56 protein-coding genes and 1 tRNA gene (2 of these 57 running past the window's edge) are annotated in these 55130 nt (G+C 59.9%); 32 read left to right on the top strand and 25 right to left on the bottom strand.

Annotated elements, in window-relative coordinates; all coding sequences use genetic code 11:
* The 3 genes from ACP7BS_RS15230 to ACP7BS_RS15240 form a co-directional block, all read left to right on the top strand.
* Positions 1-253 carry the end of an ABC transporter ATP-binding protein gene (locus ACP7BS_RS15230; protein ID WP_426238775.1) on the top strand. The gene continues 581 nt to the left of window position 1, outside the view, so the window shows 253 of its 834 coding nt (coding positions 582-834); its start codon lies beyond the left edge, outside the window; the stop codon is at positions 251-253.
* Positions 250-1011, top strand: coding sequence for an ABC transporter ATP-binding protein (locus tag ACP7BS_RS15235; RefSeq protein ID WP_426238776.1), 762 nt, complete (start codon positions 250-252; stop codon positions 1009-1011). Before ACP7BS_RS15230 ends, ACP7BS_RS15235 begins: the two co-directional genes overlap by 4 nt.
* 156 nt (positions 1012-1167) lie before the next feature.
* The gene (locus tag ACP7BS_RS15240) at positions 1168-2601 is read left to right on the top strand and encodes an FAD-binding oxidoreductase (RefSeq protein WP_426238777.1); all 1434 of its coding nucleotides are present in this window, start codon (positions 1168-1170) and stop codon (positions 2599-2601) included.
* A 28-nt stretch (positions 2602-2629) separates the two neighbouring features.
* Here ACP7BS_RS15240 and ACP7BS_RS15245 read toward each other — a convergent pair.
* A tRNA-Arg gene (locus tag ACP7BS_RS15245) sits at positions 2630-2706 on the bottom strand.
* Positions 2707-2901: 195 nt separating this feature from the next.
* Between ACP7BS_RS15245 and ACP7BS_RS15250 the strand changes: the two genes are divergently transcribed.
* A complete protein-coding gene (locus tag ACP7BS_RS15250; protein ID WP_426238778.1) occupies positions 2902-3597 on the top strand; it encodes an SDR family NAD(P)-dependent oxidoreductase in 696 nt (231 codons plus the stop codon).
* Positions 3591-5141: a cryptochrome/photolyase family protein gene (locus tag ACP7BS_RS15255; protein WP_426238779.1), complete on the top strand. Its 1551-nt coding sequence runs from the start codon at positions 3591-3593 to the stop codon at positions 5139-5141. Before ACP7BS_RS15250 ends, ACP7BS_RS15255 begins: the two co-directional genes overlap by 7 nt.
* Before the next feature lie 53 nt (positions 5142-5194).
* On the opposite strand, the gene ACP7BS_RS15260 is transcribed toward ACP7BS_RS15255, so the two are convergent.
* The 3 genes from ACP7BS_RS15260 to xylF all read right to left on the bottom strand — a co-directional run bounded on the left by ACP7BS_RS15260 (position 5195) and on the right by xylF (position 8568).
* Positions 5195-5980 carry an ATP-binding cassette domain-containing protein gene (locus ACP7BS_RS15260; protein ID WP_426238780.1) on the bottom strand — a complete coding sequence of 262 codons (786 nt, stop codon included), beginning with the start codon at positions 5978-5980 and terminating at the stop codon, positions 5195-5197.
* Positions 5981-5993: 13 nt separating this feature from the next.
* A complete protein-coding gene (locus ACP7BS_RS15265; RefSeq protein WP_426227007.1) occupies positions 5994-7307 on the bottom strand; it encodes a sugar ABC transporter permease in 1314 nt (437 codons plus the stop codon).
* Between the two features lie 220 nt (positions 7308-7527).
* Complete coding sequence (gene xylF, locus ACP7BS_RS15270) at positions 7528-8568, bottom strand: D-xylose ABC transporter substrate-binding protein (RefSeq protein WP_318410288.1); 1041 nt, start codon at positions 8566-8568, stop codon at positions 7528-7530.
* Positions 8569-8798: 230 nt separating this feature from the next.
* Between xylF and ACP7BS_RS15275 the strand changes: the two genes are divergently transcribed.
* On the top strand, positions 8799-10034 hold the full coding sequence (locus tag ACP7BS_RS15275; RefSeq protein ID WP_426238781.1) for an ROK family transcriptional regulator: 1236 nt from the start codon (positions 8799-8801) through the stop codon (positions 10032-10034).
* A 48-nt stretch (positions 10035-10082) separates the two neighbouring features.
* On the opposite strand, the gene iolG is transcribed toward ACP7BS_RS15275, so the two are convergent.
* Positions 10083-11078, bottom strand: coding sequence for an inositol 2-dehydrogenase (gene iolG, locus ACP7BS_RS15280; RefSeq protein WP_426238782.1), 996 nt, complete (start codon positions 11076-11078; stop codon positions 10083-10085).
* Between the two features lie 385 nt (positions 11079-11463).
* On the opposite strand from iolG, the gene ACP7BS_RS15285 reads away from it, so the two are divergent.
* Positions 11464-11691: a hypothetical protein gene (locus tag ACP7BS_RS15285; protein ID WP_426238783.1), complete on the top strand. Its 228-nt coding sequence runs from the start codon at positions 11464-11466 to the stop codon at positions 11689-11691.
* Positions 11692-11712: 21 nt separating this feature from the next.
* On the opposite strand, the gene ACP7BS_RS15290 is transcribed toward ACP7BS_RS15285, so the two are convergent.
* Together ACP7BS_RS15290 and ACP7BS_RS15295 are read right to left on the bottom strand one after the other, a co-directional pair.
* Complete coding sequence (locus tag ACP7BS_RS15290) at positions 11713-12180, bottom strand: hypothetical protein (protein ID WP_426238784.1); 468 nt, start codon at positions 12178-12180, stop codon at positions 11713-11715.
* A 54-nt stretch (positions 12181-12234) separates the two neighbouring features.
* Positions 12235-13212: a LysR family transcriptional regulator gene (locus ACP7BS_RS15295; protein ID WP_426238785.1), complete on the bottom strand. Its 978-nt coding sequence runs from the start codon at positions 13210-13212 to the stop codon at positions 12235-12237.
* A gap of 296 nt (positions 13213-13508) precedes the next feature.
* Between ACP7BS_RS15295 and chvE the strand changes: the two genes are divergently transcribed.
* The 8 genes from chvE to ACP7BS_RS15335 all read left to right on the top strand — a co-directional run bounded on the left by chvE (position 13509) and on the right by ACP7BS_RS15335 (position 22834).
* On the top strand, positions 13509-14576 hold the full coding sequence (gene chvE, locus ACP7BS_RS15300; protein WP_426227018.1) for a multiple monosaccharide ABC transporter substrate-binding protein: 1068 nt from the start codon (positions 13509-13511) through the stop codon (positions 14574-14576).
* A gap of 119 nt (positions 14577-14695) precedes the next feature.
* Positions 14696-16231 (top strand): multiple monosaccharide ABC transporter ATP-binding protein, encoded by a 1536-nt coding sequence (mmsA, locus tag ACP7BS_RS15305; protein ID WP_426238786.1) that lies wholly within the window; start codon positions 14696-14698, stop codon positions 16229-16231.
* On the top strand, positions 16231-17532 hold the full coding sequence (gene mmsB, locus ACP7BS_RS15310) for a multiple monosaccharide ABC transporter permease (RefSeq protein WP_426238787.1): 1302 nt from the start codon (positions 16231-16233) through the stop codon (positions 17530-17532). The genes mmsA and mmsB overlap by 1 nt, the downstream gene beginning before the upstream one ends.
* 230 nt (positions 17533-17762) lie before the next feature.
* Positions 17763-18755 (top strand): AraD1 family protein, encoded by a 993-nt coding sequence (gene araD1 / locus ACP7BS_RS15315; RefSeq protein WP_426238788.1) that lies wholly within the window; start codon positions 17763-17765, stop codon positions 18753-18755.
* A 69-nt stretch (positions 18756-18824) separates the two neighbouring features.
* Positions 18825-20258, top strand: coding sequence for an aldehyde dehydrogenase family protein (locus ACP7BS_RS15320; RefSeq protein ID WP_426238789.1), 1434 nt, complete (start codon positions 18825-18827; stop codon positions 20256-20258).
* A 55-nt stretch (positions 20259-20313) separates the two neighbouring features.
* Positions 20314-22053, top strand: a complete 1740-nt coding sequence (gene araD, locus ACP7BS_RS15325; RefSeq protein ID WP_426238790.1) for an L-arabinonate dehydratase — start codon at positions 20314-20316, stop codon at positions 22051-22053.
* A gap of 125 nt (positions 22054-22178) precedes the next feature.
* A complete protein-coding gene (locus ACP7BS_RS15330) occupies positions 22179-22424 on the top strand; it encodes a type II toxin-antitoxin system Phd/YefM family antitoxin (protein ID WP_426238791.1) in 246 nt (81 codons plus the stop codon).
* Positions 22421-22834: a type II toxin-antitoxin system VapC family toxin gene (locus ACP7BS_RS15335; protein ID WP_426238792.1), complete on the top strand. Its 414-nt coding sequence runs from the start codon at positions 22421-22423 to the stop codon at positions 22832-22834. Before ACP7BS_RS15330 ends, ACP7BS_RS15335 begins: the two co-directional genes overlap by 4 nt.
* Before the next feature lie 12 nt (positions 22835-22846).
* Here ACP7BS_RS15335 and ACP7BS_RS15340 read toward each other — a convergent pair whose 3' ends face one another.
* From ACP7BS_RS15340 to ACP7BS_RS15350, 3 genes are read right to left on the bottom strand one after another with little or no spacing between them, the layout of a single operon-like run.
* Positions 22847-23668 (bottom strand): transglutaminase family protein, encoded by an 822-nt coding sequence (locus ACP7BS_RS15340; protein ID WP_426227032.1) that lies wholly within the window; start codon positions 23666-23668, stop codon positions 22847-22849.
* Positions 23669-23689: 21 nt separating this feature from the next.
* Entirely contained in the window at positions 23690-24628 is a 939-nt protein-coding gene (locus ACP7BS_RS15345; protein WP_426238793.1) for an alpha-E domain-containing protein, read from the bottom strand.
* Between the two features lies 1 nt (position 24629).
* Positions 24630-26024, bottom strand: a complete 1395-nt coding sequence (locus tag ACP7BS_RS15350) for a circularly permuted type 2 ATP-grasp protein (RefSeq protein ID WP_426238833.1) — start codon at positions 26022-26024, stop codon at positions 24630-24632.
* Positions 26025-26383: 359 nt separating this feature from the next.
* On the opposite strand from ACP7BS_RS15350, the gene ACP7BS_RS15355 reads away from it, so the two are divergent.
* Positions 26384-27265, top strand: coding sequence for a DMT family transporter (locus ACP7BS_RS15355; RefSeq protein WP_426238794.1), 882 nt, complete (start codon positions 26384-26386; stop codon positions 27263-27265).
* Positions 27266-27402: 137 nt separating this feature from the next.
* Here the strand turns inward: ACP7BS_RS15355 and ACP7BS_RS15360 are convergent, their stop codons facing one another.
* From ACP7BS_RS15360 to ACP7BS_RS15370, 3 genes are all read right to left on the bottom strand, one after another.
* On the bottom strand, positions 27403-28560 hold the full coding sequence (locus tag ACP7BS_RS15360) for a GGDEF domain-containing protein (protein ID WP_426238795.1): 1158 nt from the start codon (positions 28558-28560) through the stop codon (positions 27403-27405).
* Positions 28561-28758: 198 nt separating this feature from the next.
* A complete protein-coding gene (locus tag ACP7BS_RS15365) occupies positions 28759-30309 on the bottom strand; it encodes a DEAD/DEAH box helicase (RefSeq protein ID WP_426227040.1) in 1551 nt (516 codons plus the stop codon).
* Positions 30310-30742: 433 nt separating this feature from the next.
* The gene (locus tag ACP7BS_RS15370; RefSeq protein WP_426238796.1) at positions 30743-30913 is read right to left on the bottom strand and encodes a hypothetical protein; all 171 of its coding nucleotides are present in this window, start codon (positions 30911-30913) and stop codon (positions 30743-30745) included.
* Between the two features lie 247 nt (positions 30914-31160).
* On the opposite strand from ACP7BS_RS15370, the gene ACP7BS_RS15375 reads away from it, so the two are divergent.
* Complete coding sequence (locus ACP7BS_RS15375) at positions 31161-31607, top strand: host attachment protein (protein WP_426238797.1); 447 nt, start codon at positions 31161-31163, stop codon at positions 31605-31607.
* Positions 31608-31614: 7 nt separating this feature from the next.
* On the opposite strand, the gene ACP7BS_RS15380 is transcribed toward ACP7BS_RS15375, so the two are convergent.
* Both ACP7BS_RS15380 and mnmD read right to left on the bottom strand, forming a co-directional pair.
* Positions 31615-33201: a trimethylamine methyltransferase family protein gene (locus ACP7BS_RS15380; RefSeq protein ID WP_426238798.1), complete on the bottom strand. Its 1587-nt coding sequence runs from the start codon at positions 33199-33201 to the stop codon at positions 31615-31617.
* Positions 33202-33312: 111 nt separating this feature from the next.
* Entirely contained in the window at positions 33313-34065 is a 753-nt protein-coding gene (mnmD, locus tag ACP7BS_RS15385) for a tRNA (5-methylaminomethyl-2-thiouridine)(34)-methyltransferase MnmD (RefSeq protein WP_426238799.1), read from the bottom strand.
* Between the two features lie 38 nt (positions 34066-34103).
* Here mnmD and ACP7BS_RS15390 point away from each other — a divergent pair, with 38 nt between their 5' ends.
* The gene (locus ACP7BS_RS15390) at positions 34104-35243 is read left to right on the top strand and encodes an NAD(P)/FAD-dependent oxidoreductase (protein WP_426238800.1); all 1140 of its coding nucleotides are present in this window, start codon (positions 34104-34106) and stop codon (positions 35241-35243) included.
* Positions 35244-35327: 84 nt separating this feature from the next.
* Here the strand turns inward: ACP7BS_RS15390 and ACP7BS_RS15395 are convergent, their stop codons facing one another.
* Complete coding sequence (locus ACP7BS_RS15395) at positions 35328-35717, bottom strand: PRC-barrel domain-containing protein (RefSeq protein ID WP_426238801.1); 390 nt, start codon at positions 35715-35717, stop codon at positions 35328-35330.
* A gap of 203 nt (positions 35718-35920) precedes the next feature.
* On the opposite strand from ACP7BS_RS15395, the gene ACP7BS_RS15400 reads away from it, so the two are divergent.
* The 7 genes from ACP7BS_RS15400 to ACP7BS_RS15430 all read left to right on the top strand — a co-directional run bounded on the left by ACP7BS_RS15400 (position 35921) and on the right by ACP7BS_RS15430 (position 39862).
* The gene (locus ACP7BS_RS15400) at positions 35921-36727 is read left to right on the top strand and encodes a DUF1045 domain-containing protein (protein WP_426227052.1); all 807 of its coding nucleotides are present in this window, start codon (positions 35921-35923) and stop codon (positions 36725-36727) included.
* Between the two features lie 132 nt (positions 36728-36859).
* The gene (gene puuE, locus ACP7BS_RS15405) at positions 36860-37789 is read left to right on the top strand and encodes an allantoinase PuuE (RefSeq protein WP_426238802.1); all 930 of its coding nucleotides are present in this window, start codon (positions 36860-36862) and stop codon (positions 37787-37789) included.
* The gene (gene uraD, locus ACP7BS_RS15410; RefSeq protein ID WP_426238803.1) at positions 37789-38292 is read left to right on the top strand and encodes a 2-oxo-4-hydroxy-4-carboxy-5-ureidoimidazoline decarboxylase; all 504 of its coding nucleotides are present in this window, start codon (positions 37789-37791) and stop codon (positions 38290-38292) included. Before puuE ends, uraD begins: the two co-directional genes overlap by 1 nt.
* Before the next feature lie 42 nt (positions 38293-38334).
* Positions 38335-38832: an ureidoglycolate lyase gene (locus ACP7BS_RS15415; RefSeq protein WP_426238834.1), complete on the top strand. Its 498-nt coding sequence runs from the start codon at positions 38335-38337 to the stop codon at positions 38830-38832.
* Between the two features lie 14 nt (positions 38833-38846).
* Positions 38847-39209, top strand: a complete 363-nt coding sequence (gene uraH, locus ACP7BS_RS15420; protein ID WP_426238804.1) for a hydroxyisourate hydrolase — start codon at positions 38847-38849, stop codon at positions 39207-39209.
* Positions 39210-39285: 76 nt separating this feature from the next.
* Positions 39286-39588, top strand: coding sequence for a type II toxin-antitoxin system RelE/ParE family toxin (locus ACP7BS_RS15425; RefSeq protein WP_426238805.1), 303 nt, complete (start codon positions 39286-39288; stop codon positions 39586-39588).
* A complete protein-coding gene (locus tag ACP7BS_RS15430; RefSeq protein WP_426238806.1) occupies positions 39578-39862 on the top strand; it encodes an addiction module antidote protein in 285 nt (94 codons plus the stop codon). The genes ACP7BS_RS15425 and ACP7BS_RS15430 overlap by 11 nt, the downstream gene beginning before the upstream one ends.
* A 7-nt stretch (positions 39863-39869) precedes the next feature.
* On the opposite strand, the gene ACP7BS_RS15435 is transcribed toward ACP7BS_RS15430, so the two are convergent.
* Both ACP7BS_RS15435 and ACP7BS_RS15440 read right to left on the bottom strand, forming a co-directional pair.
* Positions 39870-41006: an alpha-hydroxy acid oxidase gene (locus ACP7BS_RS15435; RefSeq protein ID WP_426238807.1), complete on the bottom strand. Its 1137-nt coding sequence runs from the start codon at positions 41004-41006 to the stop codon at positions 39870-39872.
* Between the two features lie 108 nt (positions 41007-41114).
* Positions 41115-42080 (bottom strand): helix-turn-helix domain-containing protein, encoded by a 966-nt coding sequence (locus ACP7BS_RS15440; protein WP_426227063.1) that lies wholly within the window; start codon positions 42078-42080, stop codon positions 41115-41117.
* A 159-nt stretch (positions 42081-42239) separates the two neighbouring features.
* Here ACP7BS_RS15440 and ACP7BS_RS15445 point away from each other — a divergent pair, with 159 nt between their 5' ends.
* The 5 genes from ACP7BS_RS15445 (at position 42240) to ACP7BS_RS15465 (ending at position 48480) form a co-directional block, all read left to right on the top strand.
* Complete coding sequence (locus ACP7BS_RS15445; protein WP_426238808.1) at positions 42240-43466, top strand: extracellular solute-binding protein; 1227 nt, start codon at positions 42240-42242, stop codon at positions 43464-43466.
* A gap of 177 nt (positions 43467-43643) precedes the next feature.
* Complete coding sequence (locus tag ACP7BS_RS15450; RefSeq protein WP_426238809.1) at positions 43644-44552, top strand: carbohydrate ABC transporter permease; 909 nt, start codon at positions 43644-43646, stop codon at positions 44550-44552.
* Positions 44552-45403 carry a carbohydrate ABC transporter permease gene (locus ACP7BS_RS15455; protein WP_426238810.1) on the top strand — a complete coding sequence of 284 codons (852 nt, stop codon included), beginning with the start codon at positions 44552-44554 and terminating at the stop codon, positions 45401-45403. Before ACP7BS_RS15450 ends, ACP7BS_RS15455 begins: the two co-directional genes overlap by 1 nt.
* A gap of 48 nt (positions 45404-45451) precedes the next feature.
* A complete protein-coding gene (locus ACP7BS_RS15460; RefSeq protein WP_426238811.1) occupies positions 45452-46549 on the top strand; it encodes an ABC transporter ATP-binding protein in 1098 nt (365 codons plus the stop codon).
* A complete protein-coding gene (locus ACP7BS_RS15465) occupies positions 46549-48480 on the top strand; it encodes a beta-galactosidase (protein ID WP_426238812.1) in 1932 nt (643 codons plus the stop codon). Before ACP7BS_RS15460 ends, ACP7BS_RS15465 begins: the two co-directional genes overlap by 1 nt.
* A gap of 68 nt (positions 48481-48548) precedes the next feature.
* Here ACP7BS_RS15465 and ACP7BS_RS15470 read toward each other — a convergent pair whose 3' ends face one another.
* The 4 genes from ACP7BS_RS15470 to ACP7BS_RS15485 form a co-directional block, all read right to left on the bottom strand.
* On the bottom strand, positions 48549-48893 hold the full coding sequence (locus ACP7BS_RS15470; protein WP_426238813.1) for a hypothetical protein: 345 nt from the start codon (positions 48891-48893) through the stop codon (positions 48549-48551).
* 82 nt (positions 48894-48975) lie between these two features.
* Positions 48976-50298: a guanine deaminase gene (gene guaD, locus ACP7BS_RS15475; RefSeq protein WP_426238814.1), complete on the bottom strand. Its 1323-nt coding sequence runs from the start codon at positions 50296-50298 to the stop codon at positions 48976-48978.
* Entirely contained in the window at positions 50295-51533 is a 1239-nt protein-coding gene (gene puuD, locus ACP7BS_RS15480; protein WP_426238815.1) for a urate hydroxylase PuuD, read from the bottom strand. The genes guaD and puuD overlap by 4 nt, the downstream gene beginning before the upstream one ends.
* 82 nt (positions 51534-51615) lie before the next feature.
* Positions 51616-52524 (bottom strand): LysR substrate-binding domain-containing protein, encoded by a 909-nt coding sequence (locus ACP7BS_RS15485; protein ID WP_426238816.1) that lies wholly within the window; start codon positions 52522-52524, stop codon positions 51616-51618.
* Positions 52525-52543: 19 nt separating this feature from the next.
* On the opposite strand from ACP7BS_RS15485, the gene ACP7BS_RS15490 reads away from it, so the two are divergent.
* Entirely contained in the window at positions 52544-52828 is a 285-nt protein-coding gene (locus ACP7BS_RS15490) for a hypothetical protein (protein ID WP_426238817.1), read from the top strand.
* A 43-nt stretch (positions 52829-52871) separates the two neighbouring features.
* Here ACP7BS_RS15490 and ACP7BS_RS15495 read toward each other — a convergent pair whose 3' ends face one another.
* On the bottom strand, positions 52872-53165 hold the full coding sequence (locus tag ACP7BS_RS15495) for a putative quinol monooxygenase (protein ID WP_426238818.1): 294 nt from the start codon (positions 53163-53165) through the stop codon (positions 52872-52874).
* A gap of 46 nt (positions 53166-53211) precedes the next feature.
* The gene (locus ACP7BS_RS15500) at positions 53212-54180 is read right to left on the bottom strand and encodes an alpha/beta fold hydrolase (protein ID WP_426238819.1); all 969 of its coding nucleotides are present in this window, start codon (positions 54178-54180) and stop codon (positions 53212-53214) included.
* Between the two features lie 83 nt (positions 54181-54263).
* Here ACP7BS_RS15500 and ACP7BS_RS15505 point away from each other — a divergent pair, with 83 nt between their 5' ends.
* Entirely contained in the window at positions 54264-54848 is a 585-nt protein-coding gene (locus ACP7BS_RS15505) for a TetR/AcrR family transcriptional regulator (RefSeq protein ID WP_426238820.1), read from the top strand.
* A gap of 3 nt (positions 54849-54851) precedes the next feature.
* Here ACP7BS_RS15505 and xdhC read toward each other — a convergent pair whose 3' ends face one another.
* Positions 54852-55130 carry the 3' portion of a xanthine dehydrogenase accessory protein XdhC gene (xdhC, locus tag ACP7BS_RS15510; RefSeq protein ID WP_426238821.1) on the bottom strand. The gene runs 528 nt beyond the window's last position, so the window shows 279 of its 807 coding nt (coding positions 529-807); its start codon lies beyond the right edge, outside the window — the gene reads right to left on this strand; its stop codon occupies positions 54852-54854.

Raw genomic sequence — 55130 nt, forward strand, 5'->3', positions numbered from 1 at the left:
CATTCTCGACAAGCTGGTTGCCGACCGTGGCATGGGACTGATCTTCATCTCGCACGACCTGCGGCTGGTCTCGTCCTTCTGCGACCGCGTCATCGTCATGTATGCGGGCAAGATCGTCGAGGAACTGGCAGCGTCGGATCTCGGCAATGCCAAACATCCCTATACCCAAGGCCTGCTCAACTGCATGCCGACGCTCGGCACCAACCGGCATCCGCTGCCCGTGCTCGACCGCCAGCCGGAGTGGGCGCTATGACTGCAATCGTCTCTGCTGAAAACCTGACTGTCGCCTATGACGATTTCCTGGCGCTCGACAATGTCAGCATCGATGTCGCGCCGGGGGAGTCTTTCGGTCTCGTCGGTGAATCCGGGTCTGGAAAATCAACGCTGTTGCGCGCCATAGCCGGGCTCTCGCCCGTCACCGGTGGCAAGATCGTGCTCGACGGGAAGCCCCTGGATGTCAAATACCGCGACAAGGCATTCTATCGCCAGGTCCAGATGGTGTTTCAGGATCCCTACGGGTCGCTGCATCCGCGCCAGACCGTCGACCGGCTGCTGCAGGAACCGCTCGCTGTCCATGGCGTCCAGGATGCCGAACGGCGCATCCTGCGGGCGCTTGACGAAGTCGGGCTCGGCTCTTCCTTCCGCTTCCGCTATTCGCATCAGCTCTCCGGCGGACAGCGCCAGCGTATTGCCATTGCGCGGGCGCTGATCATCGAGCCGCAGATCATGCTGCTCGACGAGCCGACCTCGGCTCTCGATGCCTCGGTTCAGGCCGAAGTCCTCAACCTCTTGGAACAGGTGCGCCGCGACCGCAAGCTCACCTATATCATGGTCAGCCACGACCTCGGCGTCGTCACCCATATGTGCGAGCGGCTGGCGGTGATGAAGAACGGCAAGGTCGTCGAGCGGCTGTCATCCGCCGATCTGGTCGCGGGCCGCCTCAAGGAGGATTACACCAAGAACCTGATGGTCGCGAGCAAGGGGTTCGTGCGGGACGCAAGTATCGCTTGAGGCCGGCATCCGGCGCCTGGTGTGCCAGCCCGCCCGCAGCTTCTCCGCACCAATGGCGACCGCCTGATGCGCTCAGCCGAACCCGCCTTGCGCCTTACATTAGAAAGGTGCAATATTCACCCTGCTGGGGCATGGTTCACCTTGGAGGGGCGTCTCATGAACGATATGAGCCTCATGAATCTGCAGGCAGGAAAGACGATCGTAAGCGCGGCGGCCATTGAAGCCTTCGCGTGGCAGCAGCGCGGAGATGTGCTGGATGCCGGCGACGCGTCCTATGACGAAGTGCGCGCCATCTGGAACAGCATGATCGACCGAAAACCGGCGCTGATCGTGCGATGTACCGGCGCTGGCGACGTTGTTCGAGCCGTGCGCTTTGCCCGCGACAACCGGTTGCTTGTCGCGGTGCGCGGCGGCGGGCACAACATTGCCGGCAATGCGGTCTGTGACGGTGGCCTGATGATTGATCTGTCGCCGATGACGTCCGTGCGGGTTGATGCTGCGGCAAAACGGGCCTGGGTCGAGCCCGGGGCGACGCTGGCCGATGTCGACAGCGAAACTCAATCCTTCGGACTTGCGGTGCCGACCGGGATCAATTCCACGACGGGCATTGCCGGGCTGACGCTCGGCGGCGGTTTCGGATGGATCACCCGCAAGTTCGGCCTGACGATCGACAGCCTGGTGTCGGCTGACGTGGTGACCGCAGACGGCAATCTGGTTCGTGCAAGCGAGACGGAAAACAGCGATCTGTTCTGGGCGCTGCGGGGCGGCGGCGGCAATTTCGGTATCGTCACGGCGTTCGAATTCAAACTGCACGAACTCGGCCCGCAGGTTACCGCCGGTCTCGTCGTCCATCCGTTCGCGGATGCGAAAACCGTGCTCGAACAATATCGCCAGGCGCTTGAAACCGCGCCGGACGAGCTGACGTGCTGGGCCGTCATGCGGCAGGCGCCGCCGCTGCCATTTTTGCCCGAGGCGTGGCACGGCAAGGAAGTGCTGGTTCTGGCGATGTGTTATTGCGGTGATGCAGCATCGGCCGAAACGGCAACGGCCCGGTTGCGCGCGATTGGCACGCCGATCGCCGACGTCGTCGGTCCCAGTCCCTTTGCCGGCTGGCAGCAGGCATTCGATCCGTTGCTGACGCCCGGCGCCAGAAATTACTGGAAAAGCCACGATTTCATGGAATTGTCCGATGCAACGATCACAATTCTGTTGGATGCAGTCCGCAGGCTGCCGGGACCGGAATGCGAAATCTTTATCGCGCATGTCGGTGGCGCTGCCGGCCGCATCGCAACCGATGCCACCGCCTTCCCGCAGCGAAACTCACATTTCGTCATGAATGTTCACGCCCGATGGCGCGAAGCTGGGATGGACGGAGCTTGCATTGGCTGGGCGCGCCAACTCTTCGAGGCAGCAAAGCCGTATTCTGTCGGAACTGCCTATATCAATTTCATGCCCGAAGACGAGGGTGATCGCGTCGAGGCGGCCTATGCCGGCAACTATCAGCGGCTCGGTGAGATCAAGCGGCGTTACGACCCGGACAATCTGTTCCGCATGAACCAGAATGTGAAGCCGGGAGGTGAGGTGGGTTAGGTCGAGGGATTTCGCCGCGAACAAGAAATGGTGCACCCGACTGGATTCGAACCAGTGACCCCTGCCTTCGGAGGGCAGTACTCTATCCAGCTGAGCTACGGGTGCATCCGCGACGCAAGGCGTCGAAGCAGGCTGAGCCCGGTTCATAGCCTAGGAAAGACGGCGCATCAATGGCCAATGCGCATCGCGCTTCGAATTTTGCGAAGAGGCCTCCGGTATCGATCCGCCCCGCCCTTGCTTGCGTAAAGAGCCCTGTGTTTGCGTCCAGACGCAGGGACTAAGGAGCGCGAGGAAGGCGGAATGGATTCTCTGCGACAGGCCTATAAGGCAACCATCATCGGTGCCAGCGGCGGCATTGGCCGCGGGCTTGCAGATCAGTTGGAAGCGAGCCCGAACTGTGCTGTGCTCGTTCGCCTGTCGCGAAAGGAGACCGGTTTCGATCTTGGCGACGAAGCGACGATCCAGCATGCGGCCACAGGGGTCAGAGACGCTCATGGCGATATGGATCTGGTGTTCGATGCCACGGGCGCGCTTCAGATCGACGGCATCGGCCCGGAAAAAAGCCTGCGGGCGATCGACCCGGCCGTGATGGCACGGCAGTTCGCGGTCAACGCGATCGGGCCGGCGCTGATCCTCAAGCATTTTACGCCTCTGATGCCGCGTGGCCGTCGCGCCATTTTTGCAACGCTGTCTGCACGCGTCGGCTCGATTGGTGACAACCGGCTTGGCGGTTGGATATCCTACAGGGCTGCCAAGGCGGCGCTCAATCAGATCGTCAAGACGGCGTCGATCGAGATCGCCCGGACCCATCCGCATGCCGTCGTCGCCGCCCTGCATCCGGGGACAGTCGCAACCTCGCTCACCGCGCCTTTTCACCATGGCGAGGCGACTGCGCCAGAAGAAGCGGCACGGCAATTGATCGCCGTTCTCGACAGCCTGCAGGTTTCTTCCACGGGCGGATTTTTCGCCTATGACGGTCAGGCCATAGAATGGTGAAGGTTCGCCATCTGGTTTTCATTCTTGGTGATCAGCTTTCGGCCGCCATCAGCAGCCTTGATCAGGCCGATCCGGCTCTTGATGTCGTGCTGATGTGCGAGGTGATGGAGGAGGCGACCTATGTGCGCCATCACCCGAAAAAGATTGCCTTCATCTTCTCGGCAATGCGCCATTTTGCAGATGAACTGCGTCAGCGTGGGTTCACTGTCGACTATACCGTGCTGAATGCACCTGATAACGCCGGTTCCTTCAGCGGTGAACTTGAGCGTGCAATCAAGCGTTTTGACCCGGAGGCGGTGCGGATTACCGAGCCCGGCGAATGGCGGGTTCTTCAGATGATGGAGGCCTGGGCGGAGACATTGCACTGTCCGGTGGACATCCTGCCGGACAAGCGGTTTGTCTGTTCGCGCAGCGAGTTTGTGGCCTGGGCCAAAAATCGCGCGCAGTTGCGAATGGAATATTTCTACCGTGACATGCGCCGCAAGACCGGCCTTTTGATGCGCGGAGAAGAGCCGGAGGGTGGGCGCTGGAATTTCGATGCGGAGAACCGCAAGCCCGCATCGCCCGACCTGTTTGCGCCCAAACGGCAAGGCGTTGTCCCGGAAGTCATCACCAGAGAGGTCATCGATCTCGTCGGCCGCCGCTTCAAGGCCCATTTCGGTTCGCTGACAAATTTCGATTTCGCGGTGACTGCGGCCGATGCGAAAATCCTGTTGGACAGTTTTGTAACGCATCAACTGCCGACCTTCGGCGAACAGCAGGATGCGATGCTTTCATCCGATCCGTTCCTCAGCCATTCGCTGTTGTCCTTCTATATCAATGCCGGATTGCTTGATCCGCTCGATGTCTGCAAACGTGTCGAGGCCGCCTATCTTTCCGGCGATGTCCCGCTCAATTCCGCCGAAGGGTTCATCCGCCAGATCATCGGGTGGCGCGAATATATTCGCGGCGTCTACTGGCTGAAGATGCCGGACTATCGGGACGTCAATTTTCTTAAGGCCGAACGTCCGCTGCCGGACTTCTACTGGACGGGCGAGACGGACATGAACTGTGTGCACACCGTCGTCTCCGAGACCCGCGACAATGCCTATGCCCATCATATCCAGCGGCTGATGATCACCGGAAATTTCGCACTGCTTGCCGGCGTCCGGCCGCAAGCCGTCCATGAATGGTATCTCGAAGTCTATGCCGATGCCTATGAATGGGTTGAGCTACCCAACGTCATCGGTATGAGCCAGTTTGCCGATGGCGGGTTTCTTGGCTCCAAAGCCTATGCCGCAGGTGGCAACTATATCCATCGAATGTCGGACTACTGCGGCACGTGCCGCTACGACGTGAAAAAGAAGACCGGCGAGGGGGCGTGCCCGTTCAACGCGCTGTATTGGGATTTTCTCGATCGCAACGTGGAGAAGCTGAAGCGTAACCAAAGGCTCGGTCCTGTCTATGCCACTTGGGGCAAAATGACCGAGGTGCAGAAGAACGCTTACCGGCAAAGTGCTGCCGCGTTTCTGGCAAAGCTGGATGGCGCTGTCCGGACGTATTGAGCTGTTGGTGTTCGGGGAGGAGGGTGTCCTCCCCGAAATGGCACGGATTGGTGCTACGCCGTCTGCATCGCACCGGGGCCGGGGATGGCCTTGGGCGGGACCTTGCCGAGAATGATCATGCCCAGTACCTCGTCCTTGGTGACGTCCTCGGTGCGGGCATGGCCGACGACCTGGCCGTTCTTCATTACCGAGACGCGGTCGGCGAGATCGAAGACGTCATGGATGTCGTGGCTGATCAGGAAGATGCCGATGCCTTCGCGCTTCAGCTGCTTGATCAGTTCGCCGACCTGCGCCGTTTCCTGCGGGCCGAGCGCTGCCGTCGGCTCGTCCATGATCAGGATGCGAGCGTCAAACAGGATCGCACGGGCGATGGCGACAGACTGGCGCTGGCCGCCCGAAAGCGCCTTTACCGGCTCCTTGAAGCGGCGGAAGTTGGGGTTGAGCCTCCCCATGACTTCGCGGGCCTTGGCTTCCATCGCCACGTCGTCGAGCGTGCCCCAGGGGGTGCGCAGTTCGCGGCCGAGATAGAGGTTGGCGGCCGCATCGACATTGTCGGCGACGGCGAGCGTCTGGTAGATCGTCTCGATGCCGTAACCCTTGGCGTCGCGCGGGTTACTGATATGCACCGGTTCGCCGTTGATCAGGATTTCACCGGCATCGCGCTTGTAGGCGCCGGACAGGATCTTGATCAGCGTCGACTTGCCGGCGCCGTTATGGCCAAGCAATGCGACGACTTCGCCCGGATAGAGATCGACCGAGGCATTGTCGACGGCGTGGATGCCGCCGAAGGAGATGGAAATGTTCTTCATTTCCACCAGCGGAGTGCGTTGTTCCGTCATTGTCGTACTCCTCTTACTTGGCTCGGCCGCGATAAACGGTATCCAGCCAGACGGCCATGACCAGCACGATGCCGATGACGATGCTTTGCAGCGGCGTGTCGATGCGCAACAGCACCATGCCCGACTGCAGCGACTGCATGACGATCGCACCGAGAACCGCGCCGGAGATCGTGCCCATGCCGCCGGCAAGCGAGGTGCCGCCGATGACCGCAGCGGCGATCGTGTAAAGTTCGTCGAGCGTGCCTTGCGCATTGGTGGCGGCGTTCAGGCGGGCGGTCGAGATGGCCGCGGCGATGGCACAGAGCGCGCCCATCAGCGCGAAGATGCGCACCGTCACCCAGCGGGTCTTGATGCCGGCAAGCTCTGCTGCTTCCGGGTTGCCGCCGATCGCAAAGACATAACGGCCGAAGCGCGTGCGGGTGGTGAGGAAGCTCATGGCGATGGCGATGCCAACGGCCATCAGCACTGGAATGGCGATGCCGAGCGGGATCTGCAGGCCACCTTCCGGCCAGGGGATGTTGTGAGCCTCGGCATATTTCTTGGCGAGGTTGACCGGCATGTAATAGCTGTTGAGCACCCAGACGGCGATCATCACCGTGACGCAACCAACCAGCGAGAGGAAATATTCAGCCCACATCGGACGCAGCGGAAAGCCGAAGCGCTTGCGCTGCTTGCGAGAGTTGATGATCGAGGCGACGATGATCAGGCAGGCGATGATGCCGACGACCCAGCTTGCCGTGGCACCGATCGATCCCTCTGCGCCACCGCCCATCAGGCGGAATGTCGTATCCATCGGGGCGACCGTTGCGCCGCTGATGACCAGGAAGGCCGCCGCGCGCCAGATCAGCAGGCCGCCGAGCGTGACGATGAAGGCGGGGACATTGAGAAAGGCGATGATGACGCCCTGAAATGCGCCGATGGCGGTTCCAAGCACGATGCCGACCGTCAGCGCGATGATCCAGGTGGCCGGATTGTCGAAACCGATCAGCGGCGGCAGGATTTTCGCCTGCGTAATCGCCATGATCATGCCGACGAAGCCGAGGATCGAGCCGACAGAAAGGTCGATGTTGCGTGTGACGATGACCAGCACCATGCCTGTTGCCATGACCGAGACCGATGCAGCCTGGACCGTGAGGTTCCACAGGTTGCGTGGCGTCAGGAAAAGCCCGCCGGTGAAATATTGAAAGCCGAGCCAGATACACAGCAGGGCTGCGATCATCCCGAGAAGCCGGGTATCGATCTCGGTCGCCTGCAGGAAACGCTGCAAGGCTGTTCCCTGTGTCTGGCGCACGCTGCTGGAAGGCGTGGCAATGGTGGTGTTTGCCATTTCCGGATTACTCCCCCTTTATTCTTGTCTTTACAGCGCCGCGCGTCATGAATGACGCGCAAAGGTCGCTGTAACGCTTTAAATTTGCTGCATAATTTTTCCCTAAATCGATCCCGATTTAAGGAATTATGCAGTAAAGTACCGCACATCGGAGAAGCGCCGCAACGTGGTCGCTGCGGCGCTCGTGACGGGACCTTAATTGCCCATGATCAGGATCGGATCAGTTGCAGACTGCAACGGTTCCGGCCTTCACGCCCTGGCAGGTTTCTTCCTTGGAAATCCAACCGGCGTCGATGACGACGTTGAGGTTATCCTTGGTGATCGGCTGCGGTGCGATGAAGAACGACTGCATTTCGACGCCCTTTGGACCGCCGGCAAACTTGACCGTGCCTGGGATCGCATCCATGGCGGCGCCGCCGGCAAGAGCCACGGCGATTTCGCCGGCCTTCTTGCCAAGTTCGCGGCTATCCTTCCAGACGGATACCGTCTGGGTGCCCAGCGCGACGCGGTTCAAGGCTGCCTTGTCGCCATCCTGGCCCGAAACCGGAACCGAGCCTGCGAGGCCCTGGGCTTCGAGTGCTGCGACAACGCCGCCGGCCATGCCGTCGTTCGAGGAGACGACGCCATCGACCTTGTTGTCGTTGGCGGTCAGGAACTGCTCCATGTTCTTCTGGGCAGCTTCCGGCTTCCAGCCGTCCGTATAGGCTTCGCCGACATTCTTGATCTTGCCTGCGTCCATGGCGGCCTTGAGCACTTCCATCTGGCCGGAGAACAGGAAGTCTGCATTCGGGTCTGTCGATGCGCCCTTGATGAAGACGTAGTTGCCTTCCGGCTTGACCTTGAACACTTCGGCAGCCTGCATGCGGCCGACTTCCTTGTTGTCGAAGGTGATGTAGTAAGCGGCCGGATTTTCGATCAGGCGGTCGTAACCGACGACCGGAATACCTTCAGCGGCGGCCTTTTCGATGGCCGGGCCGATGGCTTCCGAATCCTGCGCCAGAACGATGATGGCGTTGGCGCCCTGTGCGATCAGGGATTCGATGTCGGTCAGCTGCTTTGCAGCCGATGCCTGGGCGTCAGCGGAGATGTACTTGTCGCCGGATGCTTCGAGCGCTGCCTTGATGGCGGCTTCGTCGGTCTTCCAGCGCTCTTCCTGGAAGTTCGACCAGGAAACGCCAACGACCAGATCCTTGGCCATGGCTGCGGTGTGCAGGGATACGATGATGGCAGCGCCTGCCATCAGTGTCAAAACTGATTTCATGAAGTCCTCCCAGAGTGGCCGCTGACCGTCCGCGCGAACCTCCCGCACGGCCCCCGGCCAGCAAATTTGCCTGCCGCAAACTCAAAAGAGTTTTTTCTCGACAGTCGAGAAAATAGATGTCAGAGTTTTCAGGGGCTGTCAACAATGCTTTGGGCAAGGCGGTTTGACATCGGGCAGATGCTTTGGGAGGAGCATGTGTTTGTGGAATTCGTGAATAACAGGGATGCGCAATGCTGAGCAAATCGAGCACCGAACTGGTGCGTCAGCAAAACAGCGCGCTCGTGCTTGCGACGTTGCGGCGCCTGGGGCCGCTCTCTCATACCGACATATCCGAACATACCGGGCTGGCATCCGCGACGGTTTCGGCGATCACCGCAGAACTGGAGCGGGCAGGGGTGATCGAGAAGGCGGAACAGCAGGCGCCTTCGGGACGCGGACGGCCGCGCGTGCTGTTTGCGCAGCGGCGCGACAGCGGCTTTCTGATCGCCGTGCGGATCTCGTCGGATATCGTGCAGTATTCGCTGGTCGATTATTCCGGACGGTTGATCGACCGTTTCGAGGAGCCGCGCAATCACAAGGTCGTTGGAACGCAGCCATTCGCCGAGGGGTTCCTGGATGCGTTGGTCCGCCTCATTGACCGGTCGCAGATGGAGAAGACGCAAATCCTTGCCGTGTCGATTTCCAGCAAGGGTACCGTCGATGCCGATGGCAAGCGGCTGTTGTGGTCGCCGGTCTTTGGCGGCGAGCAGATCGATTTCGTATCGCTGCTGCAGCCGGACTGGCGTGCCAAGGTCACCTTGAACAACGAGACCCTGCTGGTCGCACAGGCGCTGGGGATGAAGGCGGATGCGAGCGAGGCTGGTTCTTTTCGCGCGCTTGCCGCCTTGTCGCTCGGCCACAGCATCGGGCTGGGCGTTGCCCGCAAGGATCGCTTCGGCGAACTCGAGGTGACGGCTCCCAACTTCGGCCATATGCTGCATGCTGCCAATGGCTGTCTGTGCCGATGCGGCTCCTTCGGCTGTATCGAGGCCTCGGCGGGGTTTTACGGCATTTTGCGCACGGCGTTCGAGGTGCCGCCCGATACGATCCCGGCCAAATTCGTGCCGCTGGCGGAAATGGACAAGATCGCCGCAAGCGCCCGCCAGGGGAACCGCATGGCGGGTTATGCTTTCAGGCAGGCGGGCATTGCGCTCGGCAACGGCCTCTCCCGGCTGCTCAGCCTCTACGACCGCATGCCGATCTTCATCACCGGACCGGGAACGCGTTATTTCGATCTTTTGCAGCGCGGTATCGATGAGGGGCTCGAGCAATCGCATGAGGTCCGTCTACAGGGCAAGCCGGAGATTTCGGTAATCTTCGATGAGCAGCGGCTGGTTTTTGAAGGTCATCTGGATCGGGCTTTGACCGATATGGATCATGATATCGCTGCCTTCCGGCCGGTTCCGCCGGCAGTCGATCAGGTTTGATATGAGAAAGGCCGGGAGCACCCGGCCTTTCGGCGTTCAACACGACGATCAGGCGTCGATGCGGATCTGACGTTTTTCCGTCACCGACTTCACAGCCGCATCGGCGAGGGCCAGCGCTGCAAGGCCATCGGCGCCGGAGGGCGTGATCTTCGTGCCCTTTTCGATCGCCGAAATGAAACCGGCGATTTCGTTGGCATAGGCTTCGGTGTAGCGGGTCATGAAGAAATCATGCAGCGGCGGGCGGGTATAACCATCGCCATTGGCGATCTCGATCGAGACGGCGCGCTGGTTTTCGGCAGAGACGACGCCCTTCGAGCCGTGCACTTCGATGCGCTGGTCGTAGCCATAGGTGGCGCGGCGCGAGTTGGAGATGATCGCCTGTTTGCCGGATGCGGTCTCCAGGATCACCGAGACGCTGTCATAATCGCCGGCCTTGCCAATGTCCGGATCGACCAGAACAGCGGCATGAGCCGTGACGATGACGGGCTCTTCACCGAGCAGGAAGCGGGCCATGTCGAAATCATGGATGGTCATGTCGCGGAAAATGCCGCCGGAACGCTTGATATAATCGACCGGCGGGGCGCCTGGATCGCGCGAAATGATCGTCACCATTTCGACATCGCCGATCTTGCCGTCGTCGATCGCCTTGCGCACAGCCATGAAATGCGGATCGAAGCGGCGGTTGAAGCCGACCATCAGCTTGCCCTTGGTCTCCTCGACGACCTTCATGCATTCGCGCACGCGGCCGACATCGAGATCGATCGGCTTTTCGCAGAAGATCGCCTTGCCGGCGCGGGCGAAACGCTCGATCAGGTCGGCATGGGTGTCGGTCGGGGTGCAGATGACGACGGCGTCGATATCCGCCGACTTTTCGATCTCTTCGATCGTGCGCACCGCGCAGCCATACTGCTTGGCAATCGCGTCGGCAGCCTCTGGAAAGGCGTCGGCAACGGCGACGAGGATGGCATCGGGGTTGGCGCTGACGGCTTTTGCGTGGACCTTGCCGATACGGCCGGCACCAAGAAGACCAAATCTGACGGTCATGTTCATCTCTTTTTGACGAGCGGCAAAGCGCCGCGAAGGGACGGGGTGATGACGCTCACTCCGGACAGGCGTTGCGGAAGACAGGTCCGCGATGATGTACTCAAGATGGTTTCGGCCGTCTGCCGGCGCGTGTTGCGGGCAGACGCAATCTCTCTCCCTGTTTCTGCCTTATGCCGATCAGCGTACCGTCTATCTCCTCCGGCACATTCGAAAATCGGAATAAAAACATAACAATCACAATTTTCAGAATATTTATTCTATTTAAGGCCGCGCCGTCAAGCTGTTAAACCGTCCGGCCCCTTGCGGCAAATGTCATTTTGGCCATAAAGCTGTGACCTTTGATGCGAGGCCCGCATGGCCGGGAAAATCCCCAAGGACAGTTTGCATGATAAAGCTCATCGATCCGGATCATCCGTTCTACAGGCCGCTTTGGGTTCGGCTTCTGATCGTAGCACTGTGTTCTGCGTGGACTGCCGTTGAATTCTGGAATGGAGCAGAGACCTGGGGGATGATCTTCCTTGCGGTGTCTGCCTATACGGCCTGTGTGCTGATCATTTTCTTCAAGCCGAAGATCAAGGTTGTCGAAGAGATGAAGACCGACGATACCGCCTGATCTGCCGGCCTGCTTAGATTGTCACCGCCGCTGCATCAGGCGTAACCGCCGCTGCGCCTCGTCGATCAGCATGTTGGCGATCTTCATGCGCAACGTGGCATTGGCGCGGTAGTCTGGGTCATGGCGGTCCGGATGGTTTTCGGCGGCAAAGCGGCGGCGTTTGTCGGTCAGTGTCTGCAGGGTTTCGATCTCCGTCAGCGCCAGATCGGCGGCGATCTGCTCGGGAAGGATACGGGCAAGGTGCCCCGGCACGACGGGCTTGGGCACTGGTTTGGCGGGGGCAAGCATCTCGTCGCTGGCCGTGTCGAAATAGGCGCGCTGAACCGCGCCGCTGTCGGCAATGCCGGATGCAGCAAGATTGCCGACGAAACCGCCGTTGAGCCCGCGGATACTGGCGTGCGCCACCCGCTCTTCCGCAGATGCGCCTTCCCCGTCTTCCTCTGCCTTCAGCCGCTCCAGAACCGACTGGAATACCGACATTCCAAACATGCGTTTCGCCCCGTTTCGCGGGCTTTAGATCACGCCAGGGTTTTGCGGACCTGATCAGGCGTTGCTCTGCTTCAGGATCAGGTCGTAGAGGAGCTTGGCGCTTGGCGGCAGGGCGCGGCCGCGTGCGGTGATCAGGCTGTAGGGACGGATCTTGATGTTAAAATCCGTCGGAAGAACGCGGATTTCGCCCGCCTGGCTGCCGCTTCCGGCAATCAGCGTGGCGACGTCGCGGGCGACGGGCGCCACGGCATTGGTGTGGCGGACGATGGAAACCGTGAGGATCGTCGACGACGTGTTGATGATGGTTGCGGGCAGGGGCGTACCGGCCGACAGAAAGCTGTCCTCGACCGCACGCCGCAACAGCGTTCCGGATGGCTGGAACACCCAGTCGTAACCGGGCAGATCGGCTGAGCTGACGATGTCCTTGTCGAGCAGAGGATGACCTGTGCGGACGATCAGGCAGACATCTTCCTCGCCAAGCTCGATCAGATTGAACTGCCGCGGATCCATGTCGTCCGGTATCCGGCCGATGACGAAGTCGTGGCGGGCTGCCAGCAGTTCGCGCACGAGCACATTGCTGTTTTCGATCTGGATGTTGATTTCGATGCCGGGATAGGCGGTCGAAACCTGCCTTATGGCGGGAACGGCAAGATTGAGGGCCGGGCCCGTGACGGAACCCAGCGAGACCGAGCCGCCGCTTCCTGTTTTCAGCTCGTTGATTTCGCGTGTCGTTTCCCGCAGTTCCAGGAAGATCGTGCGGGCGCGGCGTGCCAATGCCCGGCCATATTGCGTCAAATCGACACCCCGGGCGACGCGGGCACAGAGCGGCGCCTTCAGAATGGTCTCGATCTCACCCAGCATGCGGGAAGCGGCTGGCTGCGAAATATTGAGGGAATCGGCGGCCGCACTGATCTGGCCGTGCTCTTCGATGGCCAGAATCAGCTGCAAATGACTCATTTTTAAGCCTAAGCGAAAAATTCCGCGTTCCGAATAATCCAAAGCTGTGGACGAGAGTGGCGCCGGATCGTCCATATTTTACCCACCTTCCGAGAAAAATGCCTTCGCACATGCGAAAAATCACACTGTTACAGCTTAGTATACCCATATTGTTATAAGGATACACCTATATTGTATTTGACAGTTATGACGTTTGATTCCAGTTTGCAGCCATGTGCGCCAGCGTGCTCGGGAGCGTGTAAGGCCTGGGAGGGCTTTCTTTCACCCCTTAAACCTCCGCCAAGAGATTTTTGGATCTCCTGGCCGCGCGAAGCGCTGCACATATCGAGGCCGGCCGATCGCCGCCTGGATCAACACTCAGGGAGAGATACATGAGATTAGTTACTTCGCTTCTCGCCGCCGCAGCGCTCAGCGTGGCGTCGTTCGTCGTTCCGGCGATCGCCCAGGACAAGGGCACCGTTGGTATCTCGATGCCGACCAAGACCTCGACCCGCTGGATTTCCGACGGCGAGACCATGGAAAAGCTGTTCAAGGAGGCCGGCTACACGGCGGACCTGCAGTTTGCCGACGACGACATCCCGAACCAGCTGGCCCAGATCGAGAACATGGTCACCAAGGGTGCCAAGGTTCTGATCATCGGCGCCATCGACGGCACGACGCTCTCCGACATCCTGGCAAAGGCTCACGAAGCCGGCGTCAAGGTCATCGCTTACGACCGTCTGATCCGCGATTCCGGCAATGTCGACTATTACGCAACGTTCGACAACTTCCAGGTTGGCGTTCTGCAGGCAACGACGCTCGTACAAGGCCTCAAGCTCGACGCCGCGACAGAGCCGAAGAATGTTGAACTGTTCGGCGGTTCGCCGGACGATAACAACGCCTTCTTCTTCTACGATGGCGCAATGTCGGTTCTGCAGCCTTTGATCGACGCAAAGAAGATCGTCGTCAAGTCCGGCCAGACAGGCATGGAAAAGGTCGGTACGCTGCGTTGGGACGGTGCTGTTGCACAGGCCCGCATGGAAAACCTCCTGTCCTCGACCTACACCGATGCCAAGGTTGACGGTGTTCTGTCGCCTTACGATGGTCTCTCCATCGGCATCATCTCGGCTCTGAAGGGTGTTGGCTACGGTTCCGGCGATATGCCGATGCCGATCGTTACCGGCCAGGACGCTGAACTTCCGTCGGTCAAGTCGATCCTCGCTGGCGAACAGTATTCCTCGATCTTCAAGGATACCCGCGAGCTTGCCAAGGTTGCCGTCTCGATGACGGACGCCATCATTGGCGGTAAGGAGCCGGAAATCAACGACACCAAGACCTACGACAACGGCGTCAAGGTTATCCCGTCCTACCTCCTGAAGCCGGTCGCTGTTGACAAGACCAACGTCAAGGACGTCCTGGTCGGCGCCGGTTACTACACGGAAGACCAGATCAACAACTGATCCCGCCTTTTCCATCCGGGGCCCGCGATCACTTGCGGGCCCTTTTATCTTGATGAGAGACTTGTATTGTCGCTGTGTCTGGCCTCATCATCCACGGACTGCCGCAGGAATACCTGAACATGGACAACATCATTCTCGAAATGCGGGGCATCACCAAGACGTTTCCGGGCGTAAAGGCCCTGGACAATGTCAACCTCAAGGTCCGCGAAGGTGAAATTCACGCACTTGTCGGCGAAAACGGCGCGGGAAAATCGACCCTGATGAAGGTGCTGAGCGGTGTCTATCCCGCCGGAACCTATGACGGCGAGATCCACTACGACAACGAAGTGCGCAATTTCTCGACGATCTCCGACAGCGAGCATCTCGGCATCATCATCATTCACCAGGAACTGGCGCTCGTCCCGCTTCTGTCGATTGCCGAAAACATCTTTCTCGGCAATGAACTCGCCACCAACGGCGTCATCGACTGGAAGCAGACGTTTTCGCGCACCCAGGAACTGCTCGATAAGGTAGGCTTGCGGGAACCGCCGACGGCGCGCATCACCGACATCGGCATCGGCAAGCAGCAGCTGGTCGAAATCGCCAAGGCGCTGTCGAAAAAGGTCAGGCTGCTGATCCTCGACGAGCCGACCGCATCGCTCAACGAAACCGATTCAGACGCGCTGTTGAAGCTCCTGATGGAGTTTCGCAAGCAGGGCATGACCTCGATCATCATTTCGCACAAGCTGAACGAGATCAAGAAGGTCGCCGACAAGATCACCATCATCCGCGACGGCGGAACGGTCGAAACGCTCGACTGTCATAACGAAGATATCAGCGAAGACCGGATCATCAAGGGCATGGTCGGCCGCGATATGGAAGACCGCTACCCGGCGCGCGAACCCAAGATCGGCGAGACACTGCTGGAAGTGAAAAACTGGAACGTCTTTCACCAGCACCATCGCGACCGCCAGTTTCTGCACGATATCAATTTCACCGTTCGCGCCGGTGAAGTCGTCGGTATTGCTGGCCTGATGGGTGCCGGCCGTACCGAAACCGCGATGAGCATTTTCGGCAGGTCCTGGGGTCACAAGATCACCGGCGACGTCTTGATGCACGGCAAGCCGGTCGATGTCAGCACCATTCCGCGCGCCATCGATGCCGGCCTTGCCTATGTCACCGAGGACCGCAAGCATCTGGGTCTCGTGCTCAACAACAACATCATGCACAACACGACGCTGGCCAACCTCAATGCCGTGGCGAGCGGTGGTGTCATCGATGGGCACCGGGAGGCCAAGGTCGCCACCGACTACCGGACCAAGCTGCGCATCCGTTCGCATTCGATCTATCAGGAGGCCGTCAATCTTTCCGGCGGCAACCAGCAGAAGGTCGTCCTGTCGAAATGGCTGTTCACCAATCCCGAGGTCCTGATCCTCGACGAACCGACGCGCGGTATCGATGTCGGCGCGAAATATGAAATCTACTCCATCATCAACCAGCTTGCGGCCGAAGGGAAAGGCATTCTGATGATCTCGTCGGAAATGCCGGAATTGCTCGGAACCTGCGACCGCATCTACGTGATGAACGAAGGACGCATCGTCGCCGAGCTTTCGAAAGCGGAAGCAAGCCAAGAATCCATCATGCGCGCCATCATGCGCTCCGGGGAGAAACACTAATGGCCGCCGAGAAAAGCGCTCAGAAAACCACACCTTCCATCGGGGACTATCTCCGGAATAATATCCGCGAATACGGCCTGCTTGTCGCCCTCGTTGTCATCATGCTGTTTTTCCAGATTATGACCGGCGGCGTGCTGTTCCGTCCCGTCAACATCACCAACCTGATCCTGCAGAACTCGTTCATCGTCATCATGGCGCTGGGCATGCTTCTGATCATTGTGGCAGGTCATATCGACCTCTCAGTCGGTTCGATCGTTGCACTCACCGGCGGACTCTCGGCCATCATGTTGGTCAAAATGGGTCTGCATTACTCGATTGTTGTGCCCTTGTGCCTGATCCTCGGGGGAGTGATCGGTGCAGCGCAGGGCTACTGGGTTGCCTACCAGAAGATCCCGGCGTTCATTGTCACCCTCGCAGGCATGCTTGTCTTTCGCGGCGTGACCTATGTGGTACTGCAGAACAGGCCAATCGGCCCGTTCCCGAAGGATTTTCAATCTCTTTCGACGGGATTTGTTCCTGATTTCCTCGGATTCCTAGGCCCCATTTCGTTCGCAACACCGTGGGTTGAGTTCCAGCAATCTATTTTTGCAGGCGATTCTTGGGCAATGAATTGGCCGGCCCCCCAGATTATTGAGGCTCAGTGGACGATCAATAACGTTTTTGCACTTTTCTGCGTCTTGGTCGCTGTCGGGGTTATGATCTACGTAGGAATTCGCAAACGTGCTACAAATCAGCGTCACAACACCGAAAATGAGCCGCTTGGTTTCTTCATAGCGCAACAGGCTGTCGTAAGCATCGTTGCCATCTTCATCGGCTTCCAGCTCTCCACTTACAAGGGCTTCCCGAACGTTCTGGTCGTTATGGCCGTGCTGATTGCGTTCTATACGTTCATTACCACGCGCTCGACGATCGGCCGCCGCATCTATGCGATGGGCGGCAACGAGAAGGCGGCAAAGCTCTCCGGTATCAACACCGAGCGGCTGACCTTCTACACCTTCGTCAACATGGGCGTACTCGCGGCTCTCGCCGGCATGATCATCGCGGCCCGCCTGAATTCGGCAACGCCGAAGGCCGGCGTCGGCTTCGAACTCGACGTCATCGCGGCCTGCTTCATCGGTGGTGCCTCGGCATCCGGCGGCGTCGGCAAGATCACCGGCGCCGTGATCGGCGCTCTGATCATGGGCGTGATGAACAACGGCATGTCGATCATGGGCCTCGGCATCGATTACCAGCAGCTGGTCAAGGGCCTCGTGCTGCTGGCTGCCGTGTTCTTCGACGTCTACAACAAGAACAAGGGCTGACCCGGTCCGGTCCGTCCCGCGCGCCGGGCTTGTCCGGCGGGTGAAATTGGTGCCGGAGCGTGTCTTGCGCTGACATTTGGCGCGATGCTCCGGCCCACGCATCATAACGAGAACGGCGGCCTTGCCGCCACCAACGGGAGCATGTGCCATGTCTCCCAACGGGGTGTTGTTGCCGAAAGCCCGCCGCTTGACGCCGAAAACACAGCCCGGATTGAGAAAAGGATAGTGCTGTGCTGATTTCCCAGGTGAAGAACAATGACGGCTCGATCACGGTCGCCTTCCGTGAAGCGGGGCAAACCGCGCGTGCGGTCAAAAACGCGGCAAGCGTCTACGCACTGGCGATGGAAGCGGCCAATTCCGGCAAAAGCCTGAAGTCTGTCGTCGAGACACATGGTCTGGGCGATGAAGTCGATCTTCAAGACGTTCACGCCAAGGGCAACTTCCTGCCGCCGATCACCCATCCGGACAATGCCCATCTGCATCTGACCGGCACGGGCCTGACGCATCTGGGCTCAGCATCGACACGCGATGCGATGCACGCGGCCGTATCGAAGGTGGAAGAGGGCGCCACCGACACGATGAAGATGTTCAAGATGGGTCTTGAAGGCGGCAAGCCGAACCCTGGGGAAAAGGGCGTGCAGCCCGAATGGTTCTACAAGGGCAACGGCTCACAGACGGTTGCGCCTGGCGGCAACCTGGTCTCGCCGTCGTTTGCGCAGGATGGTGGCGAAGAGCCGGAAATGGCCGGCATTTATGTTATCTCCGACAAGGGCGCACCGTTCCGCATCGGCTTTGCTGTCGCCAACGAATTTTCCGATCATGTGACCGAGCGCGTCAACTATCTCTATCTCGCCCATTCCAAGCTGCGGCCTGCAAGCTTCGGTCCGGAAATCCGGGTCGGCGAAGCGCCCAGCGACATCCGCGGTACGTCGCGGATCATCCGTGACGGTGCAGTGTTCTGGGAAAAGCCGTTCCTGTCGGGCGAGGCCAACATGTCCCATACCTTCGCCAATCTCGAATATCACCACTTCAAGTATGGAATTTTCCGTGCGCCGGGCGACGTGCATGTCCATATGTTCGGGACGGCAACGCTGTCCTTCGGCGACGGCATCAAGACCGAGGCGGGCGACATCTTCGAAATCGAGGCGTCCGAATTCGGTCTGCCGCTGCGCAACACGCTGGCGATCGCCGGCGAAGACGAGATCACGATCGGCCAGCTCTGATCTGCTCACATATTTGACTGCGGGTACCGCTCTCGGGGCGCTCGCTGAAACCAAGGAGGCTTTAAGCCCATGACACTCCATCACAACCTGATCGCCGGCGAATGGGTCGGCAGCAACGGCGTTGAAAACATCAATCCGTCGAACACCAAGGAAATCGTCGGCCTGTATGCCAGCGCCAGCGCTGACGATGCAAAGACTGCAATCGCCGCTGCAAAGGCAGCGTTTCCGGCCTGGTCGCGCTCCGGCATTCTCGAGCGTCACGCGATTCTGAAAAAGACCGCCGACGAAATTCTCGCCCGCAAGGATGAACTTGGAAACCTGCTTGCCCGTGAAGAAGGCAAGACCCTGCCGGAAGCCATCGGCGAAACCATCCGTGCCGCCCAGATATTCGATTTCTTTGCTGGCGAGGCCCTGCGTCTGGCTGGTGAAGTCCTGCCGTCGGTGCGTCCGAACATCGGCGTCGAGATCACCCGCGAGCCGATTGGCGTCATCGGCATCATCACGCCATGGAATTTCCCGATCGCCATTCCTGCGTGGAAGATTGCGCCGGCCCTCTGCTACGGCAACACCATCGTCTTCAAGCCGGCCGAACTGGTGCCGGGTTGCTCGTGGGCGATCGCCGACATCCTGCACCGCGCCGGCCTGCCGAAGGGCGTCTTGAACCTCGTCATGGGAAGGGGCTCGGTCGTCGGCCAGGCCATGCTCGATAGCCCGGATCTCGCTGGCATCACCTTTACCGGCTCGACCGGCACAGGCAAGCGCGTCGCTGCGGCCTCGATCGAGCATAACCGCAAGTTCCAGCTGGAAATGGGCGGCAAGAACCCGATGGTCGTGCTGGATGATGCCGATCTCACCGTTGCTGTCGAGGCGGCTGCAAACTCCGGCTTCTTCTCGACCGGCCAGCGCTGCACCGCATCGTCGCGCCTGATCGTCACCGAAGGTATCCACGACAAGTTCGTCGCAGCACTGACCGAAAAGCTGAAAACGCTGGTGGTCGATGATGCGTTGAAGGCTGGTACGCACATTGGACCGGTTGTCGATGAGCGCCAGCTTGCCACCGATACCGATTACATCGCCATCGGCAAGCAGGAGGGCGCCAAGCTCGCTTTCGGCGGCGAGACCATCACCCGCGACAATCCCGGCTTCTACCTGCAGCCGACGCTGTTTACCGAAGCGACCAACCAGATGCGCATCAGCCGTGAAGAAATTTTTGGCCCTGTCGCCTCCGTCATCCGGGTCAAGGATTACGAGGAAGCGCTCAGCGTTGCCAACGACACGCCGTTCGGCCTGTCGGCCGGTATCGCCACGACCAGCCTCAAGCATGCGACCCATTTCAAGCGCAATTCGGAAGCCGGCATGGTGATGGTCAACCTGCCGACCGCCGGTGTCGATTTCCACGTGCCGTTCGGCGGCCGCAAGGCTTCGTCTTTCGGCTCGCGCGAGCAGGGCAAGTATGCGGCCGAGTTCTTCACCGTTGTGAAGACCGCCTACACGCTGGCTTAACGACGTTTCCGGACTGGGCAAGACCCGGTCCGCTCCCTCTTAAAGGACAAGGACTATGACGAAGAAAGCGGAATGGCCGCGCAAGCTGCGGTCCCAGGAATGGTACGGCGGCACGAGCCGCGACGTGATCTACCATCGCGGCTGGATGAAGAACCAGGGATATCCGCACGACCTGTTCGACGGACGCCCGGTGATCGGCATCCTCAACACATGGTCGGATATGACGCCGTGCAACGGCCATCTGCGCGAGCTTGCGGAAAAGGTGAAGGCCGGCGTCTGGGAGGCCGGCGGCTTCCCGATGGAAGTGCCGGTATTCTCGGCTTCTGAAAACACCTTCCGCCCGACGGCGATGATGTACCGGAACCTCGCGGCACTGGCGATCGAAGAGACGATCCGCGGCCAGCCGATGGACGGCTGCGTGCTTCTGGTCGGCTGCGACAAGACCACGCCGTCGCTGATCATGGCTGCGGCCTCCGTCGATCTGCCGTCGATCGTCGTGACCGGCGGGCCGATGCTGAACGGCTATTTCCGCGGTGAACGCGTCGGCTCTGGCACGCATCTGTGGAAATTCTCCGAGATGGTGAAGGCCGGCGAGATGACGCAGGACGAGTTCCTTGAGGCGGAAGCCTCGATGAGCCGTTCGTCGGGCACCTGCAACACCATGGGCACCGCCTCCACCATGGCTTCCATGGCCGAAGCGCTCGGCATGGCACTCTCAGGCAACGCCGCAATCCCGGGCGTCGATAGCCGTCGCAAGGTAATGGCGCAGCTGACTGGCCGCCGGATCGTTCAGATGGTCAAGGACGACCTGAAGCCGTCCGACATCATGACGAAACAGGCCTTCGAGAACGCCATCCGCACCAATGCGGCCATCGGCGGATCGACCAATGCCGTCATCCACCTGCTTGCCATGGCCGGCCGCGTCGGCGTCGATCTGACGCTGGACGATTGGGACCGTTGCGGCCGCGACGTGCCGACCATCGTCAACCTGATGCCGTCGGGCAAGTACCTGATGGAGGAGTTCTTCTATGCCGGCGGCCTACCGGTGGTCATCAAGCGCCTCGGCGAGGCAGGCTTGCTGCACAAGGATGCGCTGACGGTTTCCGGCGAAACCATGTGGGACGAGGTCAAGGACGTCGTCAATTGGAACGAGGACGTCATCCTGCCAACCGACAAGGCGCTGACGCAATCGGGTGGCATCGTCGTGGTGCGCGGCAATCTCGCACCGAAGGGCGCGGTGCTGAAGCCGTCTGCCGCTTCACCGCATCTGTTGACGCATCGGGGCAGGGCTGTCGTGTTTGAGGACATCGACGACTACAAGGCGAAGATCAATGATGACAATCTCGACATCGACGAGACCTGCATCATGGTCATGAAGAACTGTGGACCGAAGGGCTATCCGGGGATGGCCGAGGTCGGCAATATGGGCCTTCCGCCGAAAGTGCTGAAGAAGGGCATCACCGATATGGTGCGCATCTCCGATGCCCGCATGTCCGGTACGGCCTACGGTACCGTCGTGCTGCACACCTCGCCGGAAGCTGCCGTCGGCGGACCGCTGGCGGTGGTCAAGAACGGCGACATGATCGAGCTCGACGTGCCGAACCGGCGTCTGCATCTCGACATTTCCGAAGCGGAACTGGCGCGCCGGCTTGCCGAATGGCAGCCGAACCACGACCTGCCGACATCGGGCTATGCCTTCCTGCACCAGCAGCATGTCGAAGGTGCCGATACCGGCGCCGACCTCGACTTCCTCAAGGGCTGTCGCGGAAGTGCGGTCGGCAAGGATAGCCACTGATCTGCACGGTATTCTGAATCGAGAAAAGGCGGGGCATTTGCTCCGCCTTTTCTGTTTCTGGACCTGCATTGTCGCGGCGAACGATAAGGACTATATAGTTACCTATATGTACAGGAGATGTGGTCATGCATGGGAAGGCAGTCGGTGCGGCCGAATTTAAGGCAAAGTGCCTCAATCTCATTGAAAAGATGAGCGATGACGGTGAACCCATCACCATTACCAAGCGAGGTAAACCCGTCGCTATCCTCTCGCCGGTTCCAGACGCTGTGGCTAACACCAGCATCATCGGCGCGATGAAGGGCAGTGTTTTAAGCTATGATGACCCGTTTTCACCGGTGATCGAGGCCGGCGAGTGGGATGCCAACCGGTGATCGTCATCGATACGCATGTGCTGATCCGGGCCGTGCAGGACGATCCGCGACTTGGCTCCAAGGCACGGCAGATTATTGATCATACGACCGCGCATAGCCGCATTCTGGTTTCAGCGATCACACCTTGGGAGATCGCGATGCTGGCGGAAAAGGGACGCATTGCGCTCGGTGACGATGCCGGCCGCTGGATCGAGCGGGCTCTGGCCCTGCCAGGTGTGCAACTTGCGCCTTTGGAGGCTCCCATCGCCGTTGGCAGCGTCCGTCTCCCAGGAAGTTTTCACGCCGATCCTGCCGACAGGATGATCGTTGCAACAGCCCGGTTTCATCAGGTGCCGTTGATGACGGCAGACCAAGCGATCCTCGAGTATGGGGCGAAGGGCCATGTCGGCACTCTTGCCGCATCGTCATGACCGGGCGTTAGTTCACTGACTCTGCGTCTGGCTCTGACCCTGCTGCTCGACCGTTACCGAAACCTTCAGCGCTTCACTGGACGAACCGTGGATCAGCCCTGAAATCGGGGCGGCGTCCCGGTAGTCCAGCCCGCAGGCGATACGGACATAGCGGTCGTCGGGGCACATCTTGTTGGCGGCGTCGAAGCCCACCCAGCCGAGGCCGGTCAGATGCACCTCGGCCCATGCGTGGCTTGCTGTCTGTTCCGGATGATCCTCCATCATCAGGTAACCGGAGATGTAGCGGGCGGGCAGGCCTAGCGTGCGCGCAGCAGCGATCATGATATGGGCGTGATCCTGACAGACGCCGCTCTTCTGCAGGAGGGCCTGTTCCGCCGTCGTTTCCGTTCCGGTCTCGCCTTGCCTGTATTCGACGGTTTCGGCGATCTCGCCCATCAGGGCATGCATCTTCGCCAAGTCCGTATCGCCAGCCATCGCCTTGGCAAGATTGCGGATCGGCTTGGCCATCTTCGTCAGCGGAGTTTCACGCAGATAGAGCCAGAGCGGTGCATAAGCCTGATGCAGGCCATAGACGCCGGCCTTGTCTTCGGTTTCCACTTCGCCTGATGCGACAATGCGGATGAAGGTCTGGTCGCCATCGACGCTGACGAGATTGACGCGGTTACCAAAATGGTCGTCATAACCGACCTCCATCTTGGCACCCTCAACGGAGGTTTCCCAGCTGATGACGGTCTGCCCGGTCTGCGTCAGCGGCGTCAGGCGCAGGCGCTGCAGCGAGTATTGCACCGGTTCGGCATAGGTATATTCGGTGGTGTGACTGATCTTCAGACGCATTGGTCTCTCCCCATCCGAATCTCAGTTGAACCGGTAGCCATCGGAGATTTCCTGTCCCAGACGGTTGTTGTGGCTGATGAAATTCTCGATGTACTCGTGCAGTCCCTGGTCCATGACATCCTTGATCGAATGGCTGCGCAGGGAAGAAAGCGTCCCTTCCGCCGTTGCATGGGCCGCATGGCCTTCGCCATATTCCCGGGCAAGGTAGCCGAGATTGCTGACGATCTTGTCGTAGCAGTAGGCGAGGGAGCGCGGCATGCGGCCGTTGAGGATCAGAAAGTCGGCAATGTTGGATGGCCTGTATTCCGCCTCGTAGACCCAGCCATAGGACCGATGCGCCGACACCGAACGCAGGATCGATTCCCACTGGACGTTGTCGATCGAGGAACCGACCTGCGACACTGCCGGCAGCAGCACATAGTATTTCACATCGAGAATGCGGGCGGTATTGTCGGCCCGCTCGATGAAGGTGCCGATACGCGAGAAGTTGAAGATCTCGTTGCGTAGCATGGTGCCATGGAAGGCGCCGCGGATCAGCGCGGTCCTCTGCTTGATCGCATCGATCGCTTCCGGCAGGTCTGCCGGCTTGACGCGCCGGGCCAGCATGGTCTTCAGGTCCAGCCAGCATTCATTGGTGGCTTCCCAGGTTTCGCGCGTCAGGGCGGTGCGCACCATGCGGGCATTGTTGCGGCCCGAATCGATGCAGGACATCACGCTGGACGGATTGGACTTGTCGCGCAGCAGGAAATCGATGGCGTCGGCACTGGTCAGCGTTGGATAGAGGTCGTCATAGATATCGCGAACGCCGGAGCTTTGCAGCACGCCGTCCCAATCGTCTTCGGTTGCCTCCGAGCGGGTCAGCGACATGCGCAGGCCGGCATCGATCAACCGGGCGCTGTTTTCGGCCCGCTCGATATAGCGGAACATCCAGTAGAGGCCGTTTGCGGTTCTACCAAGCATGTCAGTCCTCCAGAACCCAGGTGTCCTTGGTGCCGCCGCCCTGGCTGGAATTGACCACCAGCGAACCGGCCTTCAACGCTACGCGGGTAAGCCCGCCCGGAATGATCTGCACCTTGTCGGATACGAGGACGTAAGGGCGCAGGTCCACGTGGCGCGGAGCGATGCCCTTGTTGACGAGGATCGGCACGGTCGAAAGCGAAAGCGTCGGTTGGGCGATATAGTTGGCGGGACGCGCCTTGAGCTTTTCGGCAAACAGCACGCGCTCCTTCTTGGACGCGGTCGGCCCGACCAGCATGCCGTAGCCGCCGGAGCCGTGCACTTCCTTGACGACGAGATCGGCGAGGTTTTCCAGCACGTATTTCAGGCTATCGGCCTCCGAACAGCGCCAGGTCGGCACGTTTTCCAGCAGCGCCTTGCGGCCGGTGTAGAATTCGACGATTTCCGGCATGTAGGAATAGATCGCCTTGTCGTCGCAGATGCCGGTGCCCGGCGCATTGGCGATGGTGATATTGCCGGCGCGGTAGACGTCCATGATGCCTGGAACGCCCAGCGCCGATTCGGGCTTGAAGGTCAGCGGATCGAGATAATCGTCATCGACGCGGCGGTAGAGCACGTCGATCGCCTCGTAACCGCGCGTCGTGCGCATCTTCACCTTGCCGTCGATGACGCGCAGGTCCGAGCCTTCGACCAGTTCGACGCCCATCATGTCGGCCAGGAACGCATGTTCGTAATAGGCCGAATTGTAGATGCCGGGTGTCAGCACTGCGACACGCGGCTTGCCTTCGCAACCGGGAGGGGCAAGCGACGCCAGCGAATGGCGTAGCAGATAAGGATAGTTCTCGACCGGGCGAACACGATTCTGATGGAACAGTTCCGGGAACATCTGCATCATCGTCTCGCGGTTTTCCAGCATGTAGCTGACACCCGACGGTGTGCGGGCATTGTCTTCCAGCACATAGAACTGGTCTTCCCCGGTGCGCACGATATCGGTGCCGACGATATGGGTATAGACACCGCCCGGCGGACGAAAGCCGATCATCTGCGGCAGAAAGGCGACGTTGCGCTCGATCAGCTCACGGGGAACGCGGCCGGCCTTGATGATTTCCTGTTTGTGGTAGATGTCGTCGAGGAAGGCGTTGAGGGCGATGACCCGCTGTTCGATGCCCTGGGCGAGCTTGCGCCATTCACGGCCGGAAATGATGCGCGGTATCAGGTCGAAGGGGATCAGCTTTTCGGAGCTGTCTGCGTGTCCGTAGACCGCGAAGGTGATGCCGGTCTTGCGGAATATGTTTTCCGCCTCCCGCGATTTGGCGATCAGGCGGGCCTTGTCCTGGGCTGCGTACCAATCATTGTAAGTCGAGTAAGGCTGGCGCGGGCTGTTGTCCGCATTCATCATTTCGTCAAATGCCAACGGTGTGATCCCCTTTTTTGTCATTTGAGACCAACAGCAACAGCAATGCAAGAAGCATGCTCAATCGAAGACAAAAGAAATTTCGCCGCTTTTATGGGCCTTTTGGCGGGTTTTCCGGAGGGTCATGGCGCGGTTTTCATCATGAAATACTACCGTTTGCCGAGTCGGCCCGAATTCCGGGGTAAGTCGCCGGACTTTGAAGTCTGTAACGCCCAAAATTTATGCAGCCATACCCGACGGTTGTTGCGGAGATTGACGCTAAACATCAGGAATTTTGCTTTGACCATCATCTTGTGCGGCCCTATCGCATTCGATGACGTTTGTATCGTATTGGGAATGCCTCCATGACCCTCGACCGCTTGGCCCCGGCCATTTTCGTGATGCTCTGGTCGACGGGATGGGTGATGGCGAAATACGCCGATATCTATGCCGATCCGCTGACGTTCCTGGTGCTGCGCTATTTGCTCGCCACGATGCTGTTCGTCGGCTTCTGTCTGGCGACGGGTGCTGCTTGGCCAAAGACATGGACTGGCGCCGGGCATGCAGTGATCTCCGGCATCTTCCTGCACGGGCTCTATCTCGGCGCCGTCTGGTGGGCGATCGGTCAAGGAGTGCCAGCGGCGATTTCAGGCATCATCGCCGGTTTGCAGCCGTTGATGACGGCGGTTGCCGCCCCCGCGTTGATCGGTGAAAACCTCTCAGGCCAACAGAAGATCGGGCTGACCCTGGGCTTTCTCGGGATTGCGCTCGCCGTCGTTCCCAAGGTTCTGGCGATCGATACCGGCATGTCGCCGATCCATCTGTTTCCCGTGGCCATCAATGTTCTGGGAATGGCGGCTGTGACCTACGGCACCATCTACCAAAAGCGATACCTTCAGGACGGCGACATCCGCTCGACCGCGACCCTGCAATATGTCGGCGCGCTGATCGTCACCATCCCTGCCGCGTTTTTGCTGGAAGACATGCGGGTGATCTGGAGCGTGCAGCTGTTTGCGGCCTTGGCCTGGGCGGTTCTCGGCCTGTCGATGGGAGCGATTGCCCTGCTGCTTTATCTCATCCGGCGCGGGCAGGTCTCAAAGGCCGCTTCGCTGATCTATCTGGTGCCGCCGCTGGCAGCCTTGCAAGCGTGGCTGCTGTTTGATGAGACGCTGACGCTGCCGATGATTGTTGGTACGGTGATTGCTGTTGCCGGGGTTTATCTGACGAACAGGAAGGCGGCGGGATAAAAGTGATGGCGGTTACATGTGGGCGAATGTGCGCCGGTTGTGGACACTGAAGGCCGATGGCGACAACTCGCAGGGAACGGGGACGAGTATGACCCATCCGGCGTAATAGGAATATCGTCGATACCGACTGCCGTCTGTCAGGCGACGTCTGCGACCTTGCCGGTCACCGATGGCAGGCTCAAGCTGTTTTTGCCTTTCGCTTTCACGGCATACAAAGCCCTGTCTGCTTCAGCGAAGATGTCTTTGGCGGGGATTCCCGGCAGGATCATTGCCCCGCCGACGGAGGCACTCACCTTGAGTTTGTTTGGAAAGGGTCCGACCCACCATTCCAATTTACTGGTGATGCGTCCAGCGGCGTCTTCAAGGCGTTCGACCGATTGGCAATCAAGAATAATGGCAAACTCATCACCGCCAAGGCGTGCAATCACAGTCGCATTCGGCGTTGCTTCACCAATTCTCCGGCCAGCGTCTCTTAAACACTCGTCCCCGGCTTGATGTCCCAACCTGTCGTTGACAGCTTTGAAGCTGTCCAAATCTATGAGCAGAAGTGCCTTTTGTGCCGGTGGACCGGCAGTGACAGCCTCATCAAACGCTGCCTCAAACCTTGTCCGTGATGCAAGCCCCGTGACGGGGTCGGTTTCCGCCAGGCAACGAATGTGTTCGAACAGGGTCTTTTCGGCAGTTATATCCTGCTTCATTCCGAATATTCGCACCGGTTGGCCATCAACTCTTTCAACAATGGCGGTGATTCTGATCCATCGCGGGTTGCCCTTGGCGGTAACAATTTGGGCGTCGAGCGTAAATCCTTCTCCATCTTTGATCGCCGCGCTGCGAACTTCGGTTAGCTTTCTACGCGATTCGGGGAGATAGAGTGCAACGGTGGCTTCTCTCACCAGCGGCGACCGCGGTTCCAACTCAAACAACTCGTAGACTGTATCCGTCCATGTGAGCGTTTCATCCGGCAGGGTGCACTCCCAAATGCCGACCCGAGCCGCCTTGAACGATTTATCAAACAGGTTTTGAAGCCGATTGAACTGTTCGGAGTTCGCAGGGCTGTGTGGAATCTGCTGACTGGCGTCCACTTTCATCGCGTCAAAACGGCTTTCGCAGCGAGATGGCAAACTGCTGTGCATGAATCGTTCCCACATCTCGATTTCATATCGACGCTTAACTTGCTGCAGCATGCAGCGAAAACGTTTCATTTCAGTTGCAGTGAAGGCGCTTCCTAAGCTTTTGCGCTCGCAAACGAACTCCAGAGGATGGAAGCAGTAACAAGTTTCTTTTGCAGGATTCAAACGCCGTCAGCCCAATCGGATCCACGCTGAAAAGTTCAGAATCAGTCCGCAATGCTCGCGACCGTTGCGGGCCGGTAGCCTTGCCGGAAATCGAGCGACAGGTGACAACCAGCACAAACAAAAGCCGCTCGCAACAGGATGCTGCGAGCGGCTTTGAAATCTGAGCAAGGCGAACCCTGCTCCTTTTACTGGACTGGCTTACGCCTCGTCGCGGCGCGGTGCCGCGTTGGCGCGCTTGCGCTGGCCCTGGGCACCGGCGCCGGCTTCGCGGCTCTGGCCACCAGCGGCATTGCCGCCGCCGTGGTTGCGGTTGCGCCATTCGCCCTGCTTCTGGCCGGGGCGTCCGTTGCGGTTGCCGCCGGGACGCTTGGCAAGGGCGGTTTCGTGGGCTGCCTGTGCGGCCGGGCCCTGACCCTTGCGGTGCTGCTTCCTGGGCTCGCCGGTTGCCAAAAGATCGTCACCAGCAAACGGGCTTGGAGCGGAACGTTCAGCGCGGTGGACGTTGTCGCTGCCGCCCTGCGGACGCGGACGGCGCTCGGCATGGCCGTTGCCGGCCGGGCGTCCGGCGTTGCGGGCACCATTGCCACCACGGCCACCCTTCGGGCGGGCACGGTCGGCAGGAATTTCGCCGCTGGCAACAGCGATATCGATGTTCATCAGGCGCTCGATGTCGCGCAGCAGGCGGATTTCGTCCGGCGCGCAAAACGCGATGGCGATACCGTCGCGGCCCGCACGGGCGGTGCGGCCGATGCGGTGAACGTAGGCATCCGCCACTTCCGGCAGATCGTAGTTGTAAACGTGGGTGACGCCGGGAACGTCGATGCCGCGCGCGGCAACGTCGGTGGCGACGAGAACGCGGGTCTGGCCGTCACGGAAGTTCTTCAAGGCACGCTCGCGCTGGCCCTGGCTCTTGTTGCCGTGGATCGAGGCGACGGAGAAGCCGGTATGCTCAAGATGCTTCATCAGCTTTTCGGCGCCATGCTTGGTGCGCGAGAAGACGAGAGCCAGGCCCTGCGGGTTCTCGGTCAGCGACTTCTTCAGCAGTTCGGTCTTCTGGCTGGCGCCCTGGACGAAGTGCACATACTGCTCGACCTTGTCGGCAGCCTTGCCTGGAGGCGTGACTTCGACGCGTTTCGGGTTGCTCAGGTATTCGCTGGAAAGATCGGCAATCGCCTTCGGCATGGTGGCCGAAAACAGCAGCGTCTGGCGGTTCTTCGGAACCAGCTTGGAGATCTTGCGCAGGTCGTGGATAAAGCCGAGGTCGAGCATCTGGTCGGCTTCGTCAAGCACGAGATAACGCGCCTGCGTCAGGGTGACGGCGCGGCGGGCGACGAGATCGAGAAGACGGCCGGGGGTGGCGACGAGGATGTCGACGCCGCGCGCCAGCTGTTCCGACTGCTTGTTGATCGATGCGCCGCCGACGACGAGGCCGATCTTCAAGGGGGTCTTCTTGACGAAGTCCTTCAGGTTGGCAGCGATCTGGTTCACCAGTTCGCGGGTCGGGGCGAGAACGAGAGCACGGATGTTGCGCGGATCGGGACGCTTGTCGTCCTTCAGCATCTTTTCGATCATCGGCAGGCCGAAAGCGGCCGTCTTGCCGGTACCGGTCTGGGCGAGACCGATGAGGTCATGGCCTTCCATCACGAGCGGAATGGCTTCGGCCTGGATCGGCGTCGGCGTATCGAACCCAAGGGCGGTGAGGGTCGAAAGCACGTGCTCGGAGAGGCCAAGGTCTTTGAAAGTGGTCAATGTAGTACCTTTTTCGGGGGCGCAAAACGAGATTTGCCGGAACTGCACCATGCGGTTCCGGTTTCGCTTCGCGTCAAGAACCCCGCGTGATTTGGGAACTTGTGGGTTGATTAAACTCGTCTAGCGCATGCATTTTGCCACGTTTGGCAAAACATTCTGTGTTGCGCTTATCCTTCGTTACGGATCGGTTAGATCCCGCAGGGCTCGCTCACGCGGCGGCCGGAAGGTGACGCTGGGCCTCATGTCGTTGTTTTGCGGTCAAAAGTCAAGGGGTAGTTTTTTGCAGGTGCGAACAGAGCGGTGGATTACGCCATCACGAGCTGGAAATCTCCGCCTGCCAGAACGGTACCGTTGACGAGAATGTCCAGCCGGGCCGCCGGGATGATACTGCCGCTTGGCGCGTATCGCATGCTGGCGCGTCATCGTAACGGTCTCAGCGGGGGCAAGCACGAGGCTCTTCCATTTCAACACCTTCGGCGCAAGGCTGCCATTGGCTTTGCGATGATGGACCGCATAGTTCGAACCCTGTGGAATGGGCGGCGATATGACCCGCCATCGTCTTTACGAGTGCCGGATGCAAAAGATTTTTCAGCGGTTCGGCCATGGCATCCATCCAGCGTTCGATTTCCCGTGGACCATAGATGCAGTTCTGCCAGGCCCATAGATCAGGTTTCCGCCGTCAGGGTTACCCAACGGATTTTACAGGGATTATTTCGGAACCTTCCTTTTTGCCGCTGCGTTGAAACTCACACGCGCCATGATTGAACGAGGCGTGTGTTGACGCCCAGTCGTCCTGCCGCCGGTATGGTGACATGCGGTTGCCGATATGAACATTGCTCGAGGAGTGAAGTATGACCACGACATGGATTCTTGCCGCTGACGGAAACCAGGCTCGCCTTTTGAAGGGCGTGAATTTCCTCAAAGATGGACCCCAGAGCCCCGAGCAGGAGGTTTTTCAGCTGGATACCAAGCGTGTCCAAGACATCATGAGCGACAGGCCCGGCCGCAGCCATTCGTCGGTCGGACATGGCCGTTCTGCGATGGAATATTCCAGTGATCCGGTGCGCGAAGAACAGCAGAAATTCACTGCCGATGTTGCCAGCAAGATCGACAGCTATGAGCAGGAGGGGGCATTCGACCGCCTGGTTGTCTGCGCAGCACCCCAGACGCTTGGCGATCTTCGCTCGATGCTGTCAACGGCAACGCGGGCAAAGACCATTGCCGAGATCAGCAAGGACTACAGCAACCTTCCGACTGACAAGTTGATTTCGTCGGTTCGCGTTGCGATGTCGAACTGATCCTCCGTTAAAAATCCGTCGGAACGCCACCTTCGGCTTTCCGGCGGGCAACAAACGCATCAAGCTCCTCCTCTATGGCAGGGTCCAGCGGTGGCTTCTCGTATTCGTTGAGCTTTTCCTTGAAGACGCGGTTGGCGTGATCGTAGGTCGTCGGCCGCCCGGCCTCGGTCCAGGTTTCGAAATTACGCCAGTCTGACAGGATCGGCGAGTAGAAGGCAGTCTCGTAGCGGGCGAGCGTATGGGCGGTACCGAAATAGTGGCCGCCGGGGCCGACATCGCGGACGGCATCGAGACCAAGCGCATCCTCGCTGACGTCGAGGGGGGTGAGAAATTCCGCCACCATCTGCAGCATGTCGACGTCGAGAATGAATTTCTCGAAGGATGCCGTCAGGCCGCCCTCGCTCCAGCCGGCCGAATGCATGATGAAATTTCCGCCGCCCTGCGTCAGCGCCCAGAGCGACAGCGCCGATTCGTAGGCCGCCTGTGCATCGAGCGTATTGGAAGCATTGGTGTTGGAGGTGCGGTAGGGCACCTTGTAGCGGCGGGCGAGCTGACCGCCGGCAATTACGGCCTTCATATATTCCGGCGTACCGAAGGCGGGCGCTCCGGTTTTCATGTCCACATTCGAGGTGAAGCCGCCATACATGACCGGAGACCCGCGCCGGACCATCTGGGTAAAGGCGATGCCGGCCAGCGCCTCGGCATTTTGCTGCACGACCGCACCGGCGATCGTCACCGGCGCCATAGCGCCCGCCAGCGTGAACGGCGTGACGACGACGACCTGGTTGCGCGAGGACATCTCGATGATGCCCTGCAGCATCGGCCCGTCGAGGCGCAGCGGTGAGGACGTATTGATGATGGTGAACAGCGACGGCTCGCTTTCCATCTGCTCGGCGGAAATACCGCGGCCGATGCGGGCGATCTCAAGGGCGTCGATATTGCGCTGCTGGCCGAGCGAATAGCAGTGGAACACCTTGTCGGTCAGCTTCACCATGTCGGACAGGCAATCGAGATGGCGCACGGACGCGTGGATATCGATCGGCTCGACCGGATAGCCGCCAGTGGTGTGGATGATGTCATAGGATTGGGCAAGCTTGACCAGCTTGCGGAAATCTTCCTGATTACCGGCACGGCGTCCGCCCTCGCGGTCGGCGACAAACGGCGCCGAGGCGATCTGCGCGAACACCAGATTGTTGCCGCCGATCTGCACATTGCGTACCGGATTGCGCGCATGCATGGTGAAGTCGGATGGCACGGACGCCATCATGTCCATGATCAGGCCGCGATCGAAACGCACCCGGTCGGTGCCGGGCGTCACGTCGGCACCTGCCGCCTTCATCCGGTCGCGGGCTTCCGGCAGGATCACGTCCATGCCGATCTCTTCAAGGATGGTCAGCGAGGCATCATGAACGGCCTCCAGAGCCTCTTCCGACAGCACGGAGGATTTCGCCATCGTGTTGACGAGATTGAGATATTTCGAGCTGCTTACGCCCTTGCGCGAGCGATCCGCGCCACGTCCGCCGGTTCGGCGGCGGCGTTCCACCGGCGCTTCGGTGTCGCTTTGGGTGGACTGCGGAAATTCGTGCTCGCTCATGACTTTTCCATCGGTTTGGACAGAGGGGCATGTTGCAGATCCGGTGCCCCGAAGGCGCCACCATTTGCGACAGCAAAATTCCCTGAAAGAGAAGGGTGGTTTCGAGGCTGGTTATTCCGCGACGCGCGATGTCGATTTTACGCCGCCGAGCATTTCCCGCTTGCTGCCAAAGCCGGGCCTGCGTTCGACTGTAAAACCTGCAGCCTGCAGGTTGCGGCGGACAAAACCGGCAGCGGCATAGGTCGCAAACGTGCCGCCCTCGACGGTCTTTTCATAGGCAAGCCGCATCAGGTCTACCGACCACATGTCGGGATTGCGCTTGGGCGCAAAGCCGTCGAGATACCAGGCATCGAATACCTCTGAGAAATCACTGATACCTTGAAGGGCAGGCCCGCAGATCACGGTGAGACGCAATCCGCCTGCGAAATCGATGTCGATACGGCCCTCCGGATAGTCCGGCCACTGGGCATACAGCGCCAGCCGTTCTGCCTCGATCTCCGGCCAGCGCGATAGCGCCCGGTCGATTTCGGGCGCGCGCATCGGAAATCGCTCGAACGAGACGAAATGCAGGTTTGCGCCCTCGAATGGGGCTTCCTTCCATTGCCGCCATGTCTCGCAGAAATTCAGTCCGGTACCGAACCCGAGCTCCCCTATCCTGAATGTGCCGGGTCTGCGCCAACGCTCGGGCAGGCCATTGCCTGCGAGAAAGACATGGCCGCATTCCAGCCGCCCGTCTTCGCGGCAATAAAAATGGTCGCCAAATTCCTGCGAATAGGGCATATCGCCCTCGTGCCATTCAAGCGTTTGCCGGTTCGGGCTTTGCCCGTCCGGCGTGGGCGTTCCGTCCAATTGATCGCGGGTCATGGCAAACCGATAATCTCCACGTTCAAGAAGGTCAATCGATGGTGGATCTGCTGATTGCCGGCGGCGGCATCATGGGCCTCTGGGCGGCCGTCATGGCCGATCGGGCCGGGCTGAAAACCGTTCTCGTCGAGCGCGACAGGATCGGTGCCGGTGCCAGCGGCGGCGTGCTCGGCGCTTTGATGCCCTACATGCCGGATCGCTGGGACGATAAAAAACAGTTCCAGTTCGATGCGTTGCTCTCGCTCGAGCAGGAAATCCTGGGTCTGGAAGCGCAAACCGGACTATCCGCCGGTTACCAGCGTTCCGGCCGCCTGATGCCGTTGCCAAAGCCGCATTTACGAACGATAGCGCTGCGCCACGAGCAGGATGCGCTTGTCAATTGGCATCAGGGAGACCAGCGGTTTTTCTGGCATGTGCAGGATAGCCCGGCGGCAGCGGGTTGGCCGGAAAACGAGGCGATGGCCAGCGGCGTCGTGTTCGATACGCTGGCCGCCCGCGTCGATCCCCGTCGGTTGCTTGCCCTGCTGGCTGCAGCACTTGCTCAGTCGCGCCATGTGCGGATCGAGGCAGGGCGTGCGCTTCTGGGCCTCGACCCGGCTGCCGGCACGGCGACGTTTTCGGACGGTCATTCCGTCTCTTTCGGCGCCTGCATTCTCGCCAACGGCGTCGATACCTTCCGGCATCTGGATGCGCTTGAGGAAACGCCACTGACGGTGTCCAGTGGCGGCGCGGTCAAAGGGCAGGCGGCGGTGCTGAAAGCCGATCTCGATCCCGCTTTGCCGGTCATTTTCATGGATGGGCTCTATGTCGTGCCGCATGACAATGGCCTGGTCGCGGTCGGAAGCACCAGCGAAAACAGTTTTGAAGATCCGTCTTCGAACGATCACCTGCTTGACGATCTGCTGGCGCGGGCACGCGCGGTGGTGCCCTTGCTTGCCGATGCGCCAGTGATCGAGCGCTGGGCTGGTTTGCGGCCAAAGGCAATCGGCCGCGATCCGATGACGGGCCGCCACCCCGATCATCCAAGGCTTTACACCCTGACCGGCGGCTTCAAGATCAGCTTCGGACTGGCGCACCGCCTCGCGTCCAGCGTCATCGGCGAAATGGCCGGACAGCGGGACGATGCACTGCCGGACTCGTTTCGCTGTGCCAGCCATTTTTCGCTGTTACGCTCATAGGCCTTGGCGGCCGGATATGGCCCGCCATTCATACGAAAAGCCCTGCTCGGGCGAGCAGGGCTTTTCGCTGACTATTATGATATATTACATCCAGTAGGGCGGAACGCCGTAATAGTCATAGACCTTTCGGCCGTTTTCCTTGTTCCAGTCATAATCATCATCGCCTTGATATTTTGGCGCGCTTTCGACCTGTTCGCGGGTGATATCGGTCCGGTAGCCGCCAAGACTTTCGTCATAGCTGAGCTTTTGCCACGGAAGCGGATAGTGGTCTTCGCCGATGCCGAGGAAGCCACCGAAACCAAGCACGGCATAGGAAACACGGCCGCTACGCTTTTCCAGAATCACGCGTTCGATCGAGCCGATGTGTTTTCCATCCTGGCCATACACGCGGGTTCCCACCACCTTGTCACTGGCGATCAGGTCGTGTGTTTCCTTGACGCTGGCATCCTGGATAGTGTTGTCCTGGTAGGTCATGCTTCGTCTCCGTTTTTTAATGTTACCGCGGAGAAAACGAAGCAAAAGCGGGTTGGTTCCGTCCAAAAGTCGGCATTTGCAGGGAGGATTCGGTTTTTGATCGAGCGACGGTAAGGCAAGTACTATCGACCGCCCCATTCGTCATTGTGTCATGCAAATCACTTAACCCCGGCTTCAGAACAAGTTTAAACGGAGCGGGGCCGATGCGGTACGCTATCTATTTCACGCCGTCGATATACGATCCGCTGTCGGTCGCCGCAGCAAGCTGGCTTGGCCGCAACGTCTATTCCGGCGAAGCCCCGGAGGCGCCCTCCATTGCCGGCTTCAGCCGCCAGGAACTGGCTTTCCACACGGCCGTGCCACGCCGTTACGGATTTCACGGAACGATCAAGGCGCCGTTCCGCCTGCATGACGAAACCAGTGAGCCCGCGCTGCTGAAGGCGCTGATGCATTTCGCCAGCACGATGACCCCGTTCGAAATTCCGCGGATGGAAATCGGGCGGCTGGGCGAATTCTTCGGCCTTGCACCTTCGGTTCCCTGTGAGCAGATGAACCATCTTGCGGCTTCCGTGGTTCAGGCGTTTGATGAATTTCGGGCGCCGCTCAGCGATGTCGAGATCGAGCGGCGGGATCCGGACCGGCTGACCGCGCCACAGTTTTCCAACCTTCATCGCTGGGGCTACCCCTATGTGATGGAGGAATTCCGCTTTCACATGATGCTGACGGGTCCGGTGAATTCCAATCTCAACGCACGCTTCGAGGCCGCCTTGCGTGATTTCTTCGAGCCGGTGATCGCCGATCCACTCAAAATTTCCAGCCTTGCTCTGTTCATCGAGCCCGAGCCCGGTGCGCCATTGCGTGTGCATTCGCAGCACCCGCTCGGCAAGCTCTCGGCGCATCGACCGGTCGCTGCCGGTGCCAAGGCCAGCGCAACGGCGCTTACCAATGTGCCGCGCATCCGTGAATCGAAAGCGGCTGTCGCTGCCCGTCTGCTGCAGGCGAGCTGCTGAGCGGCCGATGCCGTTTTGACTGGTAAAGGTCCGGCCTGTTCAAGCTTTTGGACAGATCACCTCCGGCCGCCATTTTGACTTCGATTTTCCGGTTCCGGATGCTACCGTCCGGCAAATTCGAAGGGTGATTTAATGGCAGAGCAATCCTATCCACGCGATCTCATCGGCTATGGCCGCAATCCGCCGCAGGTGCGCTGGCCGGGCGATGCGCGTATCGCGGTGCAGTTTGTTGTCAATTATGAAGAGGGCGGCGAGAGCTGTATTCTCGACAGCGACAAGGCATCCGAATCGCTGCTGTCGGAAATCGTCGGCGCGCAGCCCTGGGCCGGCCAGCGCAATCTCAACATGGAATCGATCTACGAATATGGCTCGCGTGCCGGCTTCTGGCGGCTGTGGCGGATGTTTACCAGCCGCAATGTCGATGTCACCGTCTATGGCGTGACGCTTGCCATGGCACGCAATCCGGAAGCAGTCGCCGCCATGAAGGAAGCTGGCTGGGAAATCGCCAGCCACGGTTACCGCTGGCTGGAATACAAGGATTTTTCCGAGGAGGAAGAACGCAAGCATATCCGCGATGCCGTGCGCCTGCACACCGAACTGACGGGATCGCACCCGCTCGGCATGTACCAGGGCAAGCCATCGGACAACACGCTGAAGCTGGTGATCGAAGAAGGCGGCTTTGTCTATTCCTCCGATAGCTATGCCGACGAACTGCCCTATTGGGTGCCGGGCCTCACCAAGGACAAGCCGCACCTGATCATACCCTACACGCTCGATGCCAACGATATGCGCTTTGCAACGCCGCAGGGGTTCAATTCCGGCGACCAGTTCTTCGCCTATCTGAAAGACACGTTCGACGTGCTCTATGCCGAGGGCAAGGACGGCAGTCCGAAAATGATGAATGTCGGCCTGCATTGCCGTCTCGTCGGCCGCCCGGGCCGGGCCGCAGCGCTCGCCCGGTTCCTCGATTATGTTCTCAGCCACGAAAAGGTCTGGACGCCGAAGCGCATCGACATCGCCCGGCACTGGCAGGAGCATCACAAGCCGGAAGGTGGCCTGTGATGCTGGCGCGGGATGAGTTTGTCGCGCGATTTGGCGGGATCTTCGAGCATTCGCCCTGGGTGGCGGAGCGTGCTTTTGACGCGGCCCCGGATATTTCGCTGACGTCCGATGCCGTGCATGAAGCGTTGGTCGCACCGTTTCGTGACGCCTCGCATGCCGAACGCCTGGCAGTTCTTCGCGCCCATCCGGATCTTGCTGGCAAGCTGGCCATCGCCGGCGGACTGACGGAGGATTCCAAGGCGGAGCAGGCAGGCGCCGGACTGGACCGCCTGAGTGCTGTCGAACATGCACGGTTCAAGGCGCTGAATACCGCGTACACGGAGAAATTCGGCTTTCCCTTCATCATCGCGGTCAAGGGGCTGAACAAGGACGATATTCTCTCTGCCTTCGAAAGGCGGATTGACAATAATCTCGAAGAGGAATTTGAAACGGCGTCAGCGCAGGTCGAAAAGATCGCGCTGTTGCGTTTGCGTTCACTGCTTCCGGGAGAAGACAATGCCTGAGACGACACCGCCATGCCATTTCACGGCGGGACTGACGATCTGATGCCACAGTTCCTGACGATCGAGCCGCTGACGCAGGCGGCATTCGCGCCATTCGGCACTGTTATCGAGCCTGATCCGGAAACCATGCGGCTGATCAACGGTGGCTCCACCGAGCGGTTTCATGCGCTCGGCCGCGCCGATGTGAGCGGCGAAGATGCCCGCGTCATCATCAACATCTTTCGCGGCCAGCCGCGCAGCTTTCCCTATTCGGTGACGATGATGGAACGCCATCCACTGGGCTCGCAGAGCTTTTCGCCGATCGGTGGTGGTTCCTGGCTTGCAGTCGTTGCGCCCGATGAGGGCGGAAAACCGGGATTGCCGCGCGTCTTTTTGGCAACCGGCGCACAGGGCGTCAATTATGGCCGCAATGTCTGGCATCATCCGTTGATGGCGGTCGGCGCGGTCAGCGATTTCCTGGTTGTCGATCGCGACGGCCCGGGCAACAATCTGGAAGAGGTTTCCTACGACGAACCCTTCGTCATCGCCAATCCCTTCTGACGCACGAGGTTTTCATGAACACGTCCGGCCGCCTGACCACCCACGTCCTCGATACCGCGCTGGGCAAGCCGGCCAAGGGTTTGAGGATCGATCTTTTCCTGATTGAGGGCGAGGGGCGCCGTCTTCTGCGCACCGTCGAGACCAACAGCGACGGCCGCGTCGATGGCCCGATGCTCGAGGGCGAAGCCTTTACCGCCGGAACTTACGAGCTGCTGTTCCATGCGGGCGATTATCTGCGCGCGACTGGCGCCGCCTTGGCAGAGCCAGCCTTTCTCGATCTTATCCCGTTGCGCTTCGGCATTGCCGACGCGGGCAGCCATTACCATGTGCCGCTCTTACTTTCGCCCTTCAGTTATTCGACCTATCGGGGGAGTTGAGCGGGATTGGCGTTCCACAGTATCCCGTATTTGTGAATTGCAGTTCACGGTTTTCACTGTATTCTGGGGATGAAGAATGGAAGTTCGCCAGACTGCGATTTTCCGGGATTGGCTTGAAAAGCTGAAGGACGCGCGCGCAAAGACACGCATTGCTCAACGTGTTGTGCGTTTACAGGCTGGCCTTTTCGGAGATGCAAAGTTTTTCGACGGGATTGGCGAGCTTCGTGTCGATCAAGGCCCGGGTTATCGCGTCTATTTCATTCATCGCGGTAGTGTCGTGGTTATCCTGCTCTGTGGCGGTGATACGTCGACACAAAGCAAGGATATCAAGCGAGCCAAGGCAATCGCAGGCAATTTGGACATGGATCATGATCATTGAAACATTGCCGTTTGATGCGGCGCAGTATCTCGATACACCGGAAGCCCATGCCGAGCTTCTCAACGATGCCTTTGAAACAGGCGACACAGCCTATATCGCTGCCGCCCTCGGTGTCGTCGCTCGTGCGAGGGGCATGACAAAAGTCGCGAAGGACGCGGGTGTCACAAGAGAGGCTCTCTACAAGGCTTTGAGCGCAGACGGCGATCCCAAGCTTTCGACACTCCTTGGTGTCGTCAAGGCGCTGGGCGTCAACTTGACGGTCACTGCAGCCTAGTCAGTCATCACTCCGCAATCACATCCCGGTTGATATCGCGGATATCCCTTTTGCCGCAGAGCGCCATGGTGATGTCGAGTTCCTTGCGGATGATATCGAGTGCCGTCGTCACGCCGGCCTTGCCGCCGGCGCCGAGGCCGTAGAGGAACGGGCGGCCGATATAGGTTCCCTTGGCGCCGAGCGCCACGGCCTTCAGCACGTCCTGGCCGGAGCGGATGCCGCCATCGACATGAACCTCGATCTGGTGGCTGACGGCATCGACGATCTTCGGCAGCATGCTGATCGACGAGGGTGCGCCGTCGAGCTGGCGGCCGCCGTGATTGGAGACAATGATCGCGTCAGCGCCAGTGCGCGCCGCCATCTTGGCGTCCTCGACATCGAGAATGCCTTTCAGGATCAGCGGACCGCCCCACATCTTCCTGATCTCCTCGACATTTTCCCAGGACAGCTGCGGATCGAACTGTTCGGCGGTCCAGGAGGAGAGGGAAGAGAGATCGGAGACGTTCTTGGCGTGGCCGACAATGTTGCCGAAGCTGCGGCGCTTCGTTTGCAGCATCTGCATGCACCACAGCGGCCGGGTGGCCATCTGCCAGATATGTTTTGGCGTGAATTTTGGCGGTGCGGACAGGCCGTTGCGCAGGTCCTTGTGGCGCTGGCCGAGGATCTGCAGGTCCAGCGTCAGTACCAGTGCCGAGCATTTGGCCGCCTTGGCGCGGTCGATCAGGTTCTTGACGAATTCCCGGTCGCGCATGACATAGAGCTGGAACCAGAAGGGCTTTGTCGTCACCGACGCGACATCCTCGATCGAGCAGATGCTCATGGTCGACAGCGTGAAGGGAACGCCGAATTCCTCGGCTGCCTTTGCCGCCAGCATCTCGCCATCGGCATGCTGCATGCCGGTCAGCCCGGTCGGAGAAAGCGCCACCGGCATCGACACCTTCTGACCGATCATCGTGCTTTCCAGCGAGCGGTTGGTCATATCGACTAGCACCCTCTGACGCAGCTTGATGTTGCGGAAATCCTCCTCATTGGCGCGGTAGGTGCCCTCCGTCCAGGCGCCGCTATCGGCGTAGTCGAAGAACATCTTCGGCACGCGGCGCTTGGCGAGTGCCTTCAGGTCGCTGATTTCGAGGATTTTGGACATGGCGCAGGTTTCCAGCTCAAGAGATGGCCCGCCAATACCATGTTTCCAGAACCATTGTTAAGTATGGAATCGCCAAGAGGTAAAATATTTTTACCTCTTTTATGGTGCTCAGTTCTCGCCGGCGATCTGTCCGTTTACCGTCGCATGGACCTCGCGCGCTCTGGGCGGCTTTGCAAGACGGCGTCGGAACGTGCCGGGTTTGGTGCCGAACCGGTCATGGAAGGCTTCATAAAAGCGGGAGAGTGAGCCGAAACCGGCCTCGAAGGCGATAGACGTGATCGGCAGGTCGGTGGAGATCAGCAGCGATTGTGCCGTGTCGAGGCGGTGGCGGACGATCGACTGGTTGATGGTCATGCCGACCGTGCGCTTGAAGATGCCCATGGCGTAGTTCGGGTGTAACCCGACATCGCGGCCCACATCTTCTGCCGATATGTTTTCAAGCGCATGTTCGGTGATGAAGCGCATCATCCGCTCGACATGGAACATGCGGTCGGCGTCGTGGTGTTCGAAGGAGGCGATGGCCGACCCCTGTTCGCGCAGATCGCGCCAGCCCTCGCGGTCAAGACGGCGCACGCGCGCGCCGAGCTCCTCGCGGACGATCTGCTCCAGTTCGTCGTCACCGGAGAGCAGCTCCTCGCGCCAGCGCATGAAGACGTCGCGGTCATAAGGCCGGATATCGAGCGCCTCGATCATCGCGCCGCGAAAGACGGCATCGCGAAAACGGCTGAGGCTTGGAAGCGCCAGGAAAACCGACATGGGCACATAGAGGCAGATGAACCGCGTCGGTTCCTTGATATCCGTCACCTGATGCGGGATCATTCCCCAGAACAGGCAGAGCCGTCCTTCCGAAACGCTCAATTCACGCCCGTCGAACCAGTAGGTCATTTCGCCTTCGAGCACGAAGTTGAGTTCGATCTGGCTGTGCATGTGCGGGCCTTCCATGCGCCGCACGTTGATGTTGTCGCCCGCGCAGAACCGGTGATCGCCAAACACCACCAGCGGATGGGCCGGATCGCGCTCCGGATGGACGGGGGTCGCCCCGAGCCTGTTCACGAGTTTCGGACGGCGGGTCATTTCATATCCTGCTGATGTTAGGAAACCGGAAGTCTATGCTGAAATGTCGGAAGTAGATTGCGGGTTTCGGCCGCAAGGTCAAGACGTTCATGCGGGAGAGAGGAACAAGACGACCTGCGGGACGCAACGGCACCACACGCTGATCCTTGGGAGGATATCATGAATTCTTTTAAAGCCGCGCTCGCGCTCGGCTATGCACTGACCGTCTCGACAGCTTTTGCAGGCGAACTCGTCGTCAATTCCGATCAGACCGATCCGGCGCCGAAAAAGGCGATGGAAACGCTGATCGAAGGGTTCAAGGCTGCCCATCCGGACGTCACGGTCAAATGGAACAATTTCGACCATGAAGGCTACAAGTCGGCGATCCGAAACTTCCTGACGGCGGACGCACCGGACGTCGTGTCCTGGTATTCGGGCAACCGCATGGCCCCATTCGTCAAGGCTGGCCTGTTTGAAGATGTCACCGACCTCTGGACCGAAAACAAGCTGGACGATCAGCTGAAATCGGCAGTCAAGTCGATGGAAATCGACGGCAAGAAATGGGGAATTCCCTATTCCTACTATCAGTGGGGCATCTACTACCGCAAAGACATCTTCGCCGAGCAGGGCATCACCCCGCCAAAGACCTGGGCTGAGCTGATTGCCGCCTGCGAAAAGATCAAGGCAGCCGGCATGACGCCGTTTGCAATCGGTACAAAGGCCCTGTGGCCGACCGGCGGCTGGTTCGACTATCTCGACCTGCGCGTCAACGGTTACGAATTCCACATGGATCTCACCGCCGGCAAGGTTCCCTACACCGATCCGAAGGTGAAGGCCGTCTTCGAGAAATGGGGCGAACTGGTCAAGCCGGGCTACTTCCTCGAAAACCATGCCGCGATCGACTGGCAGGATGCCATTCCGCAGTTCGTGCAGGGCAAGGCACCGATGTATCTGATGGGCAATTTCGCCGTTGCCGCGATGGTGGATGGCGGATTGAAGGAAGACCAGATCGGCTTCCTGCAGTTCCCGGAAATTACCGCCGGCATTCCGATGGCCGAAGATGCGCCGACCGAATCCTTCCACATCCCGTCGGGTGCGAAGAACAAGGAAGACGCCCGCAAGTTCCTCGCCTACCTGGCAACGCCCGAGGCGCAGACCAAGATGAACGAGGTGCTCGGCCAGCTTCCGGTCAACAACCAGTCGGCCAAGTCGAACGATCCTTTCCTGAAGGCCGGTTTCGAGATGCTGGCGAATGCCTATGCGCTCGCCCAGTTCTATGACCGCGACGCTCCGGCGGAAATGGCCAAGGTCGGCATGGAAGGCTTTCAGCAGTTCATGGTCAAGCCGGACAATCTCGACGCCATCCTTGCGCGCCTCGAAAAGGCACGCGGCCGGATTTATAAGTAGCGGCGGTCTCGGAATAACCCTCCCCCTTGTGGGGAGGGTCGGAGCGGAGCGACGGGGAGGGGTTCTTTTGTCTTAAACAGAAGAAAGCCCCGCCCCAACCCTCCCCACAAGGGGGAAGAGTAGTCCGAGCAACAGGCATCTTTCGCACAATTTCATAGATATCAAAAAGGGGCCGCGATGAGCAGCACCGTTCCCGCGACATCGAGTTACTGGAAGCGCAACCAGCAGCGCCTCGCGCCCTGGATGTTTCTGGCGCCCGGAATGATCATGTTTTCGATCTATGTGATCATCCCCATCTTCGAATCCATCTGGATCAGTTTCTACGACTGGGACGGGATGGGCGCCAAAACCTGGATCGGCATGGCCAATTATGCCGAGTTGCTCGATGATGAGGCGTTCTACACGTCGCTGAAGAACAACATTCTCTGGCTGGTGCTCTACCTGTTGGCGGTCCCCGCCGGTCTTGCCGTTGCGTTGTTCCTCAACCAGACGGTCACCGGCATCCGGCTTTACAAGTCGCTGTTCTTCTTTCCCTTCGTCATCAGCCAGGTCGTCGTCGGACTGATCTTCACCTGGTTCTACGCGCCGGATTTCGGTTTGCTCTCGGCGCTGATCAAGGCGGTGAGCGGCGAAAACATCGCGATCCTTGCCGACGAGCGCTACGTGACGCTGGGCATCATCGCAGCTGGTCTTTGGCCGCAGATCGCCTATTGCATGATCCTCTACCTGACAGGCCTCAACAATATCAATCCGGAACAGGTGGAAGCCGCCCGTATGGACGGCGCCAGGGGCTGGTCGCTGCTGTGGAACATCGTCTTGCCGCAGCTCGGCCCCGCCACCTTCATTGCCATCGTCGTCACCGTCATCGGCGCGCTGCGCTCCTTCGACCTGGTGTCGATCATGACTGACGGCGGACCCTATGGATCGAGCCGGGTTCTGTCCTTCTACATGTACGAGCAGGCGCTGTCGGAATACGGCTATCGCATGGGGTATGGGGCGGCGATTGCGGTCGTTCTGTTCATGATCATGATGGTCTTCATCACGCTGTTTATCGTGCGCATGCTGATGCAGGAAAGGAACGCCTGATGTTTCCCACTCCTGTCCAGAAGGCCGCTCCCTGGGTGCGCCACGCCTATACGGTCATCCTGCCGATCGCACTGATCGTCTGGCTCTTGCCGCTGATCGGTGTTGCCATTACCTCGATCCGCCCGTCCGGAGATCTCGCCGCCGGCAACTATTTCGGTATCCCCTCGCGCTTTGCCGGCTTCGAAAACTACACCGCTGTGTTCCGGGATTCGCCGATTGGCTGGTATATTCTGAACTCCTTCAAAGTGACGATACCAACGGTGATCGGCGCTGTCGGCCTCGCCTGTCTCTCCGGCTTCGCGCTGGCGGTCTACAAGTTCCGCGCAAATTTGATCGTCTTCTTCCTGTTCGTCGCCGGCAATTTCATTCCGTTCCAGATCTTGATGGTGCCGGTGCGCGACATGACGCTGAAGGCGGGGCTTTACGACAGCATCTCCGGCCTCGTGCTTTTCCATGTCGCCTTCCAGACCGGTTTCTGCACCCTGTTCATGCGCAATTTCATCAAGTCGCTGCCGTTCGCGCTGATCGAATCCGCCCGTGTCGAGGGCGTCAGCGAGTGGCGGATCTTCCGCTATATCGTGCTGCCGCTGATGAGGCCCGCCATTGCCGCCCTCTCGGTACTGGTCTTCACCTTCATCTGGAACGACTATTTCTGGGCGACGGTGCTGGTGCAGGGACAGCACGCCATGCCGGTAACGGCCGGGCTCTACTCGCTCAACGGCCAATGGATCGCCGCGTGGCATCTGGTTTCGGCCGGCTCCATCGTCGCCGCCATGCCGCCGGTGCTGATGTTCTTTCTGATGCAGAAGCACTTCATCGCCGGCCTGACGCTGGGAGCGACCAAGGGATGATCGCCGCCTGCTTTTCCACCATTCACTTCATTTCGGGAGGCAAGGCCAATGGCTGATGTCACGCTCCACAATGTCAAGAAACAGTTCGGCGCCGTCAGCGTCATCAAGGGTGTGGACCTCACCATCGCCGATGGCGAGTTCTGTGTCTTCGTCGGCCCGTCCGGCTGCGGCAAGTCCACGCTGCTGCGCATGATCGCCGGGCTGGAAGATATTTCTTCCGGCGAACTCAAGATCGGCGGCAATGACATGACCCATGTCGGCCCCTCCGAGCGCGGCGTCGCCATGGTCTTCCAGTCCTATGCGCTTTATCCGCATATGACCGTCGCCGACAATATTGGCTTTGGCCTGCGCATGACCGGCCACGACAAGGCCGAGATCGACAAGCGCACCAAGCATGCGGCAAAGATGCTGCAGCTCGAACCGCTGCTGGCCCGCAAGCCATCGCAGCTTTCCGGCGGCCAGCGTCAGCGCGTCGCCATCGGCCGCGCCATCGTGCGCAATCCGGAGGTCTTCCTGTTCGACGAGCCGTTGTCCAACCTTGACGCAGCGCTGCGCGTGCAGATGCGCACCGAGATCAGCACGCTGCATCAGGATTTGAAGGCGACGATGATCTACGTCACCCACGATCAGGTGGAAGCCATGACAATGGCCGACAAGATCGTCGTCTTGAGCGCCGGTTCGATCGAGCAGATCGGCTCGCCGCTGGAGCTTTATCACCGGCCGAAGAACCTTTTCGTCGCCGGCTTCATCGGTTCGCCGAAGATGAATTTTTTGCGGGCAACGGCCGCCCCGGCAGGTGACCATATCCGCGTGACTTTGCCGGGCGGCGTCGATGTCCTGCTGCCTGCCGGTAATGCGAAGGTTGGCGAGGGTCAGCCGGTGACGCTCGGCATTCGCCCTGAGCATATCGATGCCGATGCGAAAGACGGCGCCATCCTGCCGGCAAAGCTCAGGCTCGCTGAATATCTCGGCTCCGAGACCATGTTCTATGTCAGCATTGCCGACGGACACGATATCGCCGTCAAGGCCGATGGCCTTGCCACCGCAAAACCGGGCGCGGATTTCCGCATCGGCATTCCACCGAAAGCCTGCCACCTCTTCGACGCAAATGGCGTCGCCATCATCAACGGGGATTTGACGAAGTAATGCTGGGCGTTTGCTATTATCCGGAACATTGGCCAGAGGCATGGTGGGCAAAGGATGCCCGCCGGATGCGGGAGCTTGGGATTTCCTTCGTGCGGATCGGGGAGTTCGCCTGGTCGCGGCTGGAGCCGAAGCGCGGAGAATTCGACTTTGCCTGGCTCGACAGGGCGATGGATACCTTGGGTGCTGCAGGTCTGAAAGTCGTGCTCGGCACGCCGACGGCGACGCCGCCGAAATGGTTGATGGATGAACATCCCGATATCGCCCCGGTGGATCAGCAGGGTCACGTGCGCGGCTTCGGCTCGCGCCGGCATTATACGTTTTCCTCCGAAGTCTGGTGGCGCGAAAGCGCGCGCATCGTCGAGATTCTCGCCAAGCGTTATGGCGACCATGCGGCGCTGGATGGCTGGCAAACCGACAATGAATATGGCTGCCACGACACGACGCAATCCTGGGGACCGGAAGACCTGAAGGCATTCCGCCGCTGGCTGAGGCTCCGCTACCAGTCGACCGACCAGTTGAACGAGGCCTGGGGCAATGTCTTCTGGTCGATGGAGGTCAACAGCTTTGACGATGTCGTGCTGCCGAACCTGACGGTCACGGAGACCAATCCATCGGCAAGGCTTGATTTCTGGCGCTTTCAGTCACAGCAGGTTGCGGCCTATGACAAGATGCAGTGCGAGATCATCCGCAAGCATTCGCCGGGCCGCTGGATCACCCACAACTTCATGGGCTTCGTCAATGATTTCGACCATTGGAAGGTCGGTGAAAACCTCGATATCGCCTCCTGGGACAGCTATCCGATCGGCTTTGTCGAAAAATTTCCGTTCAGTCAGGAGGAAAAGAACCGCTGGGCCGAGACGTCGCATCCCGATATCGCACCGTTCCATCACGACCTCTATCGCGGCGTCGGCCGCGGCCGTTTCTGGGTCATGGAGCAGCAGCCCGGGCCGGTGAACTGGGCGCCGTGGAACCCGGTGCCGAAGCCCGGCATGGTGCGGCTCTGGACCTGGGAGGCTTTGGCGCATGGTGCCGAAGTCGTCAGTTACTTCCGCTGGCGCCAGGCACCGTTTGCGCAGGAGCAGATGCACGCGGGGCTCAACCTGCCCGGATCGGACGAACTGTCCGTCGGCGGTCGCGAAGCGGAGGTCACCGGCCGCGAGATCGTCGAGATAGGCGAACTGCCGTCAACCGAACAGGCGAATGTGGCGATCGTCTATGATTACGAAACCTATTGGGCGACCGTGATCCAGCCGCAGGGCCGGGACTTCCACTATCACGAACTGGTCTTCCGCTGGTACGAGGCGGTGCGCAAGCTCGGCCTCAACGTGGATTTCGTGCCGCCGGGAGCGCCGCTTGACGGCTACAGGCTGGTGCTTGTGCCCTCGCTGGCGATCGTCTCGGAGGCGGCGCTCGATGCCTTCAGCGCGGCTGACGGAATCGTGCTCTATGGTCCGCGTTCTGGCTCGCGCACCCGCCAATTCGCCATTCCGGAGAACCTGCCGCCGGGTCCGCTTGCCGCGCTGACGGGCGTTCGCGTCACGCAGGTTTCGTCGCTGCGTCCGGGGCTTGATGATAGCGTGTCTGGAAGCGTCTCGGGTGCCGCCATCCGCTGGCGGGAATATGTCGAGACGGATGGCGACGTACTTGCGCATTTTGCCAATGGCGATCCGGCGCTGACGGCCAAGGGCGGACACCACTATCTCGCCTGCTGGCCGGACGAGAGCCTGCTCCAGCAGACGCTGAGCCATCTGGCGGCGAAAGCCGGTGTCGAAACGCTGGCGCTCCCCGATCATATCCGGCTGCGCAGACGCGGCGGCGTGATCTTTGCGTTCAATTACGGGACGGAGGTCTGGTCAAGTCCGGCAACGGGCAAGGTCATTCTGGGCGAGGCAGAGGTGAGGCCGCAGACGGTGACGGCCTGGAAGGTGTAGAGTAGCGGCTTTTGACTTGATCAAAGCAGCGGCGATTTTCCGGCCGGAATTGTCGCCACTCGCTCCTATCAGGCGCTTGGCTGCGTATCCTGTTTGTTTTTGGCTTTCGATCGCTTCGCTTTTGGCGGCGTGTCTGTCGCCGCCACTTCGGCAATCGGAGTCGCTATGTCCTCATCGTCGTCTGCATGGCCGCCATCCAAACGATGTTTGATCGCCAGCGCGTAAATCGTGTGAAGAATGGTGCCGTCCTTGATGTCAGGATCGCTCAGGGCGAGAAGGGAGGCTCTGACGATATTCTTGCTTGACACTTTCGGCACCCGCTTCTGCACGAATTCAAACAGCCCCTTGTCCGAAAGTCCCTCCGTCGCCCCATCGACCAACGCACGGTAAATCCGCTTTTTCTTCTCGCTCATACCAATTCCTTCTCACTGCTACTGAACCGTTTCCGCCGCACTGTTTGTCATGGTACTGTCACAATCAACCCCTTCGGCGTGGCTAAAAAACCGCGCCGGCCAGCCCCGCCTTTGCCGCTGCACCCGCCACATAGGTTTCGACGATCGCCCGGTCATCCCCCATAGTCTGCAGCAGGAAAAGTTCGTCGGCGAGTGAGGTCACCACCTCCGCCTTCAGTGCCATGGCCGGGGTCGCCGCCATGTTCAGCACGATGAAATCGGCATCGGTGCCGGGGGCGAGCGTGCCGATTCGGTCTTCCAGTGACAGCGCCTGAGCGTTGCCCAGTGTCATGAAATAACAGCTTTCCAGCGGGTTCAGCCGCTCGCCCAGCAATTGCTGGATCTTGTAGGCTTCGTCCATGGTGCGCAGCATCGAATAGCTGGTGCCGCCGCCGATATCGGTGGCGAAGGAAACGCGCACCGGCTTTTCTCTGGTCATCAACTGCCGGAGCGGAAACAGGCCGGAGCCGAGGAAGAGGTTGGAGGTCGGGCAGTGCACGGCGATCGAGCCGGTTTCGCTCATCGCATCCATTTCGCGGTCGGACAGGTGGATCGCGTGACCGAACAGGGTCTTTGGCCCAAGCAGGCCGTAGCGGGCATAGACATCGGTATAGTCGATGGCGTCCGGATAGAGCGCGCAGGTGAAATCGATCTCGTCGCGGTTTTCCGAAAGATGCGTCTGCACGTGCAGATTGGGAAACTCGCGCACCAAGGCTTCCGCAGCCGACATCTGTTCCGGCGTCGAGGTGATGGCAAAACGCGGGGTAATGGCGACGTGGTTGCGGCCCTTGCCGTGCCATTGTTCGATGACGGCGCGAGTTTCGTCATAGCCCATCTGAGGCGTATCGAGCAGGCCCTGCGGCGCGTTGCGGTCCATCATCACCTTCCCGGCGATCATGCGCATGTTGCGGTTCAGCGCTTCAGCGAAAAAGGCGTCGGCCGAGGCCTTGTGCACCGAGCAATAGGCAACCGCAGTCGTCGTGCCGTGGCGGACCATTTCGTCGAAGAACTTTCCGGCGATGCGCTCCGCGTGCGCTGTCTCGACGAAGCGGCATTCCTCTGGAAACGTATAGGTGTTCAGCCATTCCAGCAGATTGGCGGCATAGGAGCCGATCACCTGCATCTGCGGGAAATGCAGGTGGGTGTCGATGAAGCCGGGCAGGATCAGATGCGGACGGTGGTCGATTTCAATGACGTCTTCGGCTGCCTGTGCCTTGACGGCATCATAGCTGCCGCTCGCCAGGATCAGACCATTCTCGACCAGCAGCGCGCCGTCGGCCTCATAGGTATAAGCGCCGGTATCGTCGATGCTCAAGGGAGCACGGCTGAAGCTCAGCGTGCGTCCACGAATGAGGGTAGCGGTCATTCTGTCTTGCCTTCCGAAACCGCGCTTTCGAACCATGCGGTCAAAAGCTTGCGTTCGTCACTGGTCATGTCGGTGATATTGCCGGGCGGCATCGCATGGCTGCGCCCGGCCTGGATATAGATTTCGCGGGCGTGGGAAGCAATCTCCGCGTCGTTTTCCAGCACGACGCCCTTCGGCGGCCGGTTGATGCCTTCATAGACCGGCTCGGCGGAATGGCACATCGAACAGCGCGTCGAAATCGCGTCTTTGACGGCCGGGAAATGCGCGTTGGCGGCAAATTGCTGGAAGGCGGGCGAGACCTCGGCCTTGTCCTCGCCGGTCAGCACTTTCGGCACGGTGGAAAGCCAGATGATGACGATGAAAATGATCAGGGTGACGATCCAGGTCCAGGTCGGACGTCCTTTTCTGGCATGGGTGGTGTTGAACCAGTGCCGGATGGTGACGCCCATCAGGAAGACCAGCGCTGCAATTACCCAGTTATAGGCGGTGGCGAAGGCCAGCGGATAGTGGTTGGACAGCATGAAGAAGATGACGGGCAAGGTCAGATAGTTGTTGTGCAGCGAACGCTGCTTGGCGATAACGCCGTATTTCGGGTCCGGCGTGCGCCCGGCGATCAGATCGGCGACGACGACGCGCTGGTTCGGCATGATGATGAAGAAAACGTTGGCCGACATGATCGTCGCGGTAAACGCGCCGAGATGCAGGAAGGCGGCGCGGCCGGTGAAGACTTGCGTATAGCCCCAGGCCATGACGACGAGCGCGACATAGAGAATGCCCATCAGCGTCCAGGTGTTCTTGCCGAGCGGTGATTTGCACAGGAGGTCGTAGAAGATCCAGCCGATGGCAAGCGAGCCGATCGAGATGGCAATCGCCGTGGTCGAGGAGATATCCAGCACATGCCGGTCGATCAGGAAGAGATCGGCACCGCCATAATAGACCAGACAGAGCATGGCAAAGCCGGACAGCCAGGTGGCATAGCTTTCCCATTTGAACCAGGTCAGGTGCTCAGGCATGGTCGCGGGTGCGACCAGGTATTTCTGGATGTGATAGAAGCCGCCGCCATGCACCTGCCATTCCTCGCCATAGGCACCAACGGGCAGATGATCACGCTTCACCAGGCCGAGATCGAGCGCGATGAAATAGAAGGACGAGCCGATCCAGGCGATCGCCGTGATCACATGCAGCCAGCGAACGGCAAAAGCCAGCCATTCCCAGGCGATGGCGAATTCGTACATTGAGGTCCCCTTTTCATGCTTCGTCTGCGCACCTTGCGCAAAAATCCACGGTGGGGGAAGGGGGCGACGTGATCGTCACGTGCTATTTGGCGACGCCGCTGGTTTCTGGATTGAGTTCCCCCAGAATCCAGTCGCGGAAGGCGCGGATTTTCGGCGTGTTGCGGCGGGCATGCGGATACGCCAGCCAGTAGTCGCGGCCATCATTGCAGCGCAGTTCGAAGGGTTGGTAAAGCCTGCCGAGCGCAACGTCATCCGCATAGAAGTCGGGGGTCAGGATGGCGACGCCCTGGCTTGCGACAGCCGCGCGTGCCTCAAAGCTCTGCGCCCCGAGCCGGCTGGTCGGCCGGCCCTCGAGATCCGGATCGCTGACGCCGGCGGCGGTAAACCAAATCCGCCACCAGGGGTCGGCAGCATCGATGATCCTCAGTTTCAACAGATCGCGCGGCTCGTGAATACCGCCGACCGTTTCGGCAAGGGCCGGGCTGAGCATCGGCGTGAACTCGCTACGCATCAACGGATGGCTGTCGAGCCCAGGCCAGACGCCAACACCGGCGCGAATGGCGATATCGCTGGACTCAGCGATGAGATCGATCAACTTTTCGGTGGTGCTGAGCCGCACGGCGATGTTCGGATGGGCGAGCTGGAAGCTGCCGATATTACGGGCAAGCCACTGAGAGGCGAAGGTCGGTGTCGAGTTGATCTGGAGAGCGGTGTTGATGTCGCCACGGGCCGAGGAAACTGCTTCCTGCAGCATCTCGAAGGCTTCGCTGACGCGCGGCGCGAGCTGCTGGCCGACGTCGGTCAGCACGATCTGGCGGGGCCGCCGCAGGAACAGCGGCTCGCCGACATTCTCCTCGATCAGCTTGATCTGGTAGCTGACCGCCGTCTGGGTCATGCCCAATTCAGCGCCCGCCTTGGTGAAGCTGCCCAGCCTTGCCGCCGCTTCAAACACGCGAAGCGCATTCAATGGAAACTGTTTCGACATTTTCATGGATAAGTTCTCTTGATGCATGCAGACGGTTGTTCGATTGGAATTGGAGCACGTTCGCGCGCATGCTGCAATCACATTCAGGAAAACAACAGGTGCCGTCATGGATTGCCAAGCAATTGAAAGATATCAACCAATACCCCAGACACGCAAGGCCGGTTGGGGTTTTTGGCTGGCCGGGCTGTTGCGCGGACTGGAACCCAAATATCCGCCGCTCGATCTCGAAGTCATGTCCGAATACATGAAGAGAGACCTGGGTTTTCTGGACGGGCGCGACCCGCGCGAGGAAGCGGATCTGACGCGATAAAAGCCGTTCGCCGGAACATACCGGATATTCTGGCGGCATGATTTTAGCGGGATGCGTCCAGCACGCCGCGTTCCAATTGTTCCAGATAGATAAATTCCGGCGCCTTGACGCCGGCCTGGGCGCGGATTTCGATAAGCCGCTCCGACTCGAAAAAAGCTCTCGCCGCATCCAGCGAGCGCCAGAGCGAATAGTGAACGATCCGATTGGGATCGGTGTCGTATTTCAGCACTTGATAGGCGATTTCACCGGCATCGCGGCGAATCCCGGCGGCGGCGTCGAAAATGCCTTTCCAGACAGGATAATCGGCGACTTCGTGGATGATCAGAACGTAGGGCATTGTTTCTCTCGAAGAGTTGGAAGGGCCTTGTGCGGGCTTGTCCCCGTCACATCAGGCCCTTGGCGGGAATATAACAACGGCTGGTGAAGGAGGCGTCCTTGTTGGTCTCAACCTCTTTGCCGAACGGTTTTCCCGGCCAGGGATTGATGCCGTCGCGCAGCCAGAGCAGGCTATCCAGCCAGAAACCGGCGGCATGGCGTGTGTGGAAGAGGCTGAAATGGCCGATGCGATCCAGGCCGAGCTCGGCGGGGGACAAGGCGACTTCGACGGGCTCGGCATTCCGGTAATATTGCAGCGCGCGGCGAATGGCTTGCGGGGTTCCGATCTCGTCATCCGTGACGCCAATCGCCAGAATGCCGGCGGTGACAGCGGCGAAACGCCGCAAGATATCGGGCCGGTCGTCGCAGGGATGGCTGAGTTCCATCCGTGACCGGAAAAAACTCCAGTCTGTCGCCACCCCAGCCGGAAGATCCTCCAGCCAGCCGAGTGCCTTTCCGGGAAAATATCCGCATAGCGCCGTAAGCATTGGCATTGCCACATGCCATTTCAGCAGAAGGCGCAGGCGCCGGGCAGGGGCGTAATCCCGCCAATAGGCATATTGGGCACCGATCGTGAGCATGCGGTCGATCAGCGGTGCATTGCGGGCAAAACCGGGCAGGAATCCACCGATACTGTGGCCGACCACGAGCCTTGGGCCATCCGGAGCATGTTCATGGAGAAAGCCAAGGGCTGCGGCGAAATCCTGTTCGCCCCAGTCGGCCCAGCGATAGTTGCAGCCGCGCAGCGCGCCGGGCCGGGACTGACCGATGCCGCGATAGTCATAGGTCAGAACGGTGAAGCCGTGACCGGCAAGAAACCGGGCATAGGGATGATAGTAGCGCGCCAAAACGCCGGTTGCCGGATTGATGACGACGCTGCCGAACGCACTGTTGCCCATGCCTGCCCAGAGATGGCCGCCAAGACGCACACCATCCCGGCAGACAATCCCGATGGGCCTTCCTTCCATCTCCAGCATGGTCTCTCTCCAGCGGTTTCGATGGGGATACCGTAGGCGAGAGCATTGCTTGTGTATATTCACTGGTCGGTATACATTAGGGCATGGCAACATCGGCACTTCCCACCCGCGACCGTATCGTTTCTGCCGCGTCAAAGCTGTTCTACAGCGAGGGCATCCGCGCCGTCAGCGTCGATGCGGTGGCGGAAAAGGCAGGCATCACCAAGCGCACGCTCTACTACCATTTCGACAGCAAGGACGATCTGATCGCCGCCTATCTCGACATGCGCGATCAGCCCAACCTTAATTTGTTCAAGCGATGGTTTGCGGAAACGCAAGGCGATGTCGCCGAGAAGGTGCGGGGTGTCTTTTTCAATCTGGCGATATCGGCGCGGCATCCGCGCTGGAAGGGCTGCGGGTTTCTGAGAACGTCGGCAGAACTTGCCAACATGCCCGGCCATCCGGCGATGAAGATCGGTGCTGCCCACAAGCGGCGGGTCGAGGACTGGTTGCACAGTGTCTTCGAGGCAGCGGAGCTGGGCGCGCAGGCCCGAATGCTCGCCCGGCAGACGATCCTGTTGCTGGATGGTTCCTTTGCCGTCGTCCTGTTGCACCGCGATCCATCCTATATGGAAACGGCGGGCGAGGCCGCGCATGCGTTGATCCGCGCGCGTGCCGCGCGCCCATAAACGTTACTGCGCGTTGAGTGCGCCAAGGATCTCGGCTGCGGTCATGGCGGCAATCACCGCAGGGCGCTTGTCGCTGACGGTCTTGCCGCCGATCGGCAGAACCAGCCTGCCGGTCGCATCGTCGCCCAGACCTTCCTGCTTTGCCCAGCTTGCAAATGTCGCGCGCTTGGTCTTCGAGCCGATCATGCCGACATAGGCCAGATCGTTGCGGGCGAGCGCCTCCCTGGCAATCAGGAAATCGAGCGCATGGTCATGCGTCGAGATGACGACGGCGGAGCCGGG

The organism is Pararhizobium sp. DWP1-1-3, assembly GCF_049896125.1.
Classification (GTDB): Bacteria; Pseudomonadota; Alphaproteobacteria; order Rhizobiales; family Rhizobiaceae; genus Pararhizobium.

Excerpts from the sequence above, each read along its gene's own strand:
- puuE (WP_426238802.1), top strand. The coding sequence starts at position 36,860 with ATGGCAGAGCAATCCTATCCACGCGATCTCATCGGCTATGGCCGCAAT.
- ACP7BS_RS15295 (WP_426238785.1), bottom strand. The coding sequence starts at position 13,212 with ATGGACGATCCGGCGCCACTCTCGTCCACAGCTTTGGATTATTCGGAA.
- ACP7BS_RS15260 (WP_426238780.1), bottom strand. The coding sequence starts at position 5,980 with ATGACGGAACAACGCACTCCGCTGGTGGAAATGAAGAACATTTCCATC.
- ACP7BS_RS15320 (WP_426238789.1), top strand. The coding sequence starts at position 18,825 with ATGACACTCCATCACAACCTGATCGCCGGCGAATGGGTCGGCAGCAAC.
- ACP7BS_RS15290 (WP_426238784.1), bottom strand. The coding sequence starts at position 12,180 with ATGTTTGGAATGTCGGTATTCCAGTCGGTTCTGGAGCGGCTGAAGGCA.
- ACP7BS_RS15345 (WP_426238793.1), bottom strand. The coding sequence starts at position 24,628 with ATGCTTGGTAGAACCGCAAACGGCCTCTACTGGATGTTCCGCTATATC.
- ACP7BS_RS15435 (WP_426238807.1), bottom strand. The coding sequence starts at position 41,006 with ATGTCCAAAATCCTCGAAATCAGCGACCTGAAGGCACTCGCCAAGCGC.
- mmsB (WP_426238787.1), top strand. The coding sequence starts at position 16,231 with ATGGCCGCCGAGAAAAGCGCTCAGAAAACCACACCTTCCATCGGGGAC.
- ACP7BS_RS15265 (WP_426227007.1), bottom strand. The coding sequence starts at position 7,307 with ATGGCAAACACCACCATTGCCACGCCTTCCAGCAGCGTGCGCCAGACA.
- ACP7BS_RS15370 (WP_426238796.1), bottom strand. The coding sequence starts at position 30,913 with ATGGCCGAACCGCTGAAAAATCTTTTGCATCCGGCACTCGTAAAGACG.
- guaD (WP_426238814.1), bottom strand. The coding sequence starts at position 50,298 with ATGACCGCTACCCTCATTCGTGGACGCACGCTGAGCTTCAGCCGTGCT.
- ACP7BS_RS15350 (WP_426238833.1), bottom strand. The coding sequence starts at position 26,024 with ATGATGAATGCGGACAACAGCCCGCGCCAGCCTTACTCGACTTACAAT.
- ACP7BS_RS15240 (WP_426238777.1), top strand. The coding sequence starts at position 1,168 with ATGAACGATATGAGCCTCATGAATCTGCAGGCAGGAAAGACGATCGTA.
- ACP7BS_RS15485 (WP_426238816.1), bottom strand. The coding sequence starts at position 52,524 with ATGAAAATGTCGAAACAGTTTCCATTGAATGCGCTTCGCGTGTTTGAA.
- uraD (WP_426238803.1), top strand. The coding sequence starts at position 37,789 with ATGCTGGCGCGGGATGAGTTTGTCGCGCGATTTGGCGGGATCTTCGAG.
- ACP7BS_RS15355 (WP_426238794.1), top strand. The coding sequence starts at position 26,384 with ATGACCCTCGACCGCTTGGCCCCGGCCATTTTCGTGATGCTCTGGTCG.
- ACP7BS_RS15380 (WP_426238798.1), bottom strand. The coding sequence starts at position 33,201 with ATGAGCGAGCACGAATTTCCGCAGTCCACCCAAAGCGACACCGAAGCG.
- ACP7BS_RS15450 (WP_426238809.1), top strand. The coding sequence starts at position 43,644 with ATGAGCAGCACCGTTCCCGCGACATCGAGTTACTGGAAGCGCAACCAG.
- ACP7BS_RS15505 (WP_426238820.1), top strand. The coding sequence starts at position 54,264 with ATGGCAACATCGGCACTTCCCACCCGCGACCGTATCGTTTCTGCCGCG.
- ACP7BS_RS15235 (WP_426238776.1), top strand. The coding sequence starts at position 250 with ATGACTGCAATCGTCTCTGCTGAAAACCTGACTGTCGCCTATGACGAT.
- ACP7BS_RS15275 (WP_426238781.1), top strand. The coding sequence starts at position 8,799 with ATGCTGAGCAAATCGAGCACCGAACTGGTGCGTCAGCAAAACAGCGCG.
- xylF (WP_318410288.1), bottom strand. The coding sequence starts at position 8,568 with ATGAAATCAGTTTTGACACTGATGGCAGGCGCTGCCATCATCGTATCC.
- ACP7BS_RS15430 (WP_426238806.1), top strand. The coding sequence starts at position 39,578 with ATGATCATTGAAACATTGCCGTTTGATGCGGCGCAGTATCTCGATACA.
- ACP7BS_RS15440 (WP_426227063.1), bottom strand. The coding sequence starts at position 42,080 with ATGACCCGCCGTCCGAAACTCGTGAACAGGCTCGGGGCGACCCCCGTC.
- mnmD (WP_426238799.1), bottom strand. The coding sequence starts at position 34,065 with ATGACCCGCGATCAATTGGACGGAACGCCCACGCCGGACGGGCAAAGC.
- ACP7BS_RS15330 (WP_426238791.1), top strand. The coding sequence starts at position 22,179 with ATGCATGGGAAGGCAGTCGGTGCGGCCGAATTTAAGGCAAAGTGCCTC.
- ACP7BS_RS15445 (WP_426238808.1), top strand. The coding sequence starts at position 42,240 with ATGAATTCTTTTAAAGCCGCGCTCGCGCTCGGCTATGCACTGACCGTC.
- ACP7BS_RS15255 (WP_426238779.1), top strand. The coding sequence starts at position 3,591 with ATGGTGAAGGTTCGCCATCTGGTTTTCATTCTTGGTGATCAGCTTTCG.
- ACP7BS_RS15455 (WP_426238810.1), top strand. The coding sequence starts at position 44,552 with ATGTTTCCCACTCCTGTCCAGAAGGCCGCTCCCTGGGTGCGCCACGCC.
- ACP7BS_RS15470 (WP_426238813.1), bottom strand. The coding sequence starts at position 48,893 with ATGAGCGAGAAGAAAAAGCGGATTTACCGTGCGTTGGTCGATGGGGCG.
- ACP7BS_RS15400 (WP_426227052.1), top strand. The coding sequence starts at position 35,921 with ATGCGGTACGCTATCTATTTCACGCCGTCGATATACGATCCGCTGTCG.
- ACP7BS_RS15500 (WP_426238819.1), bottom strand. The coding sequence starts at position 54,180 with ATGCTGGAGATGGAAGGAAGGCCCATCGGGATTGTCTGCCGGGATGGT.
- uraH (WP_426238804.1), top strand. The coding sequence starts at position 38,847 with ATGAACACGTCCGGCCGCCTGACCACCCACGTCCTCGATACCGCGCTG.
- ACP7BS_RS15375 (WP_426238797.1), top strand. The coding sequence starts at position 31,161 with ATGACCACGACATGGATTCTTGCCGCTGACGGAAACCAGGCTCGCCTT.
- chvE (WP_426227018.1), top strand. The coding sequence starts at position 13,509 with ATGAGATTAGTTACTTCGCTTCTCGCCGCCGCAGCGCTCAGCGTGGCG.
- ACP7BS_RS15340 (WP_426227032.1), bottom strand. The coding sequence starts at position 23,668 with ATGCGTCTGAAGATCAGTCACACCACCGAATATACCTATGCCGAACCG.
- ACP7BS_RS15465 (WP_426238812.1), top strand. The coding sequence starts at position 46,549 with ATGCTGGGCGTTTGCTATTATCCGGAACATTGGCCAGAGGCATGGTGG.
- araD (WP_426238790.1), top strand. The coding sequence starts at position 20,314 with ATGACGAAGAAAGCGGAATGGCCGCGCAAGCTGCGGTCCCAGGAATGG.
- ACP7BS_RS15415 (WP_426238834.1), top strand. The coding sequence starts at position 38,335 with ATGCCACAGTTCCTGACGATCGAGCCGCTGACGCAGGCGGCATTCGCG.
- puuD (WP_426238815.1), bottom strand. The coding sequence starts at position 51,533 with ATGTACGAATTCGCCATCGCCTGGGAATGGCTGGCTTTTGCCGTTCGC.
- iolG (WP_426238782.1), bottom strand. The coding sequence starts at position 11,078 with ATGACCGTCAGATTTGGTCTTCTTGGTGCCGGCCGTATCGGCAAGGTC.
- mmsA (WP_426238786.1), top strand. The coding sequence starts at position 14,696 with ATGGACAACATCATTCTCGAAATGCGGGGCATCACCAAGACGTTTCCG.
- ACP7BS_RS15395 (WP_426238801.1), bottom strand. The coding sequence starts at position 35,717 with ATGACCTACCAGGACAACACTATCCAGGATGCCAGCGTCAAGGAAACA.
- ACP7BS_RS15390 (WP_426238800.1), top strand. The coding sequence starts at position 34,104 with ATGGTGGATCTGCTGATTGCCGGCGGCGGCATCATGGGCCTCTGGGCG.
- ACP7BS_RS15250 (WP_426238778.1), top strand. The coding sequence starts at position 2,902 with ATGGATTCTCTGCGACAGGCCTATAAGGCAACCATCATCGGTGCCAGC.
- ACP7BS_RS15495 (WP_426238818.1), bottom strand. The coding sequence starts at position 53,165 with ATGCCCTACGTTCTGATCATCCACGAAGTCGCCGATTATCCTGTCTGG.
- ACP7BS_RS15460 (WP_426238811.1), top strand. The coding sequence starts at position 45,452 with ATGGCTGATGTCACGCTCCACAATGTCAAGAAACAGTTCGGCGCCGTC.
- ACP7BS_RS15490 (WP_426238817.1), top strand. The coding sequence starts at position 52,544 with ATGCAGACGGTTGTTCGATTGGAATTGGAGCACGTTCGCGCGCATGCT.
- ACP7BS_RS15285 (WP_426238783.1), top strand. The coding sequence starts at position 11,464 with ATGATAAAGCTCATCGATCCGGATCATCCGTTCTACAGGCCGCTTTGG.
- ACP7BS_RS15425 (WP_426238805.1), top strand. The coding sequence starts at position 39,286 with ATGGAAGTTCGCCAGACTGCGATTTTCCGGGATTGGCTTGAAAAGCTG.